We start from the raw sequence: 57,671 nt of genomic DNA, 5'->3' as shown, positions 1-57,671 counted from the left end.
CGCCGTCGGCCGCCGAGGGGCGACGGGCTCCGTCTAAGACTCAGACCTATGGACCCTGACGTCCTGCGGGGAGGAAGCCCGCCATCGGAGGGAAAGGAAAAGACCCCGCGGCGGTCCCGGTACGGCCGATTTTGTCCGGACGACGCCTCCCAGGTTGCCACCGTTCGTTCAGGGGTGTCCCAGGTGGGAGACAGGTTGGAATCAGGGCCTGTCTGCACGGTTCCATCACAAGCCCACAGGGTGTGAGCAGGTGCATTGGCACGCCCCTGGGTCATCGGTTACGGTGACACGCAGTCGTCAAAACGAAGGAAGTTCTATCGTGGGTCGTCACTCCCAGACCAGCTCCCTGAGTACTACACTCGCCGGCCTCGGGTCCTTGGCCTCCAAGAAGCGGGCTGCCTCCGCAAGCCACGGCCGTCGTCGCGCCGAGGGGCCTGCCAAGACCTCCCTGACCCCCATGCTCTTCAAGGCGGGGGGTGCTGCTGCGGCCTTCTCCCTGGCGGTCTCCGGTGCCGCCTACGCGGCCATCTCCGCGGGGGATGACGAGGGGAGTTCCTCCTCGGGCGGTTCCTTCGGGCTGATCGGTGGCGAGTCGGATGGACAGGCCAAGGCCGCTGCCACCCCGAAGGCCGGCGCCGGCAAGATCGCCAGCGCCCAGACCTCCACCACCACCGTCGACGAGCCGCAGGTTCACAGCACGGTGAAGAAGGAGACCGACTCCCTGCCCAAGGGTGAGACCAAGGTTGGGACCGCCGGCGTTGACGGTCTCGTGCGCACCACCTACGAGGTCACCACCCAGGACGGCAAGGAGGTCTCCCGCACCCCCGTCGCCCAGGTCGTCGTCACCAAGAAGGTGGACGAGGTCGTCCTGGTGGGTACTGGAGAGCAGCAGGATCAGCAGGCGCAGCAGGCCCAGCAGGAGGCCGCTCAGCAGGCCCAGCCCGCCGGTGATGGGCAGGCCGCCCAGGCCAACGGGGGCAGTGAGGGCTCGAACAGCAGCACTCCGGCTCCTGCGGCCAACCCCGGCGCAGGGACCGACCCCGACAGTGCCAAGGCCATTGCCCGCTCCATGATGGCCAGCCACGGCTGGGGGGACTCCGAGTTCTCCTGCCTGGAGAGCCTGTGGACCCGTGAGTCCAGCTGGAACTACCAGGCCGAGAACGCCTCCTCGGGCGCCTACGGCATCCCCCAGGCGCTGCCCGGCACCAAGATGAGCGAGGTCGCCGACGATTGGGCCACCAACCCCAGCACCCAGATCACCTGGGGCTTGAACTACATCTCGGGCCGCTACGGCACCCCCTGCTCGGCCTGGGCCCACTCCGAGTCCGTCGGCTGGTACTGAGCCGAAGCAGTCGCCCGGAACGTCGTCGACGGCGCCCGTCTCTCAGCGAGACGGGCGCCGTCGCCATTGTCATGGGACGCAGGTCACGCAGGAGTGAGGTGGCTAATTGTCGCCGCCGTGAGGCTTCCACTACCGTGGCACTCGCCGTCAACTGGAAGGACGTCTCCCCATGACTCCCCTCGCCCGTTCCCACGCCCACGCTCTGCCGGAGGAGCCGCAGGCGCCGGTCCCGCAGGAGACGGCCCATGGGGAACACGGGCAACATGGGCAGCGCAGCATGCGCACTATCGCGCTGCGCGCCGGTGTGGCGGCCCTGGCCCTGTCAGTCGCGGTCTCCGGGGCTGCGTACGCCGCTGTCCGCGCGGGGGAGCCCTCACGCACCTCCGGTGTCGAGGCGGCCGCGAAGGGCACCGATGGCTTGGGGGCTGAAGGTGGTCGCAGCCGGGTCTCGGTCACGCCGAGCACCCAGAAGGTGACCACCGAGACGGTCGACGCCACCGACCCCCACGGCTCGGTCCAGCAGGAGAGCGGCGATCTGTCCGAAGGCGAGACCAAGGTGGCCACGGCCGGTGTCGACGGCGTCGTGCGCACCACCTACGAGGTCACCACCGTGGGCGGCAAGGAGGTTTCCCGCACTCCTGTCGCCCAGGTCGTCGTCACCCAGAAGGTCGATGAGGTCGTCCTGGTGGGCACCGGCGCGGCCAAGAAGCAGGAGAGCAAGCCGGATCAGTCTCAGGGACAGTCCCAGTCTCAGGGCCAGTCTCAGTCCCAGGGGCAGGGTCAGACTCAGGCACCCTCGGAGTCCTCCGGAGGCTCTGGTGGTTCGGCGTCAGGCGGCAGCGCCGGCACGACCGGCGGCGGTGCCGGAGACGACGGTGTCTGGGCCCAGCTCGCCCAGTGCGAGTCCGGCGGCAACCCGGCCACCAACACCGGCAACGGCTTCTACGGCATGTACCAGTTCACCCTGGAGACCTGGCAGTCCCTGGGTGGAACCGGCTACCCCCACGAGGCCGACGCCGCCACCCAGACCGCCATGGCCAAGAAGCTCCAGGCCCAGGCCGGCTGGGGCCAGTGGCCAGGCTGCGCCGACAAGCTCGGCCTGCGCTGAGCGGCCCGAGCCGCGTCCGGGGCGTCGCGCACGCTCCGGGGCTCGATCATCCCAATCATGCAGAGAGCATGCGGCATGTTCCCAGATATCTCACAGTGACAAAAGGCGGGCGCCGGTTACTGTGTCCCCATGACGTTGCCGGCCCCCGATTCACAGGTGCCCCCGGCAGGAGCCGCCCCCACCGACGGGCCCGACCCTGCAGGAGCCTGTGAGGCCACCTCCGAGCCCCCCGCCGATGCCGCCCTCGCGGAGCACCCCCACCCAGGCCCCCGGGATCCTGAGGATCCTGAGGATCATGGCGCCTCCCCGAGTTCCCGTGCCGCCGGCCTCCTGGGCCCCACGGAGGTCCGCGGCCTGTCCCAGGCGCTGGGCATCCGCCCCACCAAGACGCTGGGGCAGAACTTCGTCCACGACGCCGGCACGGTGCGCCGCATCGTCAAGAGCGCGGGCGTGCGTCCCCAGGACACGGTCCTGGAGATCGGGCCGGGCCTGGGCTCCCTGACCCTGGCCCTCCTGGAGACCGGGGCGAGAGTGATCGCCGTCGAGATCGACCCCGTCCTGGCCCGGGCACTGCCCGTCACCGTCGCCGACCGCATGCCGCCGGCCGCAGGCCGCCTGACCCTCATCCAGGCCGATGCGCTGAGTATCACCGGCCCGGATTCGCTGGGCGATGCCGGCCCCCCTCCCACCCGCCTCGTGGCGAACCTGCCCTACAACGTGGCCGTCCCCGTCCTGCTCACCGCGCTGGAGGCCCTGCCCAGCCTGGAGAGCGTCACCGTCATGGTCCAGGCCGAGGTCGCCGACCGCCTCGCCGCCGAACCCGGCTCGCGGACCTACGGGGTCCCCAGCGTCAAGGCCGCCTGGTACGCCGCGGCCCGCCGCACCCTGACCATCTCCCGCCACGTCTTCTGGCCCGTGCCCAACGTCGACTCCGCCCTCGTCGAGCTCGTGCGCCGTCGTCCCCCCACCACGCGCGCCACCCGCGAGCAGGTCTTCGCCGTGGTCGACGCCGCCTTCGCCCAGCGCCGCAAGACCCTGCGCAAGGCCCTGGCCAGGCTCGCCGGAGGGGCCGACGCCGCCGAGTCCGCCCTGCGCGCCGCCGGCATCGACCCGACCCGGCGCGGCGAGACCCTCGACATCACCGCCTTCGCCGCCCTGGCCGAGGTGCTGCAGCCCGTCGTCGCCGATGAGACCGCTGCGCCAACGCCTCCCACCTCACAGGAGCAGTCATGAGCCATCTGCGTGCCGTCCCCGACGGCCCCGCCGGTCCGCGCGAGTCCACCGTGCCGCCCCGCAGCGGCTCGGCCAGCTCGGTGCGCGTCGAGGCCCCCGGCAAGGTCAACCTCTTCCTGTCCGTCGGCGCCCCCGGTCCCGACGGATACCACCCGCTCACCACGGTCTTCCAGGCGGTCCGCCTCATCGAGACCGTCACCGCCCGCAGGCAGTCCGCCCAGGACCACGGCACCGTCACCCTCACCCTCGAGGAGCCCGACGGCGACGTGCCGGTGGACGAGTCCAACCTGGCCGTGCGGGCTGCCACGCTCCTGGCGCAGACCACCGGTGTCAGCGAGGGCGTCGACCTCCTGCTGCGCAAGCGCGTCCCCGTCGCCGGCGGGATGGCCGGAGGATCCGCCGACGCCGCCGCCGCCCTCGTGGCCTGCAACGCCCTGTGGGGCACGGGCCTGTCCCTGCCCGAGCTCTCCGCCCTGGCCGCGCGCCTGGGGGCCGACGTCCCCTTCCCCCTGACCGGGGCCACCGCCGTCGGGAGCGGCCGCGGCGACCTGGTCACCCCGATCATGACCCGGGGCGCCTACCACTGGGTCTTCGCCCTGGCCGAGGAGGGCCTGTCCACCCCGGCGGTCTTCCGGCGCTTCGATGAGCTGACCGGTGGCGGGCAGCCCGCCGTGCGCGACGTGCCCGAGGCCCTCACCGCCGCCCTACGCGCCGGGGACGCCCGCGCCCTGGCCGGCTCCCTCCACAACGACCTCCAGGCCGCCGCCCTCGACCTGCGCCCCGAGCTGGCCGAGGTCATCGCCGTGGCCGAGGAGGCCGGGGCCCTGCGTGCCATCGTCTCCGGCTCCGGCCCCACCATCGCCGCCCTCGTCGAGGACCCCGGCAGCGCCCAACGGGTCTCGCGCGCACTGAAGGCCTCGGGCCTGGTCGCCGAGGTCCTGCGCGCCGACGCCCCCGTGGCCGGCGCCCGGGTGGTGGGCTGATGGCGCACCTGCTCGGCGTGGAGAACCTGCGCCTGACGGTCGGCTCCCGCCTGCTCCTGGACGAGGTCACCCTGGGACTGGAGGACGGCACCCGCGTCGGCGTCCTGGGCCCCAACGGTGCCGGCAAGTCCACCTTCCTGGCGGCCCTGGCCGGTCGGCGCGAGCCCGACGGCGGCCGCGTCACCCGCACCGGCGGCGTGAGCGTGGCGGTCCTGAGCCAGGCCGACGACCTGCCGCCGGGCGCCACCGTGCGCACCGCCATCCACGGCCGGGCCCCCGAGCACGAGTGGGCCTCCGACCCGGCCGTGCGTGACATCCACGCCGGCCTCATCGCCGACCTTGACCTGTCCGCCGACGTCGCCACCCTCTCCGGGGGCCAGCGCCGCCGCGTCGCCCTGGCCGCCGTCCTCACCCGCCGCGCCGACGTCGTCATCCTCGACGAGCCCACCAACCACCTCGACGTCGAGGGCGTGGACTGGCTCGCCCGCCACCTGCGGGCCCGCTTCAACGGCCCGGGCGGCCGGGCCTCCGGCGCCCTGGTCACCGTCACCCACGACCGCTGGTTCCTGGACGCCATCTGCACCAACGTCTGGGAGGTCGTCCCCGGCATCGACCCCGGCGGCGGGCGCCCCCAGGTGGCCGGCCGCATCGAGACCTACGACGGCGGGTACGCCGCCTACGTCCTGGCCCGGGCCGAGCGCGCCCGCCAGGCCGCCGTGGCCGCCGTCAAGCGGGAGAACCTCCTGCGCAAGGAGCTGGCCTGGCTGCGCCGCGGCGCCCCCGCCCGCACCTCCAAGCCCCGCTTCCGCATCGATGCCGCCGAGGCCCTCATCGCCGACGTGCCGCCCCCGCGCGACACCGTGGCCCTGACCGCCATGGCCACGGCCCGCCTGGGCAAGAAGGTCCTCGACCTGGAGGACGTCACCGTGCGCTACCCCGGGCCGCCCACCGACTCCGGCGAGGCGACCCAGCGGGAGGTCCTGCGCCGGGTTACCTGGCGGCTCGCCCCCGGTGAGCGCGTCGGCGTCGTCGGCGTCAACGGCGCCGGCAAGACCACTCTGCTGCGCCTGCTCGAAGGCGTCCAGGAGCCCACTGAAGGCCGTGTCGCCCGCGGCAAGACCGTCCAGGTGGCCACCCTGTCCCAGTCCACCCACGAGCTCGACGCGCTCGCGGACCTGCGCGTCGTCGAGGCCGTGGCCATGGTGGGGGAGAGGGTCGTCGTCGGGGACAAGGAGATGACCGCGGCCCAGCTCGTGGAGCGCCTGGGCTTCACCCGTCAGCGGGCCTGGACCCGGGTGGGGGAGGTCAGCGGCGGGGAGCGCCGCCGGCTCCAGCTTCTGCGCCTGCTCATGACCGAGCCCAATGTGCTCCTGCTCGACGAGCCCACTAACGACCTGGACACCGACACCCTGGCCGCCGTCGAGGACATCCTCGACTCCTTCCCCGGCACCCTCGTGGTCGTCTCCCACGACCGCTACCTCCTGGAACGGGTGACCGACCACCAGGTGGCGCTGCTGGGCGACGGCAGTGTGCGTGATCTGCCCGGCGGGGTCGAGCAGTATCTCCAGATGCGCCGCGAGGCCATGGGCGGCGCCGGGAGCCCTAGAGCCTCAGCGGGCGCTGCGGCATCTGCGGCGACGCGGGCGGCAGCGGAGGCCTCTTCTGAGCGCAGTGCTTCCAGCGGGGCCCGTCGGCACGAGGCCCGCAAGGCCCTGGGGCGCATTGAGCGGAAGATGGAGCGGGCGGCTCAGTCGCTTGCCGCTCTGCACGCGCGCATGGAGGAGGTCTCGGCCGATCCGAACCGGGTGGGGGAGCTGGCCGAGCTCGGCCGTGAGCTCGTGGCCGCTGAGGCGACCCACGCCGATCTGGAGGAGCAGTGGCTCGAGGCGGCGGAGGCGCTGGAGGCCTGAGGGGCGGTGCCTCTGCGCCCTGGCGGGGCCTCGTCGCTGGAAGCGGTGGGGAGGGAACGGGGCTCGGGGAGAGGGATCGGGGAGGTCAGTGGCGACGTCGCTGCTCACGGACACCCGGGCCGTCTGCGCCGATCAGACGACGGGGGCGACCTGGCGGGCCAGCTCGACGAGATGATCCAGGTTGGGGGCGATGTCCTCAGCGGCGGCGCCCCACAGGCGCATGACCAGGTCCACCGGGACCGTGGGCAGTCCCGCCAACCTCAGGACGACGACGCCCTGGGTGGGGCCGTTGGACTCGTAGAAGGCGGAGAACCCCACCATGTCCGGGCCCGGCCGCAGGCGCACCAGCTCGGCCTCGGGCAGGAGCGCGGCGACGATCTGGCGCTGGGTGGCGCGACGTCCCTCCTTGGAGCCGTCATCCTTGGCGATCTCCAGGCTGAGGTCGATGACGAAGGGCGGGTGGGCGACGTCGTCGATATGCATGAGGCGGGCGAAGCGGCCCTGGCGCTCCATGGCCTGCAGCTCGTTGAGCAGGGACTCCAGCTCGGAGCGCCACTGCGGCCCGGTCACTCCCAGGTGGGCGCTGCGGTGCCTGGCCTCCTCCCGCGCCCATCCCGGCGGTGGGAAGGGCGGGATGATCACCCATCGCTGGGGATCAGGAGTGACCGCGATCTGCACTGTGTGTTCCTTCCGAGACCTCGTCCGACTGCGAGGCAGTGGGCTGGGCGCCTACCATGTCTGTCCTATGAGGACCCGAGAGCGACATACGACAATTATGCCTGCATCCGCACGCCGACGTGTGGTCCGCGTGCTGGTGGATGCGGGGCTCATCATCGCACTGTGTGCCGTCACGGAGCGCTGCTGTGGAATCTTATTCGCTGTCGGGGCGGTTGTGCTGCTTATTGCTGTGATGACTGCCATGATGGCAATGACAGGCGCCACACCCGGCGGGCTGGTGACGGGGGTCCGGCTGCGGAGGGTGGCGGACACAAGCAGTCCCCCTGGACGCTCTGCGGTGATTTACGTCGCATTTTTGGGCCTCTCTTTGGTGGCAACCGCAGGTCTGGCCCCCCTGGTGTTGTGGATCCTCTCACTATGGCGTGCTGAACAGCGCACCTGGTTCGACCGACTGGCTGGAACAGTTCTTCTCAGCGCCAGGCCGACCTCGGTGTCGGCCTGTTCCCTGGTGGTTGAGGGCTCAGTAATCCCAGTTCTGGGGCCGATTGTTCTCGGGCGCCGGCCGGCCCCGATCGAGTCCCACCCCGATGCGCAGCTCGTCGCGGTGCTCCGTTCGGAGGACTCCGTGTCCAAGACGCACGCCCTGTTCGCGCCCGCTTCGGATGGGGTACTCGTCACAGATCTGGGTTCGACGAACGGAACCCACATCGAGGACGAGGAGGGCGTTCACCGACTCTCACCCGGCCGACCGGAGTACGTGCACCGGGGACGGCAGGCATACTTGGGTGACGGTGTCTGTATCGTCCGTTGAGGAGAAAAATGATGACAAACAGCCCGAACAGCAGCGCGAACAACGAGGTCTGGTGGACCGAGGGTTCGTGGACAGGCGTGGTCACGCCACGTGCTGTGATGATCCTGCCCCCGTCGGTGCCGCAGGACCTCACCGAGCGCCTGTGGCGGCTGCTGCGCAGTGAGGAGGCCTCGCTGACGCGGGCCCTGGATGAGCTGGTGATGGGGATGGGTGGACGTCTGGGTGCGATCCCGGACTTCGTGCTCGCCGTCTCAGCACCCGAGGACGTCTTCCACGTGGCACTGCGCGGTGCCCCGCAGATGGAGGTCGACGGCAAGGCGCTGGACGCCTCCGCGGTCACCACCTGGTTCGAGACGACGGTGACCGCCCCCAACTCGGTCATCGTCAGCGCACCCGACGGCGCCGGACAGGTGCGCCGCCCGGCGGTCGACGCCGTCGTGAGCACCGGCCACCTGGTGCTGCGTGGATCGGAGAAGTCGAGCGGGACCCCGTCCCCCAGCCGTGCATCGTCGAAGGGGTCCGGTGACTCCGACGACGATGACCCTGACCCGGCTGGTCCTGACTACTCCACCGCTTCTGCCGGCTCCGCCGGAACCCCTGCTGCTGCCGTGAGGACCTCTCGGTCCTCCCGTCGGGCATCGCGTCGCGCCTCGCGCCGTCAGTCCGCCTCGTCGGACCACTCGGAGCAGGACGACTCGTCTGAAGGGGCGCCTGCCGAGACCGCCGAATCCGCCGACGTCGTCGACGACCTCATCGAGATCGCGCAGGACAACGCCGAGCAACAGGCCCTCGATGGTGCTGAGCTCGCCGCGTCCCTCGAGAGCGCTGAGGCCGCTGAAGCCGCCGGTCAGTCGGAGGACTCCGCTGAGGACTCCGATGCTGCTGAGGAGTCGGGCCTGATCTCCGACTCCGAGGGACCCGCTGACCTGCTGGCCGTCGTGGCCGGCATCTCCGAGGCCGCTGAGGCGACTGAGGTGACGCCGTCGCCAGAGCTGCCCGAGTCCTCAGAGACTCCCGACGAGACCCCGGAAGCCCAGACCCCTGAGGCCGCCGAGGCCGCCACTGAGTCCTCACCGGAGACCTCCGATGAGGATCTGCTGATCGCCCCCGTCTTCGATATCCCGGCCCTGCCGATCCCCTCCGCTCAGGAGGCAGAGGCCATGATCCCGCCCCCTCCGCCCCCGTCGAGCGAGGATCTTGAGGCTGCTGGTATCAAGGACGCTGCCGCCGAGGTCACCGAGGTCGCCCAGACCCCGGCCGACTTCGTGCCCGTTGAGGCCGCCGAGGCCGCCGTGGTCGCGGAGGCCACTGCTGTTGCCGAGGCCGCCGCGCAGGCGCACGCCGAGGAAGAGCCCGTACGCTCCGGGGACCACGACGGACAGACCATCAACAGTCTGCCCGAGGACCTCTCCCAGGAGCTGCGCGCCGAGCTGCTCAACCAGGGGCTCGGTCCCCTGGAGCCGAGCCAGTCGGCGGAGGTCGTCGAGTCGCCCGGATCCGCGGCCGTGGATGCCGCAATGGTCGAGCTCGTGCAGCCCTCCGTCGGTGAGCCGGCGACTGCCGAGCTCGGTCGCGGGGACCACGATGGGCAGACCATTAACGGTCTGCCCGAGGACCTGGTCGGCGAGCTCGTCTCCCTCGTGGGAACCGGGCCCTCCAGCCCGGCCTCCCCGGTCTCGGCGAGCTCTCCCAGTGAACCCGACGCCATCCGGATCGTGCTGTCGGCGGTGTGCCCCCAGGGCCACCCCAACCCCACGAACTACACCGTGTGCCGCGTCTGCGGAGCTGAGCTCAACCGTCCGGCCAAGTCGGTGGCCTGCCCCCCTCTGGGGCGCGTGGTCACCTCCGGCGGCGAGAGCATCGAGCTCAACCGTCCCCTCCTGGTGGGTCGCAACCCTGTGGCCGACGACATCAGCAGCGTCGCGGAGGTCCCCCTCCGTCCGCTGACTGTCGCCAGCCCCAACCAGCTCGTCTCCCGCAACCACATCCTCATCGACCTGGATGCGTGGAGCGTTCTGGCCCAGGACCTGGGCAACTGCAATGGCACCGTTCTCAACCGCCAGAACGAGGCGCCCGTGCGCCTGTCCTCGGCGAATCCGGTGCTCCTGCGCAGCGGAGACGTCCTCGACCTCGGCGATGGTCAGACCCTCGCCTTTGAGAACCTCCCCTGATGCTGGATCACAAGGGACCGCCTCCGGTCATCTCCGGGTTCACGTACCTGGAGAGACTCGGAGCGGGAGGCTACTCCACGGTCTACCTCTTCGAGCAGCACATGCCCCGCCGCGAGGTCGCGGTCAAGGTCATGAACGCTGACGTGGAGGACAAGACCGCCTCCCGCTTCGAGTCGGAGGCGAACCTCATGGCGCGGGTCTCCTCCCACCCGGCCATCCTGTCCATCTACGGCGCGGGCGTCTCCGCCGACGGCCACCCCTTCCTGGTCATGGAGTACTGCCCGCCGCCGCAGCTGGGCGCCATCTTGCGCCAGGGTCCCCTCAATGTCGCTGAGACCCTGTCGACGGCGATTCAGATCGCCGGAGCGGTGGAGACCGCTCACCGGGCCGGCATCGTCCACCGGGACATCAAGCCCGCCAACATTCTGTTCACCACCTACCGCCGCCCGGTGCTCTCCGACTTCGGCATCTCCGCCATGAGCGGCCCGGAGGGGGCCGAGGAACTGCGGGGGATGAGCGTGCCCTGGGCTCCCCCCGAGCAGCTGGTGGGGATGCGCTCGGCCAACCCGGCCTCCGACATCTACTCCCTGGGCGCGACCACCTTCGCGATGCTCACGGGGCGCAGCCCCTTCGAGACCGACGGCATCCCGGACGTCTACGAGCTCTCCCGCCGTATCGTCAAGGACCCCCTGCCGCCGCTGGGGCGTCAGGACGCCCCGCCGTCGTTGCACCGCGTGCTGTCGGTGGCGATGGACAAGAACCCGGACTCGCGCTACCCGACGGCGCTGGCCTTCGCCCGGGCGCTCCAGCAGGTCCAGGCCGAGCTCGACCTGCCCATCACGACGGTCGACCTGTTCCAGGAGCCGGACAAGGCCGCGAAGTCCGCCCGGCGTCCCAACCCCGACGAGGCCGACACCGCCACGAAGATGGGGGTCTTCAACCAGGTCGACGTCACCAGCGAGCACATCGCCATGCGGGTGGAGCCCGACAGTGAGGACAAGGGCTCGTCGTCGGACTCGGAGGCCGCTGAGTCGAGCCGCCCCAACCGCATGCGGGCCGTATTGACCGGTCTGCTGGTCGTGGCCATGGTCGCCGCCGTCGTCGCCGCGATCGTCGTCTCCCAGAACCAGGACAAGCAGAAGAAGCCCAACAACCCCATTGCCACGATCGCCCCGCAGCCCGACGCCAACCCCCTGCAGGCCTCAGTGCCCATGGTGGGAGATATCGTCGGCGAGGCACAGGGTGACGGCACGGTGAAGTTCACCTGGGGTGAGCCGGAGACGAACTGGTCCGGCAGCTACCTCTACCGGGTCAAGCTGCCCGATGAGGAGACCGAGGTGGACTCCACCCGCACCAACGAGGTCACCGTCAACGCCCAGCCGGCGCGCACCTGCCTCGAGGTCACCGCGGTGCGCGCGGACGGTAAGGCCTCGCCGGCCAAGACCGCCTGCGTCGACACTCCCTGAGGTCGCCTCCCGAGGGCGATCACGCCCGAGACATCGTTGAAGTGAGCGCCGTCGAGACATAGACGCTGGGGCCCGCACTCCCGGACAGGAGTGCGGGCCCCAGCGCTTGAGGGAACCGGTGCGGAACTCAGACGACCTCCACCTTGAAGGCGATGCGGCCGAAGAAGATCGTGCTGCCCTCCAGGGCGGACAGCGCCTTGTCCGGTACGGCCTCGACGGTGCGCCCGTCGCGGTACTCCACCCGCGTCCCGTTGGTGGAGTGCAGGTCGGTGACCCACACCCCGTCCAGCAGCGGGAAGATCGCCGCGTGCGTCTTGGACACCGAGCGCGTGGGATCGTCGAGAGCCACGCGCTCCGCCCCGGGGTAGGCCGAGATGTTGTCGGGGTCGCGTCCCACCACCGTGGGCTCATGGATGACGATCGGGTTGCCGCCCAGCAGCGGGACGAGACGCACCGACAGGGCCGGGGCGGCCGAGGAGGCCGACGGCAGCGACGGTGTGGCGGTCTGGGCGCTTGCGGCGGGAACCGGGGTGAGCGGGGGCAGAGAGACGCCTGCTGCGGGGGCGGAGGCAGGCGCGGCCGCCTCCGGCATGCTGCCGGCACCGTGCCTGGACGCGCCGGTGTGGGGCTGCGCCGACGCCTGGGCGGAGGCGGAGCGCTCGTGACGAGCGGCGCCGGCCTCCGCGGCGGTGGCATCGCTGCGGGACTCGCCGGGGACGGCGCGCTCATCCGCGGGAGAGGGGATACCCGGTCCCGAGAAGCGGTGCGAGGCGTGGGACCGGCGCGCGGAGCTCCCCTCCGCAGCGGCCGTGCTTGCTGCGCTGCCGGCGGAGGTCCGAGCGTGGCTGCGGTGACTGCGCACGGTCGGGTGCGTGTTCCCCTCAGAGGAGGCCGGCACACCACCGGGCACGGTGGCCGGGTTGGTCAGATCCATCGGGGACGCGTGCTGCGCAGGCGCCGAAACCGTCTTCGGCTGCTGCGGCAGGCCGTCGTCGGAGACGATGGCTCCTTCCGGCAGGGAGTCCACCGTGGCGGCATCGACCGAGGTGGGAACCGAGGACCAGGGCACCGAGTCGATGAGGGCCTGCGTGTTGCGGTCCCCTGAGGGCAGGATGCTGGAGGTGTCGAAGGTGTGCGCTACCTCCGGGACGGGGCCTGCTCCGGCAGCGAAGCGCTGCCGATCAGAGGCGAAGAGGCTCTCGCGACGAGGAACGCCGGGCTGTGACACCGACTCTCGCTGATCCTCGGCGGGTGCAGCAGACGAGCCGGAGGTCTTCTTGCCGGTGTGACCGGGCTGAATCCTCCAGCGCTGGGCGTGGGCGTGTCGTGGTTCCATCGTTTGTGATGTTACGGGTTTTGTGGCTTTCGAGCGCGGGACTTGTGGTGTGGAAGTCGCATCGTGCGACGTGGAGGACTCTGTTGCCTCGGAATCGGCAGCAGTTTTGGAGGATTCCGCTGAGGGCGTCGTCGCTTCGGACTGCTGCTGATCGGCTGGGTGCTGAGGGAGGGCGGTGCGTGGGACGAGGGCTTCTCGGCCTCGTCACCCTGGCTGTCGGCGGCATCCGTGGACTGAGACGGCGCGTCCTCCACGACGTCGAGCGTAGCGGTTTCGGAATCCGTCTGCGAGGGCTGCTGCGTCGGGGCGTCGTCGGAGTCGGATGATGCGGCCACCGGCGGCTCCTCGGTATCCGCCTCAGACGGCTCGTTGGACGGTTCCTCGACGTCCGCAGCCGGTTCATCGACCGGTTCCACGGCGTGCTCGTCAACCGCCTCCTCAGCTTCCTCTGCCGTTTCTTCGATCGTCTTTTCGGTCGTCTTTTCGGCCGGTGCTGGGACGGCCGGCTGCGATGATGCGGCCGGGGCGGCGTCGTCCGCCTCCGGCTCGGTGGCCCCGGCGGGGGCGAGCGGTGCCGGCTCCGTATCCTGGTGAGCCGGGGGAGCGGCGTCCTCCGCGGCCTCGGGGGCGGTTGCGACGGTGTCCTCGTCGGCCGGCCCCGTCGAGGGCTTCGATGCTTCTGCCACGGCCGGACGGGAGTCGGCCCGGGCCGCGGCCATGGCAGCGGATGCCTGCGGATCCATGGGGGTGGCCGAAGCGACGGCGACGGCCTCGGCGTCGGTGTCCACAATGGCCGGACCGGCCTCCGCCGCCGACTTCGCGGAGGCGGACGATGACACGGTCGCCGCCTTGGTGGCCTTGACGGTGACCTGAGGCGCGGCTGCGATCGTTGCGGCATCCGTGCTCGCGGCCTGGCCTGCGGCGGAGCCTCCTGAGACCGCAGGCGCGTAGCCGTCGGAGGAACCGGCCTTCAGGGCGCGACCGGCATGGCGCGCGGGTCGGGCCGGACGGGGCCGACGGATCGAGGAGGAGACCGGATCCGACGTCGTCGGGTATGCGTTCCTGCCGGAGGAGTCGGTGATGCCGGCCTCGGTGGCGCTCTGGGCGCCCGCGGTGGCGGCCTGCTGGGTCTCCTGTGCCGTCTCCTGGCCGGCCCTGGCGCGCGTCGAGCCCGGACGGGGGCCGCGTTTCCTGGGCTTCCTGCCCCGTGCCGTCTTGCCCGCCTTCTTCTCGGTCTTGCGCACGGCTCGCTCGGAGGGCCGAGTGCGGGGGGCGGACTCGCCTGACTTCTCGGGGGCCTGAGTGGACAGTTCCGCGGCGGGTTCCTGGCCCGCGGCGCTGCGCTCGGCGGGGGAGGAGAGAGACGCGCGCCTGGCGGCGTCCCAGGCCTCACCGATGTCCTGAGCGGAGGACGCCTCGGGCTCCTCCGGTGCCACGGCACCGGCGTCGGCCCGGGGGCCGAGGGAAGCGGGCTCGGTGACTGGGCGGTGTGCCGACCCGGCCTCTGAGGGAGCAGGTCGTGCGGGACGCCTCGGTCTGCGGGCGTTGAGCAGCGCCATCCCGGAGAGCTTGTCGTGCCATCCGCGCCCCTCGGGGTCGGCGGCCGCCGTGCGCATGAGCGCGATGGTGCCCAGGCCGAGCGTGGTGATGCTGACGGCCAGGATGAGATCGGCGTGGAGGAACGAGCCCAGTGGTGAGGGGGTCTGGTTGCGGGCCCCCAGCATGCGGATCCTGAGCAGGCGCCCTCCCAGGGACCAGCCGGTGGCGGCGATGGCCAGCCAGCGTGCCCCGACGACCAGACCGAAGGCGATGAGCCCGCTGGTCAGGGCCGGGCGGCCGCCCACCTGCCAGATGACCGTGGTCAGGCCCCCGACCAGAAGCGAACCGATGACGAGGTCGATGACCCCGGCAACAACACGTGCCCGCACCGGGGCCGGGGGGAGGCGGCGATGCACAGCTGAGGGCGTGTGCGCGCCGGCCCGGGCCGCGTCGGGCTCCGAGCCGTGGGAGTCGGCCGTCTGCGCTCCGCCGTGCGGATCACCGGGGGCGCTCGGCGCCGTGCCGTACGGACTGACGACGTCGGTGCGCGGCGCGTCATCGGACGGACGGGAGGACGTCGGTCGGCCCGCAGCGGTCGAGGCGCTGCTACGGGCGTCAGCAGTGATCGTCATGACCGCAACCTCCTGGGTCGACGTGACCGCCTGTCGGCGGGATGGACGAGGGAGCGCGGGGACAAACGGGCCCATACCCGTCCCAGGCGCGAGCGGTCCGCCCCCATGCAGCGGACGATCGCATCTGAGGATTCCCACAACTCCCCTAGAGCGTACGATGGCGGCTCCCCGGAGCTGAAGACCTGGGTGTCAACTGCTCCGGCGAATCGAGGCAGATCGACCTGCGGGAAGTGAGGGGCCAGCTGCGCGGCCGCCTCCCTCCGAGTGGCCCCCCACCCGGGGTAGCGCCCCAGGTCGCGGGCCCGGTCGAGGATCTCCTCCCAGGCTCCCAGGGCCTTGCCGACGCCGGTACGTGCGCGCCGGCGTCGGCGCCGCCAGGCCTTCCACCCCAGGACCGAGCCCACGATCATCGCGATCGCCAGGACGGAGCCTCCGACGGCGATGACCGCCGTCGGCAGACCGCCCTTGTCCTTGTCCTGGGGGTCGTCGCGCTGCGGGTCCTCGTAGTTGGGGGGCAGCTGGGCCGGGTCCTCATTGGGCAGCGGGGGCTGGAGGACGTTGGGCTCGGGGTTGGAGACCTTCTGGGTGGTCTGCTGCTGGGGAACCTGGTCGCGGTCCGGCGTGACGTCGAAGGACACCCAGCCCAGCCCCTCGAAGGGAATCTCCACCCAGGCCTTGACATCCTCGCCGGTGACGGTTTTGGCGTCGCCGTCAGTGGCCGGGTCGAAGCCCATGACGACGCGGGCCGGGATGTTGAGCGAGCGGCACATGAGCATCATGAGCACCGAGTACTGCTCGTCGTCGCCGATGAGGGAGTCGGCCTCCACCATGGAGGCGATACGGGCGGCCCCGTGCCCGGGCTGGGAGGGGCTCTTGGTGCCGTCGGAGTAGTAGCTCGTGCGCAGGCGCTGCTGAAGCGCCCGGACCTGCGCGATGGGGTTGGACTCGGCCCCGACGATCTCCTTGGCCAGGGAGGCCACCGACGACGGTACCTGCTCGACCGGTCCCAGCGAGGTCTGCGCCAGCGAGGCCTTGTTGAGGGCGGCCTCGGAGGGCGCGGTGTAGGGGGCGACCCGCTCGGTGAGGACGTCACCCGATGCCAGGCCGCTGGTGGCGATCCCGGTGGAGGAGAACTTGTCGTAGTACATGCCCTCGCGCAGGGCCGACTGACGCGGCCCGGAGGACTCGATGCGGATCGTCTCGGGCATGGTGGGCACCCAGGGGAAGCTGTAGTCCTCGATGGTCAGGGAGGAGGTCTGCTTGCGTCCGTCGAGCCGGTTGGCCGTCAGCTGGGTCTTGTCGCCGATGCGCTCGAAGCGCGACTGGCCGTTCTCGTTCTGACCGATGTGGGCCGACAGGCCGTCGTAGGAGTCCAGGGCGGCGATGCGGATGCGTCCGCCCGAGGGCAGGTTGATCGGCTTCATGAGCCGGGTGTGGGCCTTGTCCGTCTCCAGGGTGCGCACCAGGGACAAGGGGCTGGCGTACTCGGTCACGTCCAGCGGCGGCTGGAACAGGTCGCGCACCACCGTCCGGGAGGCGGGGGCGGCGGGGGTGAGGACCATGGCGGCCAGGGAGGTGACCAGCAGCAGCACGGCGGCGATGACCGTTCCGCGCAGGGCCGCCCGCCCCAGGTCCCCGGTGGAGCGGGCGCTCGTGGCGCCCGAGGTGGTCGAGAAGGAGCTCAGGTCCAGGGCCTCGACGACGTGGCTGCGCCGCTGCCGCAGGGAGCCGCAGGTCCACAGGGCCAGGATCCCGACGACGAACAGGACGCCCAGCACAGTGGGGCGCACGGTCTCCTGCCCGCCCCAGCCGATGCCGACGGCGGGCAGGCAGGTCAGGGTCAGGCCGGCCAGGACCTCACGGCCCGCCAGGATGAGGCGGGTCGCCAGCGCCGAGACCACCAGACCGGTCATCCAGGGCAGCACCGTCATGCCGCTGAAGGAGCTCAGCGGCATCGGCACGGTCAAGGCGTCGCGCCACACGGTGATCGTGGAGCCCAGCACCGTCTTGATCGCCGCGGTCCCGGAGCCGACGTCGGTCAGCAGCCACGGGGCCACCAGGACGTGGACCAGCGCCAGGGCCGCCATGCTCGGCAGCACCGACAGGCGCAGGCGCGAGCAGAGCATGGAGGTCAGGGCGCCGATAAGCGCGCCGTAGCCGACGGCGAGGCAACCCACCACGGAGGCGAAGATCGGCAGGAAGGGGACCGCGCCGATGGCGAGGATCCCGGCCATGAGGACCAGCTCGAGGGCGGCGGCGGCCGGCGTGGGTGGCTTGGCGCCACGCCGGGGAGGCAGGAAGCGGCGGGCGGAGAGCGCCGGCCGGGAGGGACGCGACAGGAGCGGTCCGGCGCCGGTGATCGAGCGGGCCTGACGAGTCGTCTCGTTGCTGTAGAGACTGCGCGTGCGCGACGATGTCGCCGTCGACCAGGGGGAGGGCGACTCGTCCGAGCCTCCGGAGGGTGCGGCGGTGACCTGCGAGGGAGCCTCAGCCGGAGAGAGCGCCCCGGCCGGCGAGGCGCCAGAGATCGGGGAGCCCGCGGTGCGGGGGGATGCGGTGGTGAGGGTTGTCGTGGGGGTCATAGTGCTCGCCTCAGGGCGGTGGGAAGCTGCTCAAGACGGTCCATGTCCACGACCGGCATCGTTCCGGCGTGGTGGCGCGACAGGCCGCGCTGGCCGGCGCGCAGGGCAACGGTCACCATGGGCAGCGGTGCGAAGCCGCGGGCCCGGGCCAGCACGGCGCGGTCGACCTGCTGGCCGGTGACGAGGACGACGATAGAGGCATCGGGGTGCGCCGTGCAGGCGTGTCGCACCAGCAGGTCGCAGCCGTAGTCGTCCTCACCGGTGCTCAGCAGGCAGGACGTGTCCAGCATCCGCAGGGCGGAGGAGGTGGGCAGAGCCCCGATCTGGGTGATGAAGCGGACCTCGCGCCCGTCCTGGATCGCGTCCATGGCCAGTGAGCAGGCGATGGACACCGCGGTCTCGAAGTCCTCCTCGCCGGCGTAGTCGTCCTGACGGGTGGACAGCAGGACGAGCAGGCTGGAGCGGCGGGTCTCCTCGAACTGACGCACCATGAGCCGGCCGGTGCGGGCCGTGGTGCGCCAGTGGACGTTGCGCCGGTCATCGCCGGGGACGTACTCGCGCAGGGCGTGAAAGGCGACGTCGGAGCTGGACAGGTCCTGGGTGACGGCGCCCTCGATGTCTCGCAGGACGCCGTGCAGGACCGTGCCCAGGCGCACGGTGCGCGGGTGGATGTGGATGTGCTGCGGGGTGCTCAGGGAGCGCTCGCGCTGGAGCAGCCCCACCGGGTCTCGCTGGACCGCCAGGACCGGACCGACGGTGACGATGCCGCGGCGCTGCGTGGGCAGGACGAAGCCGCGTTCGTGGACGGCCCCGGGGGTCAGGGTGGGGACGACGAAGACGGCACGCCCCGGCCCCACCGGCATCTCCATGCGCGAGGGCAGCAGCGGCCGGGTACGGGGGTTGGTGACGGTCAGACGGATGAGGGCGTGGTCGCCCACGGTGACGCGGGACTCGAGCAGGTTGTGGTTGACCGAGTAGCCGCGGCGGGGGATGAGCCACAGCCAGGCGCTCACCGCGACGATGCCGACGGCGGCCGCGGCGCTCCACGCCTCCTGCCAGCCCATGACGGCCCCGGTCAGTCCGCAGGCCGCCAGCAGCACCAGGCTGCCCCATCCGATGGGGGTCACGGTGTGCAGCAGCCAGCGCAGCGGTCGCAGTGCCACCGCGGCCGCTGCGGCCAGTCGGGACTGCGAGGGCCTGGCGGTCAGGGCCTCGTTCGTGGAGGTCGACGACGCAGCCGATGCTGCGGGCTGCGCGGAGGCCGGAGCCCCCGAGGAGGTGGGGGCTGCGGCGGAGGAGGCGGATGCGCCGGTCCCGCCCGCCGAGCCCGGACGGGCCTGGAGGGCAGGTTTCTGCGACGTCGTCTGAGGCGTCATACGGCTCAGTCGCGGGTCGTGGGGGCGGGGACCTGGGCCAGCGCGGCGGTGATGACGCCGGAGGCGGTGGCGCCGGTGAACTCGGCGTCGGGGTCCATGACCAGGCGGTGGGCCCACACGACCTCGGCGAGGTCTTTGACATCGTCGGGCAGGACGTAGCTGCGGCCCTGGGAGGCCGCCCACACCCGGGCGGCCCGAGCCATGCCGATGGCACCACGGGTGGACACGCCCATGCGGGTCTCGTCGGCTGCACGCGTGGCCTCCACCAGCGCCCCGATGTAGTCCAGCACCGAGTTCTCGATGTGGTTCTCGGCGGCGAGGTCGGCCATGGAGGCCACCACGGAGGAGGCCACGACCGCGGACAGGCTCTTGGAGCGGTCCGGGTGAGCCGAGCTCGACAGGATCCGGGTGAGCGCCTCCCGGTTGGGGTAGCCCACGGAGGTCTTCATGAGGAAGCGGTCGAGCTGGGCCTCGGGCAGGCGGTAGGTGCCGGCCTGCTCGATGGGGTTCTGGGTGGCGATGACCATGAAGGGGCGCTCGGTCGTGTGACGCACGCCGTCGACCGTCACTTGGGACTCCTCCATGACCTCCAGGAGGGCCGACTGGGTCTTGGGGCTGGCCCGGTTGATCTCGTCGGCCAGGACGATGGAGGAGAAGATCGGGCCGGCGTGGAAGTCCCAGGTGCCGGTCTTCTGGTCGTAGATCGTCACGCCCGTGATGTCGCTGGGCAGCAGGTCGGGGGTGAACTGGATGCGAGAGTGCGTCCCCTGCACCGAGGCCGCCAGGGCCCGGGCCAGGGCTGTCTTGCCGGTGCCGGGGGCGTCCTCGAGCAGGAGATGGCCCTCGGAGAGCATGGTGGTCAGGGCCAGCTTGATTACGTCCTCCTTGTCGAGCAGCGCCTGACCGACGTTGTTGACAATGGTGGAGAAGGCGTCAGCGAACCATGTCGCGTTCTCGGGAGTCATCGGCATGGAATCAATGATCCTTCGGGTGGAGAGAGGTGGGTGTGTGACTTGTTGCGTACTGGGCATCGATCCGGTTAATGAACCGGTTATTGCTGGGTGCAGGTGATGGTCTGGTCCCAGTTCGGTGTCCGGTGGGGGAACTTGTGCCGGGCGTAGCCGTTCTTATCCAGGGCGATCTCCTCCTCGTTCCAGGCGGGCTGCCAGTTCCAGGTGTCCCAGTACCAGTAGCCGCAGGACACGGTGCTGTTGGGGTTTCCGGTGATGTCGAAGACCATCTGGTAGCAGGTGCCCCAGGGGCCGAAGGGGTGGCACCTCTGCGTGTAGTCCACGTAGAACTTCTGCTCGGTGCCGACCGGGTAGGCCTGCTTCTTGTCATCGTCATCATCGTCGTCATCGTTGTCGTGCTTGGACGGCCGGGTGACGGTGTCGCAGCCCCACTCGGAGGTGCCGGCGTTGGTCCTGGCCCGCACGCACCAGGTGAGCGACTCGCCGCGCTTGAGCTTGCCGTCATAGGTGTCACCGATCTCGATGTCCTCGACGGACTTGCCGCCGTCGTCGGTCTGCTCGTACTCGGCGCTGGCGCCGTTGTTGGCACCGGGGCTCCAGGAGCAGGAGACCTTCTTCTGCTTCTTACCGGTGAGCTCGCAGCTGACCGAGGGGACCGACGGCGGACCGTAGGGCGCCACCGGCGAGGAGGCGACGACGTCGGAGTACTGCCCGCCGCCGTTGGCGCGGGCGTAGACGGTGTAGGCCTGCCCGTCGTTCAGTCCCCGGATGGTCGAGGAACTGGTCCAGGTGACCTGGTCCACGGAGTACTCCACCGTCAGCTCGCCCACGCTCCAGCCGTTGCCGGCCCGGGGCGAGGAGCTCACGGACAGCTCGCCGCTGTTGCCGGTGGCCTTGACGGCCGGGGTCGACGGCGTCAGCGGGGTCGGCTTGTAGGTGTAGCTGGCCTGGCCTGAGGTCTTGGAGCCGTGACCGTTGTCGGCCTCGACCCAGAAGGTCCAGGTTCCGCGCGAAACCGAGACCGTGGTGGAGGTGGCCCCTCCCACGTTCTTGGAGTCGCTGGTGTGCCCGTTGGAGTAGTGCAGCGTGTAGCTCACGGGGCTGCCGTTGCCGTTGGCGGCCTGCCAGCCGATGGTGACCGTGTCCCCGTTGGGGGTGATGACAGGGGTCCCGGGGGTGCCGGGCTCGCCGTAGGGCGTCACCGAGTTGGACGGGGAGGACCACTCCGAGACCGTCCCCTGGCTGGACCTGGCGCGCACCTGAGCGGTGTAGGCGCGTCCCGGGGAGACGTCGAAGGAGGCCGAGTCCCCGGAGATGCCCGACTGCACGGTGCCGTCGGACAGGCGCACGTCGTAGGTCGCCGTGCCCCCGAAGGGGTCGTCCACTTGGGTCCAGGCGGCGGTGACCTTGCCCGAGCCGGCCGTCAGCGTGGGCGCGGCCGGGGTCTTGGCGGTGGCGTTGTGCTGGTAGGACACCGTCGCGGCCTCGGAGTCGCCGTACTTGTTGGTGGACACGACCTGGATGCTGTAGCTCTGACCGGGCGCCAGGCCACTGATGAGGCAGTTCGAGGTCGAGCAGGACTGCTCGGAGCCGTTGACACTGACCTTGTAGCCGGTGATGGGGGAGCCGTTGGCGGAGCCGTCGGTCCAGGACACGCGCGCCGAGTCGGCGTCCACGGGGGTCACGCTCAACCCGGAGGGGGCTGCGGGCGCCACCCCACCGACCTGGACGGTGATGGTGCCGGTGACGGCCCGGGACTCCGAGCCGGTGGAGTCCAGCACCTTGTACTGCGCGGTGATGGTGCCGTGGAACCCGTTGTTGGGCGTGATCGTCACGGTCGTTCCCGAGGCGCTGATCGAGCCCTGGCCGGAGGTGATCGTCGGGGTGCCGGACAGGGTGATCGGCTTGTCCGGGAAGGGGTTGCTCACCGCCTTGGACACGTCGGTGCTGACCGCCTCGCCGTTGCGGGACTCCAGGTTGATCGGGGCCGTGGTCATGAGGGGCTTGTTGGAGGCGCTGACCCGCACGGGCAGGGAGGCGCTCACCGGCGGGTTGACGCCGTCGGAGACCGTGATCGGGATGGAGCCCGTGGTGCCCTCGGCGGTCTTGTCGGAGGCCTTGACCGACAGTGTCGAGCCGCTCAGGGAGATCTCGAATCCCGCGGGGGCGGGACCGGCCTGGAAGGAGAGCTTGTCATTCGGGTCGGGGTCGGTGGCCATGGCCGCCAGGTTGGCCGTCACGGCCCCCTCGCCGGGCGCCACCGTCATCTCGGTGGGAGTGAAGGTCGGCGGCCGGTTCGTCGAGGACTCCACGATGATCGGCAGCGTGAGCGTCGAGCTCAGGGCGTCGGAGCCGGTGCCGTCGGCCACGGTGAAGGTCACCGAGGTCTGCCCGGTGAAGCCCGAGTCGGGGGTGAAGGACAGCGCCGACCCTCCCGAGGCGACCTTGGCGTCCTTGGTGCCCTTGGCCATGTGGATGGAGGAGGTGTCCGTGATGACGGGCTTGGTGCCCTCACGGGTGAGGATGTAGGAGGACAGGTTGATGTCCGTGGTCTTGTCCGCCAGCACCCGGGCGGGCACGGCCGAGGGGTTGATGCGGGGCCGCAGGGCCGAGCGGGCCGGCACTACGACGACGGCGTGGCCGGTCAGCCCGTCGGCGTCGGTGATCGTGTAGAGCACGAGCCGCTGGGTCTCGCCGACCGTCAGGCTCAGCGAGTCCTTGCCCACCTCGACGTCGGGGTCGGAGGAGGACAGCTTGAGGTCCCACGGCGAGCCGTCGGTGTCCTTGTCGTTGTCCAGGACCGGGACGGTGACCTTGCCGTTGGCGTCGACCTGGTCGACGGTGACGTAGTCGTCCACACCTACCGGGTTGGCCAGGGGGGCGTTGCTCGAGACCTGGACGGTGACGGTGCCGGTGTCGGTGCCGCCGCGTCCATCGGAGACGGTGTAGGTGACCGAGTGGTTGCCCTCCTTCTCCGGCAGGTCGAGCACCAGGCGGCCGGCGCGGGTGGACACGCCCAGGGAGGGGTCGCTGGAGACCGGGTCGCCCTCCAGGGACAGGCTGTCGCCGTCGGTGTCCAGGTCGTTGGACAGCACATCCACGGCCACGGTGCGCCCGGGCTTGGCCACGACCAGGTCGTCAGTGGCCACCGGGGCCACGTTGAGCGGTGAGGCCTGGGCCACGCCCACCCGGACTGTGCCGGTGGCCTGGGCCCCGAAGCGGTCCTCGACGACGTACGTGAAGGTGTCGGTGCCGGTGGCCCCTTCGGAGGGCGTGTAGGTCAGCCACGAGGAGTTGATCTCCACCGAGCCCAGGGAGGGGGCCTGGTTGAGGCCCACGAGGCTCACCGAGTCGCCGTCGGGGTCGATGCCGTCCAGCGGCACGGTGATGTTCGTGGCCGAGCCGGCCAGGGTGCGGGCCTCCAGGTTGCGCGGTGAGGGAGCGGAGTTGTGCTCGGCGTCCTGGGCGCGCACCTCCACGGTGAGGACCCCCGAGGCGGTCTGGCCCTGGTCATCCTTGGCCGTGTAGGCGTAGGAGGTGCGGCCGGGCTGGTTGCCGGCGCGGAAGCGCACGGTGTTCTCGCTGACCCAGGCGGTGCCCAGCTCGTCGCCCACCAGGCTGACCTGGGAGTCCACCGACAGGTTGAGACCGGCGGGGGAGGAGTCGTTGTCCAGGACGGAGGCGGTGACGACGTCGCCGGCTCGCACGACGGCGGTGTCGTTGGTGACCACCGGCGGCTGGGGCTGGGACTGGGTCACCGGGACGATGGCGACCTTCCCGGTGGCGCTGGAGGTGCCGTTGGTGACCGTGTACTCCACCGTCAGGTTGGCCGGCACGGTGCTGGCCGCACTGATCTGCAGCAGGGAGTGGTCCACGACCGTGACGGTGACCCCGGAGTCCGGCGGGGTCTTGACCGACTGCAGGACCAGGATCCCCCCGGAGGGGTCGAAGTCGTTGGTGAGCGGGGCGATGGTCGTCGAGCCGCCGTTGCGCAGCAGGGCGGTGTCGTTCTCGACCTCGGGAGGCACGGTGGCGTCGGCCTTGGGCGTGACATCCACGCGCACGATGCCCTGGGCCGTGTTGGCCCCGTCCATGACGTCGTAGGTGAGGTAGTAGGTCTGGGCCTGGGCGTTGGGCTCGGTGGAGAAGGTGAAGACACCGGCCTGCTGGTCGACGCTGATCGAGGTCCCGGCCGGGGCCTCCTGCACCGCGGCCAGGCGCAGGGTCCCCCCGGAGGGGGAGGTGTCGTTGTCCAGGGGCGAGACGACGGCCTTGGAGCCGGCGACGACGCGCACGTGGTCGGCGTTGGCGATCGGCTTGGCCGACTGGGCCGGCTGCACGTCGACCTTGACCACGCCGGAGGTGGTCTCCCGGCCGTCGGAGACGGTGACGGTCAGGTCGCGAGTGCCGGTGCCGGCACCCAGCTCGCGCACCGTGACGGTGCCCTCGTTGGAGACCTTGGTGTCCAGGCCCTCGCCCTGGGCGGAGACCAGGTAGAGGTCGTCCCCGTCGGGGTCCAGCCAGTGGCCCAGCACGTCCAGGGAGCCTGAGGCCTTCTCGGCGACGGTCAGGGTGGGGGTGGTGATCTGCTTCGGGGCGCCGTTGACGTCCCAGCCGTGGACGTCGACGGTGGCGACGGCGGAGTCGCTCATGCCGCGGCCGTCGTCGGCCGTGTAGGGCACGGAGAAGCTGCCGGAGGCGTTGTCCGGAACGTCCATGCGCAGAGCCAGTCCGCCCTGGGCCTTGGTGGCCTTGAGCGAGCCTCCGTTGTCCTGGGGGGTGGCGGTGAGGACGTCGCCGTCGGGATCGGAGTCGTTGGCCAGCACCGGCAGGAGCGCGGAACGGCCCGGGCGCACGCCGAAGCTGTCATCGGCCGCCTTGGGGGGATGGTTCTCCTCGGTACGCTCCGGCGGGGTCTGGGAGTCCGAGGTGTTGGCCGAGTCGTCCTTCTGATCGGCGTTGTCGTCGGTCTGGGCGGTCTTGTCCGTCCAGTCGTCGATGAGGACGAGGTCCTCGTTGGGCAGCCACACCGAGCCCGTGTCCAGGTCGTTGAGCACGATGGCGTCGCGGTTGACCCGGAAGACCGGGGCGGAGGAGGCGGCGAGCTTGTCGTCATGGGCGGTGTCGGTGCCGCCACCGAACAGCCCCGAGCAGCTGCGCACGAACTGGCCCGAGCCGGACCAGGCCGCGTAGACGCACTTGCCCAGGCGCACCGGCTGAGCGGGCACGCCCTCGGGGGCGGAGCCCTCCTTGGCCGACGGCGTCCTGGTGACCTTGCCCCCGTCCATCGGGACGGAGATGAGCTCGTTGCGGGAGGCGACCAGGACCGAGTCGGCATCGGGGCCGGGCTGCTGGAGCACCAGACCGGAGGTCCCCAGGCTGACGGACTTGCCCTCGGGCAGGTGGAGGATGCCGGTGCCGCGCTCCAGGACCACGGGCTGGTCACCGACGGCGGTGATCGCCAGATCGGTGCCGGCGGTCAGCTTCAGGGAGGTGTTCGTGGCCTCCTTCCAGCCCTTGTCGCTGGTCTCCAGGGAGACCAGCGACTTGCTGGTGGCCGAGACGGCGTGGATGGCGCCGTCCTTGCCGATGGCGGCCACGACGTCGGGCATGCCGGTGACCACGGGGGCGGCTGCGGTCAGGGAGCCGGCCTCCTTGGCCTTGGCGGCGCGGATGGTGCCCTGGACCTTGTCGACCGCCATGACCCGGTCCCCGCCCTGGGCGATGGTCACGCCCTTGGTGAGCTGGGTGCGCCCGGAGAAGGCGACCTGGGAGGGGTCGACCGAGGAGACGGAGGCGTCGCCGGAGTCGGGGACCAGGACGTCCTCGGCGTTCTGGGTGACGTCGAAGGAGGACGAGGAGGTGCGGATCGCGCCGTCGACCTCGCGGGAGGGGTAGTTGAGGCGGGCCACCAGGTGCTTGGAGGTGGAGGTGACCCACACGCCGCCGTCATTGAGGTGCAGGTCGGCCTGGGCCACGCCCTCGTGGAGCCAGGCGGCCGTTCCCAGGGCGGTGACGCAGACGACGGCGGCCAGCGTCGACAGGCGCTTGCGCAGCCGCACGCGCTGGGCGCGCGACTGGGGGATGCGGAAGGTCGCGGCCAGCCGGGAGGTGGTGGTGCCGGAGGTCAGACCCGAGTCGACGTCCTGAACGTCGTCGGACCGGGAGGTCCGGCTGCGCCGCCGGGGGCGCAGGGCGCCGGCGGCACGGGTGAGCAGACCGGGACGGTCCGCGGCGGACGGTTCGGTCTGAGCGGTGCCGGAGTCGGATCGGTTGCTTCCGCCGTCACCGGCACCGGAGGTGGCTGCGGCGGAGTCGATGCTGCTCGACGGGGTGTCGGGCGTCTCGAAGTCGTTACGTGAAGTGGTCACTTGGCCCCTTGGGGACTACGGGATGCGACCTCCTGGACGAGGGTGCGGCGCAGCATCGTCGAGGAGGTGGTGGGTGTGTAGGGCAGGTAGATCACCGAGGCCCCGACCTCGGCCATCTCGGCCTCCAGACGGCGACCCTTGTCGGTGCCCTCCCAGTCCGTGCCCTTGAACAGCACGTCGAAGGGGGAGCGCTTCCAGGCCAGGCGCTTGTCCTGGTCATAGTCGGGGACCACGGAGTCCACCATGCGCAGGGCGGCCACCATGGCCATGCGCTCGGCCAGGGGCACGATGGGGCCGCGCCCCTTCATCCGCTCCAGCGACTCGTCGGTGGCGACCCCCGCGATGAGGTGGTCGCAGCGCTTGGCCGCCTCGGTGAGGATGTTGAGGTGCCCCACGTGCAGCATGTCGAAGCCGCCGGGGACGTAGCCGGTAATCATCAGTAGGCTCCCTTTCCGCCGATGACCGCGCGCAGCGTTCCGGCGAAGATCTTCGCGTCCAGGGCTCCGCCCCGGTTCTCCACGTAGTGACGGTCCAGGGCCACGGTCGAGGCCCAGGACAGGTCCGAGCGTCCGGAGATCTGCCACAGGCCGGTCAGCCCGGGCTTGACCAGGAGACGACGCAGCGCCTCGGCGTCGTACTTGGCGACCTCGACGGGAAGTGCGGGGCGGGGCCCCACCAGGCTCATGTCCCCGCGCACGACGTTGATAAGCTGGGGGAGCTCGTCAATCGACAGACGGCGGATCCATCGGCCCACGCGGGTGATGCGCGGGTCCTGACGGTCCTTGAACATGACCTCGTTGCCGGCGTCGCCGCCGGCCTTGACCACCGAGGCGCGGCGCGCGTCGGAGTCGATGTACATGGAGCGGAACTTCCACATGGTGAAGGGCTTGCCGTCCTGGCCCACGCGGGTCTGGGTGTAGAAGACCGGACCGGGGGAGTCGAGGCGGATGGCGAGCGCGGTGGCCGCCAGCAGTGGCGAGATGAGGGCCAGCCCGATGGCGCCGGCGAGCCGGTCGAACAGGGCCTTGCCGGCGGCACGGGTGCGGCGGGTCTTGACAGCGATGAGACCGGTCCAGCCGTGCGTGACGGTCAGGGCCCGCATGCGCCCGGGCACGACGTCCTGCAGCCCGGGGGCGACGACGAGGCGCACCTGGGTGCCCTCCAGTCCGCGCATGAGGGTGACCAGGTCCTCGGGGATGACCGAGCCGACCGTCATGACGGCGTCGATGCGCTCGGCGTGCAGGGTTTGGGCGATGTGCTGGGGGCTGCGCACGGGCTCAGCCGAGTGGAAGGCGCGGTCCTGCCCGGAGGACAGGTAGCCCACGATGAGGAAGCCGTCCATGGGGTGGCGGCGCAGCTGGGTGAGCATGGGCTGGGAGCCCGAGCCCATGACGATGAGGGTGCGACGCAGGGCGTGCCCCTCGAGGCGGCGGCGGCGCAGCCACCCGGCCTCGATGGAGCGTCCGGTGACGGCCAGGAGGAGCTGGGCCGCCAGAGTGGCCAGCAGGGTGGTCCGGGCGACTCCGGACAGGTCGGCCAGCAGCAGGGCCACCGGGACGCTCACGGCGGCCGCGGCGACGAAGCGGCCCGTACCGGGGCCGGCCTGCTCGACGGCGTCGATACCGAGCGCTCCCAGGAACCAGGCGATGAGCACCATCGTGATGCCCACGGTGGTCGCGGACCAGACCAGTGGCAGGTGGCCGCCCAGGAGGGCGAGCCAGAAGGGGACGGCGACGGCGAAGAGGTCGGACAGGACGAGCCAGATGACGAGGTCATGGCGCGTGCGTGCCCAAGGACTGCGCGGAGCGGTGGGGGAGGTGGCGTCGGCTGCTGCTGTCGAGGGACGCCGGTGCTGCTCGCGCTGGGGCAGTGTCAGGGTCGAACTAGACAAGGTGGACTCCGCAGGGATGATCGTGGGTGGGCAATAACTGGTCGGCTAGTGCTGACGGGACGTCGTGAACAGCAGCGTTTTAGAATGCTACTAAGTCTTGCGGACGTTATTTGTGGGAAGTGGCCAAGATCGCAGGGGCAAGATGAGGAGTCGAGAGGTTTCTGAGATGTCTGTATGTTACAGGTGCGCAACGATATGGAGGTGTCAATGCACCTCTGAGGGACCTTTCAGGGTTCTTCCAGCAGACGGCGTTGTTGCAGGTCAGGGCCGGTATGCTGGGGTTGTGCCAAGGGGGGTGGGTGGGGGACCGTCTATGTCACAAGACGATAAACAAAAGATACCAGGTCGCCGGCCTTGATGCGTCTACTCTCGTGCCTGTCTTCAGGTGTCTTTCCGATGCCGGATTGTGACCTTCCTACAACATCAGGAGTGCTACGTGACCCAGTCGAGTTCTTCGGCACCCCGGTCGGCTTCCGGGCCGGCCGAGGCGCAGTCGGCGGACGGTGCTGCCCCGACGGGCGCCGCTGAGTGTGGGCGACCTGCCGATAGCTCAGTCGCCGCAAGCCTCTCGGCGGTCGAGGTGAGTGATGGAGCGGCCGCGTCCCGCGGCTCTCGACGTTCTCCTCTGCGGAGGCTCGGCGGGGTCCTCAGGCGGGGGTCGTCGTCAGGCGCCAGCTGGTCGTCTGTGGGAACCACAGCCGTGGCCAAAGTGGTGGTCATGGGGGTGTCCGGCGTCTTCGGGCTGGTCAACACCAGCCTCATCATCAGGCACTTCGGGGCCGATGCCTTCGCCCAGTACGGCCTGCTGGCCACCTTCCCCACCCTCATGCCCTTCACCGACCTGGGGATCGGAGCGGTCATCCTCAACACGGTGGCGAGCTCGAACGACCCGGCCCACGACTCGACCGTGCGGCGCACGATCACCACCGCCGTCCGGGTGCTGCTCGGCTCCGCCCTGGTCATCAGCACCGTCGGCGTCGTCATCCTGCTGCTGGGCGCCTGGCCCGGGCTGCTGGGGGGCAAGCTCATGGAGGGCGGCGGACTCACCGCCACCGTCTGCCTCATCATCTACGCCGCGGCCCTGCCACTGTCCGTGGGGCAGCGGGTCATCATCGGGCTGGGGCGCTCGACCACCCAGGTCATCAGTCAGGGGGTCGTCTCCCCGGCCATGTCCTGCTTCCTGCTGCTGGCCATCGTCACCGGGCTGGGGCGCGGCAACGCCGTGTCCATCTACTCCTACATCGCCAACGCCCTGGTGTCGGTCATCTGCATCGTCGTCGCCTGGCGCGCCACCCGCCCCCTGTTCAAGGGCGCCCTGAGGGACGTGCCGCGGCTGCGCAGTGTGCGCGGCGTGCGCATCGTCAACACCGCGGGCCCCCAGCTGCTGCAGTCCCTGGCCATCCCGATCGCCTTCCAGACCGACCGCCTCCTCCTGTCCCACCTGGGGCAGTCTCAGGCCCTGGCCGAGTACAACCTGGCCAACAACCTGTTCAACATGCTCACCCAGACCGTCATGGCGGCCGGCGTCGCCATGTGGCCCATGTTCGCCAGGGCCCGGGCCGACAAGCGCATCGAGAGCCCCTTCAAGCCGGCCATCGCCTTCAGCGGGGGCGGTCTCCTCCTGGCCCTGGCCCTGGTGGCCATCACCCCCTGGGCCGCCCGAGTCATGTCCCACGGCAAGATCGTCCTGCCCTCCGTGCTCGTGTGGGCCTTCGCTGCCTACGTCGCCGTCGAGGCCGGCAAGCAGCCGCTGGGCATGTACATGACCGACCCGCGCGGCCTGCAGTTCCAGGTCATTCCGGTGCTCATCCTGGTGCCGATGAATCTCGCCATCTCCTGGGTCCTCATTGGGCCCTTCGACGCTGCCGGGCCTATCCTGGGATCGGTGATCTCGGTGGTCCTGTGCCAGATCCTCCCGTATGCCTGGTGGGTGCGCCGGGACGTGGCCAGGCGTCGTCGAGAACTGGCCCAGCAGTGAGCCCCTCCTCGTCGGCCGTCGGTGCTGAGCCGGCTCGCGCAGCCCGGGAGCCGGCGCCGCGCCCCCACGCCCGACCGCTGCCCCACGTCCCCCGACTCCCTCACCTCGCCGTTCCTCATCTGTCCACCACCCGGCCCGGTTCCCCGGGCCCCGCTCAAGGAGAAGCCTCATGAGCTCCCCTGCTGGTTCCCCCACCATCGCCGAGAACATCAGGGCCCTGTCCCGGGCTCAGAAGTCCAAGGCCGGTGCCCCCCTCTACTCCCGCATCATCAACCGCCCCGCAGGTCGGGTCCTGGCCGCGATCGCCCACCGGCTGGGCGCGACCCCTGACCAGGTGACGGTCCTGTCGGCACTGTGCACCTACAGCGGCATCGCGCTCATCGCCCTGTGGCGTCCCACAGTCGTGTCGGCCGTGGCGACCGCCCTCCTGCTCATGTTCGGCTACGCCCTCGACGCCGCTGACGGACAGTTGGCGAGATTGCGTCACGGTGGTTCCAAAGCCGGTGAATGGCTCGATCACGTTGCCGACGTCATTAAGCTCTCGACAATTCACGGGGCCATTGCGATCTCGCTGTTCCGTTTTGCAGAACTACCTCCCTCGGTTCTGCTTATTCCGCTGGCTTTCGGAGCGGTTCAGAATATTCACTTCTTCAGCTACATCCTGACGTATCAGCTGCGTTATCACGGTGGGACTCCTTTGGCTAAGGACGAGTCCCGACCGGGCATTCTCAAGTCGGTTCTGTCGGCCCCCACGGACTACGGGCTCATGTGCTTCGTGCTCATGACCCGCTTCGCGCCCACGGTCTTCCTGTGGGTGTACGGCATCATGCTCCTGGGCTACGCGGGCTACGTGGCGCTGGCTCTGCCCAAGTGGTACCGCGACCTGCGCAACGACCTCCAGTAGGCCCTCGTCGTCGGCCCTCATCGGGCCTGGGGAGGCCGACCCGTGACAGGCTGCGGCGAACCGATCACCGGCGCTCCCGCTGAGATCTCCATCTATTCCCCCCTCATATCTGTTAAGGAATCTTATGGCTCTGCTAACCGGGCGCAAGGCGCTACTGGTCTATACGGGACGCAAGGACGGGTTGGGCAACCGTGTGCGTGCGCTGCTGTCCGCCCAGGAGCTCGCTCGGGTCGAGGACCGCGATCTCTACTACGTGTGGAGCACCGATGAGTACTTCGGCCCCCGGATGGATGAGCTGTGGCGATTCGAAGGGGGCAGTGCCGTATCGCGCCTGACCTCCCGGGCGCTCCTGCCCGTGGCCCGGTACCGTCAGCCCAAGGGGGTTCGGATCACTTCCGATCTGCGCCGCCGCCACCTGTGGCAGATTCACTCCCACGGCCTGCCCGTCACCTGGGAGGACCCGGCCTGGAAGGGGGGCGCCGCGGAGGGGACGGCGCCCGCCGGGCCGCGCCCCTGGACCGAGCGGCTGCGCGAGCTCACCCCGGTTGACGAGATCGCCGATGAGGTCCGCTCCCTCTACGACGCCCACCTGCGGGGACGCCCCTACGTCGGCATCCAGGTACGCACCCACGCGGTCTCCCACGCCAAGACCATCGAGTCCTCACCGGTGGAGTGGTTTGCCAACCGGATGCGCCAGATCCGCGCCGACCACCCCGACGTCCCCTTCTTCCTGTCCTGCGACACCCCTGAGGCCCAGGAGCAGCTGGCCGGGGAGTTCGACGGCTGCGTCTTCCTGACGGACAAAGGTGGTTACAACACCGTCAAAGGCGTGCGCTCGGGCCTGGTCGACCTCTATCTGCTGGCCAGCTCCCAGCACCTCATCGGGGCCTCCTTCTCCAGCTTCGTGGAGATGGCCGTCTTCCTGTGCAACGGCGTCGTCCCCTTCGAACGGCCCGACCAGCCGCTTGACGGCGAGTTCAGCCTCTCCCTGGGGCTGGCCGAGGACCCGCTGCGCCCCGCCCAGCGCTGACGCCGCCCCGCACCTCGATCAGCCGGCGGGACGCCTGCCGGCGGGGCCGGGCGGGAGGGGTGCTCCCGCCCGACCCGGTGGAGCGGGGGCCTCAGTGCCTGACGAGCTCGTCGATGATCCGGGTCATGGTGGCCCGGTACCCGGCCACGGAGAAGCGCTCGGCGGCCTCGCGCGCACCCTGCGCGGCGAGCCGGGCCGCCAGGTCCGGGTCGGCCGCCAGGGATCCCAGGGCGTCTGCCAGGGCCTGCGCGTCGTCGGCGGGAACGAGCAGGCCGGTGGCCGAATCGGTGACGACCTCGGCCAGGCCCTGGACCCGGGAGGCCACCAGCGGCCGGGCCGCGTGCATCGCCTCGACCGCCGTGTTCCCGAAGGGCTCGGCCCGGGAGGGCACGACGACGGCGTCGGCAGCCTCCAGCACCGGCCAGGTGGGGTGCACGTAACCCAGCAGCTCGACGTGCCCCTCCAGGTCCGGCCGACCGGCGCGCTCACGCAGCTCGGCCTCGTACCACTCGTAGCCCGGGAAGACCGAGCCGCACACGCTTAAGGAGGCATCCACCCCCGAGCGGCGCAGCAGCCCGACGGCGTCGAGAGCCACGTCCACACCCTTGCGCGGGGACAGTCGCCCCACCATGGCGATCCGGAAGGAGTCCCCGGGCCGCCTGGAGCGCAGGGGCTCCAGAGGCCGGTCGGGTCCGGCGACCCCGTTGTGGACCACCTCCGTGCGTGAGGCCAGTCGCGGCTGGGCGTCCAGGAGCGCGTCGCGGGCCGCCCCGGAGTTCGCCACGATCCGGGAGGCCGCCAGCAGCGGGGCGTTGAGCCCGGCGCGGATGATCCGGCGCTGGGTGTCCTCGGCCTCGTGCACGTGGGCCAGCACCGGCACGCCGGCCGCGCTCGCGGCCACTGGCCACCAGGGGATCGTCACCGTGTTGCTGAGAACCACGTCGGCGCGGCTGGCACGGATGACCGACCGCAGGCGGGCGACCTCGGGGGCGGCCTGAGCGGAGAGCCTCGCCAGGCCGGAGGGGCTGAGCAGGGCCTTGCGCAGGACCGTGAAGGGCATGACGGCCACGCGGGCACCGGCGTCGCGCAGCACCGCCACCAGGGGGCCGTCCTGGGGCAGGGCCACGAGGACCTCGTGGCCGGTCTCTATGAGTCCGTGAATGGTCTCCACCAGCTGCCAGTCCGAGCCGTACAGGTCGGGGGAGGGGTGGGCCACGAGGACTCGGGCGGCACCGGTGCGGGCGCCGGCCGCCCCGCCCCGGCTCACCAGCCCGCCTTCCCGGTGCGGCGTCCGGAGGGACGACGGCGGACCGGGCCCTCGAGCGCGAGGCGCCGAGCCAGGGCCTCGTAGCCGGAGGCCACCTCGTCCCAGTCGTAGAGGGCCGCACGCTTGCGGGACTCCTCGCCACGTGCGCTCTGGGCCTCGACGTCGGACTCGGCCGAGATGACCAGGGCGGCCACCTCGTCGGGCGTGGTCCAGTAGCGGCCGGCCTCGCCCAGGACCTCCCGGTTGAAGGAGACGTCGAAGGCGTCCACCGCGGCCCCGGCACCGATGGCGCGCAGCAGGGAGGGGTTCGTACCGCCCACGGAGTGGCCGTGGAAGTAGACCAGGGCGCCGGAGTAGAGGGCGTCGAGCAAATCCTGGTCCCACAGGCCGCCGAGCAGGCGGACCCGGCCGTCGGCCAGGGACTCGATGCGGGCGGTGTAGTCGTCGGCGTAGGGGGCCGAGCCGACGACGACCAGGGGCAGCGTGGCCCCGGAGCGCACGTAGCCCTCCACAATGACGTCGACGTGGTTCTCCACCTCGAAGCGGGCCACCACCAGGTGGAAGCCCTTGGGGCTCAGGTCCAGCTCGGCCAGGCGCGAGGTGTCGGCGCTGATGCGGGGCGCCCCGTAGGCGAGAAGGTCGGTGGGGGCGTTGAACTCCTCGGTGTAGTAGTCGGCGATGCCCTGGGCGTCGGCGATGAGTGCGTCGGAGTAGCGCACGGCCAGGGCCTCGGCGGCGCGGTAGTAGCGCTTGCCGGTGGGACCCCACTTTCCGCGACGCCACTCCAGGCCGTCGACGTGCGTGGCCACCGGAATGCGTGCGGCGCGCAGGGCCGGCAGGAAGGGGGAGTTGGCGGCGTTGAAGACGAAGGCCGCGTCCGGGTGGGTGCGGCGCAGCAGGTGGGCCACTGACAGGGCCGTGTGCGACAGGGTCTCCAGGCTGCGGTTCTTCACCGAGGGCAGCTCAACCAGTCGCATCCCCAGGTAGGTGTTGGGCAGCGGGGTGCTCGGCTCGGGGTTGCGGCAGTAGACGAGGACCTGGTGACCGCGGTCGGCCAGGCGCCGGCCGACCTCTTCGATGGCGGTCTCGAAACCTCCGTAGCGGGCGGGGACGCCTCGCGTCCCGATCATGGCGATACGGAGCCTGTCCGGGTTCACAGCAGTCAACGGAGTCCTTTCGAAGGGCGGCGGGGCCGCTCAGGGATGGGAACCAAAGGTCCTCTTCGATGCGACTGCCAGTCACGGTGACGGCGGAGGATCATCGACGAGGCGGATGGGGAGGCGGTGATGGTGGTGGTGATGATGGTGGTGATGATGGCGATGAGGCAACGGGCGAGGAGGCGGGGCTTGGGCTCTTGCCCTTGAGATCGCAGGTTCCCGCGGAGCGCCTACGAGCTCGTGGTACCGCGCCAGCCCGGTACACCCGGTCAGCAGTCTAGGGGCAGGCGACCGCGGGCATGCGCCGAAGGGGGTGTCACGTGAATACCTCCGGTGCGCTGGAGCGTGGGTTCGGGGTGCCGCACTGGTGATGCGCCAGAACTATGGTGGAGGGATCGCGTTCGACTGGTCCACACCACCTGGGCATGCGCTGAGCATTCCAGCCAAGAATCGGGTGTGGAACTGTGCGGCGGTTAATGAGAGTCTATCTGTGAGAAAAGTGGGTGGGGCGCACCCTGTCGCGTGAGAAGTGATTGATTGCACAACAGGAGCTGGAACAAAGGCCCCTGGAGTCGTTATCAAAGCGTTATCGCTGTAATACTCTCGTGACCGGCGCCGGTCTTGCTGAGGCAGGGCCGTCCCGTCATACCGCGCCACTTACCCACGTTCCCTCACGTCTTAAGAACGGAGCACTCGTGCATCCTTTCCGTGCTGCCTCCAGTGTGGGGGCGGTCCTGACCGCCCTCCCCCTCGCCCTCGGTGCGCTCGTCGCCCCTACTGTTGCGCCCCCGGCCGCCGCCGCCCCGGGGCAGGTCGCTCTCGCGTCCCCGCAGCCTCTGCCCACTGCTCAGATGGACGGCATCGTTCTGGACCAGGCGGTGGTGGGCAATACCGTCTACGTCGTCGGAGAGTTCAAGAACGCCCGCCCGGCAGGGGCGGCCGCCGGCGAGAACGAGTCTCCTCGTTACAACGCCATGGCCTTCGACATCACGACCGGTGCGCTGCTGGACTGGGCCCCCAAGGTCAATGGCAAGATCAACGCGGTCGAGGCGTCGGCAGACGGCTCCACCATCTACCTCGGCGGCAACTTCACCTCCGTCAACGATGAGACCGTCTACCGGGTGGCGGCGGTGGACGCCGCAGGCAAGCGCAAGCCGCTGGGTGCCTCGGCCAACGGCGCGGTGATGGATCTGGAGCTCTCTCCCGACGGCTCCACCCTGTACCTGGGTGGTTCCTTCACCCAGATCAACTCCTCCGCGAGGCAGCGCGCCGGTGCTGTGGATCTCAAGACGAACAAGGTCAACAGCTTCGCCCCTCAGGTCGACGACTCCCTGGTTCGTTCCATCACGGTGGCCGCTGATAACTCCGCTGTGGCGATCGGCGGCTCCTTCACCTCGGTGGACGGATCGTCCGACGCCTATGGAATCGCCGTTCTGGAGAAGAGCGGTTCTCTGCGGCACACCAACATCTCCAGCGTCATCCGCAACGCGGGCACGAACTCCGGCATCATGAGCGTCAAGTCGGACTCCCGAGGCCTTTACGGCACTGCATACTCCCAGGAGGGGGCTTTCGAGGGGATGTTCCGCGCCAGCTGGACCACCGGGGACATCGACCTCATGGCCGACTGCCACGGCGACACCTATGACGTGCTGCCCACTAATGACGTCATCTACATCGCCAGCCATACTCACGACTGCAGCAACATCGGTGGCTTCTCCGACGGGGAGGAGAGCGGCAAGTATCACCATGCCGTCGGCTTCTCCAGCACAGCCACCGGAACTGTGCAGCGCAACAAGGTCTGGGGCTACACCGACTTCGAGGGGCAGCCTGCGCCCACTCAGTACAACGGCTTCCTGCCGGGGTTCCAGATCGGTGAGTACAGCGGTCTGAGCCAGGCCGTGTGGACCGTCGAGGGCAACAGTCAGTACATCGTCTACGGCGGTGAGTTCCTCGCGGTCAACGGCACCAAGCAGCAGGGGCTCGTGCGCTTCGCCGCTAGTGGGGGCGACGCCAACGCCGCTGCGCCCGGTGACGAGGGTGGCAACGACAATGGCGACAACGGCAAGGACAACGGCGACAACGGCAAGGACAACAAGAACAAGGATAAGAAGGACAAGAAGAACAAGAAGAAGAACAAGAAGAAGCAGGACGACTGGGACAACCAGGACGACTGGGACAACCAGGATGGCTGGGACAACCAGGATGGCTGGGGCCAGGGCGGCTGGGGCCAGGATGGCTGGGGCCGGGGCGGCTGGGACAACCAGGACGATGAGTGGTGATGATGGCCATGAGAACCGTTCGGTCTGCGGACCTGCACGGCGTATCTCCTGAATCCTCCGGTTCTATCGTCAGGGGTGGTGTGCTTCCCGACTCAGTGGTCGCTGAGGGCGGTGCGGCGCGCGACGGAGGTCGTACGCTTCGGCACGTGTCACGAACTCGAATGCTGATCCTCCCCGCTGTCCTGGTGCTGGGTCTGGGGCTGGCCGCCTGCGGAGGCGGAAAGTCTCAGAGCACTGCCAGTCCCTCCGCCTCTGCTGCAGCCTCTGCCAGTGGCTCGGCCTCCGCTCAGGCCGTCCCCTCGAACGTCGCCACCCCGACGGTCCAGACTGCGAAGCCGACGGCGGCGCCTGCGTCGCCCTCGGAGGATGTCTCCACTCCGGACGCCTCCTCGCTCGACCCCAAGGCCGTCGAGACCGGTGATCTGTCGAAGGATGAGTACCCCGAGGTGGGCCTGGACAAGTCCGTCCGCGTTGACGGGGACCTGGTGATCTCCCTGGGGCAGATGCAGGCGAAGGACTTCGCCAGCGGGCCCGGCGAGATCGGGGGTGCTGGAATCCTGGTTCCGGTGACGGTGACGAACAAGTCCGGTCAGGACCTGCCGCTGGCCAGCGTGCTGTCCACCACCGTCAACTACGGTGAGGGTGCTGGCACGCCCGCCAGCGAGATCGTCTCGGCCTCGGACGCGGTTCCTGCCACGCTCGCGGCCGGTCAGACGGTGACTGTTAATCGAGCCTTCGTCATTCCGGCGGAGGGGCGAGGAAACATCAAGGTCGTCGTGGACCTGGGGGCGGGCCGTGGGGCTGCCACCTTCCGGGGGTCTGCCGGCTGATCCGGGGTGAGCCTTCCAGGGCTTGACTCCTCTTCGACGGGTCTGTTCAAGGCGCCGTCCGGTACTCATGAAAGTGAGTGTCGGACGGCGCCTTGACGTGCAGGAGGGGCCGCTCGGGCGGCTCGGCTCGGGCGTCTGCGTCGTTGCTTCGCTGTGACATGAGACGAGCCGGCGCCGAAGGCAACCTGAGTCCCGTCTATATAGAAGGTGGTTCCAATGGCGGCTGCTTATGGGTGCCCCGCAGTCCTTGAAACGCTTGGGGTGTGGCGGGATTCGAACGAAGGGTCAGTGCCTGGCGGATTTGTTCTGCTCTGTGGTGTGCGCCAAAACGGGGGTGCGCAAGTTGTCGACGGTGTACGATGAGCGCGCCCGTCGACCCGTGCCGGGCGCGGAATACCAGCCATTCGTAAGGTTGCGTGTCCGTGATCTGAGTATGTTCTGAATGGAATACCTGTGAAGCTCCCCCGCCGACTCCTGAGCGGCCTGCTGGCCGCGGCTCTCGTTCCCCTCGGTGTCGTCACGCTCGCCCCGGCCTCCCCAGCCGCTGCGGACCCGGCCCCTGCCCCAGCCGGCGCCGCCGGTACTCCCAGCACCGTCTCCGCCGATGCCCTGCCCACCGCCCAGATCAATGGCATTGTCTGGGACCAGGTCGTGGTCGGCGACATCGTCTACGCCGTCGGGAAGTTCTCCGCGGTCAGGCCGGCAGGCTCGCCGGCCGGCCAGAACGAGTCCCTGCGCGGCAACGCGATGGCCTACAACATCAACACCGGTGAGATCCTCAACTGGGCGCCCACCACCAATGGCACCATCAACTCCATTGCCGCCTCCGCTGACGGCCAGACCCTCTACCTGGGAGGGGAGTTCACCACGCTGAACAACCAGACCGCCTGGCGCGTCGGCGCGGTCAGGGCCTCCGACGGTCAGCGCGCCCCGCTGGGCGCCGCGGCCAACGGCAGTGTCAAGGCCCTGAGCGTCTCCCCCGACGGACAGACCCTCTACATCGGTGGCGCCTTCACCCAGATCAACTCCTCGGCCCGTCAGCGCGTCGCGGCGCTCAACCTGGGCAGCCAGCAGCTGACGAACTTCGCTCCGAAGATCGACAACTACTACGTGCGCAGCATCGTCGAGGCCGTGGACGGTTCGGCCGTGGCCATCGGCGGCGCCTTCGAGTCCGTCGGTGGCAGCGACAAGCCCGGGCACGGCATCGCCATCTTCGAGAAGGACGGCAGCCTGCGCAAGAACAACGCCTCCAGCGTGGTTCGCGGTGCCGGCGCCGAGGCCTCCGTCATGAGCGTCAAGGCCGATGAGCACGGCCTGTACGCGGCGAGCTACTCCCGACTGGGCACCTTCGAGGGCGTCATGCGCCTGAACTGGGTCACCGGCGACATCGACTACATGGCCGACTGCCACGGCGACTCCTATGACGTCCTGCCCGCCGGCGACGTCGTCTACGCCGCCAGCCACTCCCACGACTGCTCCAACATCGGTGGCTTCCCGGACGTCTCGTACCACTACCACAACGCGGTGGCCTATACGAACGCCGCCACCGGAACGGTGGAGGACAACCACGGCGCGGGCTACAAGAACTACGCCGGCCAGAACGCCACCACGAACCTCAACTTCTACCCCGACTTCACGCCGGGCAAGATCTCCGGCGCCATCCAGGCGACCTGGACCGTTGAGGGCAACGACAAGTACGTCGTCTACGGCGGCGAGTTCCTGGCCGTCAATGGCACCGCCCAGCAGGGACTGGTGCGCTTCGCCCGCCGCGACATCGCCCCGAACAAGCAGGGGCCCATGGACAAGGGCGGTGCCTTCAAGGTCTCCGGCAGCTCGCCGCGCGCCGGGGTCGTCTCCCTGTCCTTCAAGGCCAACTGGGACCGGGACGACAAGACCCTGACCTACAACGTCTACCGTGACGCCATGAACGGTCAGCCGGTCACCAGTCAGACCGCGACCGCCGGCTTCTGGGAGCGCCCCGATCTGAGCGCCACCGACGTCGTCGAGCCCGGAAGCACGCACCGCTACCGGGTCCAGGTGACCGACCAGTGGGGGGCCTCCACGGTCTCGGACTGGGTGACGGTCAAGGCCGCTGAGGGCCAGGGCCTGAGCAAGTACGGCGCCCGTGTCCTGGCCGACGGCGCCGCCCACTACTGGTCCTTCGACGAGACCAGCGGCGACAAGGCCGAGGACTTCGTGGCCCAGCGCAACCTGACGATTCGCGGCAAGGCCTACAAGCGCGGAGCCGGGTCCGTCCTGGGCTCAGGCGCCTCGCTCGGCCTGACCTCGGACAGCGCCAACAAGTCGCACGCCGCGACGCGCGTCGCCTCCCAGGCCCCCACCGCCTTCTCCATGGAGGCCTGGGTCCGCACGACCTCGACCTCGGGCGGCGAGATCATGGGCTACGGCTCCTCCGCGGCCAACCAGTCGTGGAGCCGTGACCGCATGGTGTACATGCGCAATGACGGCACGCTCAGCTTCATGCTCTACCCGGGCAAGCTGACCACCATCACCACTCCCAAGAGCTACAACGACGGGCAGTGGCACCACATCGTGGCCTCCCTGAGCCCGACCGCCGGCGCCATGCTCTACGTGGATGGCAACCTCGCCGCCTTCGACGGCGCCATGACTGCGGGGCAGAGCTACTCCGGTTACTGGCGTATCGGCGGGGACGCCCTCAGTGGTGTCAACGGCCAGCCCTCCAACACCAACATCCAGGCCGACATCGACGAGGCCGCCGTCTACAGCACCCCGCTGTCGGCGCGCCAGATCGGCGAGCACTACACCGCCGCCACCGGCAAGCAGGTCGAGCCGGACAAGGGCGACGACAAGGGTAAGGACAACGGCAAGGACAACGCCGGCAAGGACAACGCCGGCAAGGACAAGGGCAAGCAGCCCGAGGGCAAGGCCCTGCTGGACGACTCCTTCGAGCGCAGTGTGAACGGCGGCTGGGGCAAGGCCCAGGCCGGCGGTGAGTGGAAGACCACCTGGAACGCCGCGGCATTCTCCGTCGACGGCACCAGTGGCCGGATCGCCATGGCCGGTCCGCGCTCCTCGGCCTCCATCATCTCCGACCCGGTCAAGTCGACCTCCACCGACGCCGTCGTGGACTTCTCCCTGGACGCGGTGCCCACTGGAAACGGAGCCTTCATCTCCTACGCCGCCCGCACCACCAAGGCCGGCCAGTACCAGGCCACGGTCCGCATCGGCAGCACCGGTAACCCGGTGGTCACGGTCTCGCGCGTGGTCAAGGGCAAGGAGACCTCCCTGGGCTCCTACGTGATGAAGCAGCCCTACACGGCCGGTCAGCCGCTCCACCTGCGCATGGTGGTTGACGGCGCGGAGTCGACCAACATCCAGACCAAGCTCTGGGCCGGAGACGCCGAGCCCGCCGAGTGGGGGATCGAGGCCGTCGACAACGACAAGACCCTCAACGAGGCCGGAACCGTCGGGCTGACCACCTACATGTCCGGCTCGGCCGGGCCGGAGACCGTCACCCTGTCGGTCGACAAGGTCACCATCAAGCGGCACTGACGCCGTCGAGCGCAGCGCGCATACGGGGCGGGCCGGGAAGAGTTGATCTTCCCGGCCCGCCCCGTTCTGCTCGCGTGCCGTGAGTGGTTGCTAGCCGGACTCGATACCGCTCGCGTCATACCCAAAATTGGTAGGTTTAGGGCATGTCAGTGAACACCTCCGTCAGCCTCGATGACCACTTCGCCGGATTCATCGCGAGCCAAGTCGGGTCCGGACGGTACCGGTCAGCGAGCGAGGTCATCCGCGCCGGCCTGCGCCTCCTGGAGGACCAGGAGACAGAGATGTCGGCGCTGCGCGAGGCACTCGCATCCGGTGAGGCGAGCGGACAGGCGGAGCCCTTCGACTTCGACGCCTTCATCGCCGCCAAGACGGCAAGGACGTCGTGAGCACCTACCGTCTGACCCCGGCTGCGCGCCGCGATCTGTCACGTATCTGGGACTACAGCGAAGAGCGCTGGGGGCTGCAGCAGGCCGAGGTCTATCTGCGTGATCTTCAGACGTGTCTGGAAAGACTCGCAGACGATCCTCGTCGAGGGCATCCCAGAGACGAGGTACGTCCCGGCTACCGAAGCCGCGCCGTCGGAAGCCATGTCGTCTTCTACGTCATCAGTGATGGTGGCGTTGACGTGATCCGTGTGCTCCACCAACGCATGGACCCCGACAGGCACGTGTAGCCCTGTCGGTCAGACGGTCACTCCCCGACATGTCACACGCAGGCAACACGGGGCGTCCCTAGGATCATCCTTGTAGTGAGAACCCACTAGGAGGAACCATGCTCAGGGTAGCGATCAACGGATACGGCAACCTCGGCCGCGGTGTCGAGCAGGCCATCACCAAGAACGCGGACATGGAGGTCGCCGTCGTCTTCACCCGGCGTGACCCGGCCACCGTCACCACCCAGGGGGCGCCCGTCGCCCACGTCGACGACATGGCCGCCTGGGCCGACAAGGTCGATGTCTGCCTGAACTGCGGAGGCTCGGCCACCGACCTGATCGAGCAGACCCCGGCCGCCGCCACCCTGTTCAACACGGTCGACTCCTTCGACACCCACGCCCGCATCCCCGAGCACTTCGCCGCCGTCGACGCCGCCGCCAAGGCCTCGGGCCATGTCGCCCTGATCTCCGCCGGCTGGGACCCGGGACTGTTCTCCATGCTGCGGGTCCTGGGCGAGGCCGTCCTGCCCGACGGCGCCACCACCACCTTCTGGGGGCCCGGTGTCTCCCAGGGGCACTCCGATGCCCTGCGCCGCATCGAGGGCGTCCTTGACGCCAAGCAGTACACCCGCCCGGTGGAGGCCACCGTCGCCGCCGTCAAGGCCGGCGACGACGTCGAGCTGACCACCCGTTCCATGCACACGCGAGACTGCTACGTGGTGGCCGAGGAGGGTGCCGACCGGGCCCGCATCGAGCGGGAGATCGTGGAGATGCCCAACTACTTCGCCGACTACGACACCACTGTCACCTTCATCACCGCCGAGGAGCTGGCCGCCGAGCACGCCGGGATCCCGCACGGCGGCTCCGTCATCCGCCGCGGGCACACCTCCGCGGGCGTGGCCGAGACCGTGAGCTTCGAGCTCCAGCTCGACTCCAACCCGGAGTTCACCGGCTCGGTCCTGGTCGCCACGGCGCGCGCGGTGGCCAGGCTGGCCGCCCGCGGTGAGACCGGTGCGCGCACCGTCTTCGACGTGACGCTCGCCGACCTGTCCCCGACGAGCCCTGAGGAACTGCGCGCCCACTACCTGTGAGGCGGGCGGACAGCCCGAGGCGTTCCGCCGTCGGCACCGCGCCGGCGGCGGGACGCCTCGGCTCCGGCTGAGTCAGTCGCGGATGAGGGGGACGTCGACGTCGGGCAGCTCGCCGCGGCGGGCGGCACGTAGGAGCCTCATCCCGTCACGGGTGGCCTGCGCCGCCGTGATGAGCGGGCGGCGAGTACTCAGGAGCTGGCGCCTGCCGCCGCGCAGGACGATCTCGCGGGCGGCCCGGCCCGCCGTGGCCACCCACCGGCGCTGCGTGGCCCGATCCAGGTGCAGCCCCGCGTACAGCAGCCGGTTGCGCACGTTGTAGTAGTAGTAGATGTCCGACTTGGCGCGGTCGGACTGGTCGTCCTCGGAATGGGTACCGCCCTCATCGTGGACGGCCACGGCGTCGCGCACCAGGGCCAGGCTGCCCCCGGCCGCCAGCACCCGGGCCGAGAAGTCCACGTCCTCCCAGTACAGGAAGTAGCGCGCGTCCAGGCCGCCGGCGGCCTCGAACAGGTCCGCCGACAGCGCCAGGCAGGCCCCCGAGAGCCACGGCTGGGTGCCGCCGGGGGGAATCGGGCGCGGTGAGCGGCGTGAGCGCATCGAGCCGTCGGCCAGGCACACGACGATCCCGTCGGAGACGATGCGGCCACTGGAGTCCTTGAGCACCGGCGCTACCAGGGCGAGCCGGTCCGCGTGCGCCCTGGCCGCCAGGCGGATGAGGTCGGCCCGGGCGATGACGGCGTCGGGATTGAGCAGGACCAGCAGGTCGGCGCCGAGCTCGCGCGCCCGGGCCGCCCCCAGGTTCATGCCGCCGCCGAAGCCGGTGTTCGTCTCCGGCAGGACCGCCTCCCAGCCTCGCGAGGAGGCCAGCGCCACCAGCTCCTCGCGGGCGGCGGGCGTGGAGTAGTTGTCGACGACGATGATGCGGGCCTCGGGGGAGTCCTCGGCCACGCGCGCCAGCGTGCGCTCCAGCAGCGCCGCCGAGTCGTAGCTGACGACGATGACCGCCGTGCGCGAGAGCAGCTCGCCGCCGGAGAGAGCCTCGGAGGCCTCGGTGATCTCAACGGCCTGGGCGGGGGCGCCGGTGGCGGGGCCGGTCGGATCGGCGGCCTCGGGGGTCTCGGCGCCCTGGGCGGGGACAGGGGTGGAGGTCATCGGAGCAGGAGCCTTCCGGGTGCGGGGCGACGTCGTGGCTCGGGTGCTCCCACCGTGGGGCGCACCCGCTTCGTGATAGTACCGTTAGACCCTGATATCAGGCCGCGATCCGCCGGCAGGCGGGAGGAAGGACGGGGCTGGACGTGCACCTGACCATCGCGATGCTCACCTACCGCCGCAACGACTACCTCGCGCAGGTGATCCCCGAGCTGCTGGCGCAGGCCGACGACGTCTGTGACGCGCAGACGACGGCAAGCGTGCTCATTGTGGACAACGACCCGCAGGCCGGGGCGAGGGCCGTTGTCGAGGCCGCCCGGGCGGCGCTGGCCGGCGAGCAGTCGGAGGCGGCCGAGCCGTCCGAGTCGGCTGACTCGGACGCGGTGGCGACGTCGCGGCTGGTCTACGTTCACGAGCCCGAGCCGGGCATCGTGGCCGGCCGCAACCGGGCCCTGAGCCAGGCCCACGGCTCTGACGCCCTCGTCTTCATCGACGACGACGAGATCCCCTCACCAGGCTGGCTCAAGGCCCTCGTGAGCACCTGGCGCGCCCAGGGCTGCGCCGCCGTCACCGGCCCCACCCCACCGACCTTCGAGGTTGCCCCCTCGGCGTGGGTCACCGCCTCAGGCGCCTTCGACTCCTGGGAGGCCGCCGACGGCGCCCAGGTCCGCAGTGCCGACACCGGCAACCTGCTCCTGGACCTGGCCGTCGTCGAAAACCTGGGGCTGCGTTTCGACCCGCGCTACGGGCTCACCGGTGGCGAGGACTCCCTGTTCACCCGCCAGCTCACCCGCGCCGGCGGCGTCATCCGCTTCGCGGCCGGGGCGGTCGTCACCAAGCGCGTGCCCGCGGCCCGCGCCCGGCGCACCTGGGTGCTGGAGCGCTCCCTGCGTTCGGGCTCGTCCTGGGCCCGGGTGCGCATCGACACGGCCGGGCCCGCCGACGGCGGTGCCTCCGGCAGGCTCGCGCGCCTCAGGCTGCGCCTGGGCTACGGCGCCAAGGGACTGGCCAAGGCCGGAATCGACGGGGCGCGCGCCGGCGTGGCCCGTATCCGCGGTGACGTGCCCGCCCAGGCTCGCTACGAGGTCTCCTCGCGCGGGGGACTGGGCATGGTCGTGGGCGCTCTGGGCGTCCACGTGCGCGAGTACGGACGCCCCCGGCGCCGGAGGAGCACAGCACGCCCCGGCAGGAGGAACGCATGAACCGGCTGACGATCGCCATCCCCACCTTTCGCCGTCCCCAGGATCTCAAGCGGGCCGTCCGTGGGGTCCTGGAGCAGGCTGGGGAGCTGGTCGGCGGCTCGAGCGTCGAGGCCCGGGAACCCGAGGGCGATGCCGCGGGGGCGCCGGACATGGACGGGGGAGCCGGGAGGGGCGTGAGCGACGTCGAGGTCCTCGTCATCGACAACGACGCCCAGGGCACCGGGCGCGAGGCCGCCCTCGCCGCAGCGGCCGACGCCGGGGTACCGGTGCGTTCCTCAGCGGAGGCGCCGGAGGAGCCCGGGGGCGTAGGCCTGCGCTACGTCGTCGAGGAGAGGCCCGGTGTGGCGGCGGTGCGCAACCGTGCCCTGGATGAGACCGGTGGGCGCGACCTGCTCGTCTTCATCGACGACGACGAGGAGCCCGAGCCCGGCTGGCTCGCCGCCCTCGTGGGACTGTGGGCCTCGACCGGCTGCCAGGCAGTGGCCGGGCCCGTCATTCCCGTCTACGAGGTCGAGCCCGAGGCGTGGGTGCGTCAGGGCGAGTTCTTCGTACGCAGAACCTGGCCCACCGGCACGGTCCGCCCAGTGGCCGCCTCCAACTGCCTGCTGCTGGACCTGGGGTTCGTGCGCCGGGCCGGGCTGCGCTTCGATGAGGCCTTCGGCGCCACCGGGGGAGAGGACACGCTCCTCACTCGCCGGCTGAGCGCCGCCGGCGGCGTCATCCGCTGGTGCGATGAGGCCCGCGTGCGCGACCACGTGCCGGCCTCGCGCCTCACCCGCCCCTGGATTCTGCGGCGACAGCGCTCCCACGCCGCCACCTCGGTGCGCGTGGAGCTGGCCCTGGCCGGTGGCGGGGCTCAGCCGGCCATCCGGGCCCGGGCCGCGGCCGGTGGCCTGGTGCGCATCGTCGTCGGCGGCCTGCGAACCGCCGGTGGAACCCTTATCAGAAGTCCTCAGCATGCGGCCAAGGGGGCTCGGCTGCTGGCCCGGGGCTGCGGCATCCTGGCGGCCAGCGTCGGAGGCGGCGTCCACCGCGAGTACGACCACTGAAGGCCGGGGCCCGAGCTCAGCGCGGTGCTGGCTGAAGGGCCCACATCGGGCAGCACCAAAGGCTCGACCGTCGTTTCCCGGACGATCCGCTCCAGCCATCCTTCGAGCACCAACTCCTGGGCGACCTCGGCCGGGATGTGCACGGTGGGCGTCAGGCGGAATATGGCTCCAGTCTGTTCAACACGCCGGGCATCGGACTTAATCGTCTTTGATGCTTGCTGTGGTTGAGGAAAAGGTCAAGGCAGATACCAACGCCGCCAAGCCAATACCAACTCCGCCGAGCACAAAAACGAAAGGCGTTGAAGTAAGATCGGCGACCACGCCTCCCAGGGCCAGGCCCACCGTCGTGCCGAGGCTGCCAACCGTACCGATGACCGCATAGACCCTGCCGAGGAAGCGTCGATCGATCGTCAACTGTATCTGAGCTGACAGCGCGCCGCTCAACAGCACCAGCGGGAGACCTTGAACGAAGAAGGCCACCGCGGCGACCCAGAAACTGGGCCAGATTCCCGGAACAGCAAGAGTCAGTGCGTAGACTCCAAGAGCCAGGACGGTCACCCAACGAACGCTCACTGTGTCGGGGGTTACTAGCAATGCAAGTCCACCGACCAGTGCGCCGACGGACGTGATGGCTAACAGAAGGCCGTAGGTGTCGCCGCCACCTTCCAGCGCCTCTATGACGTAAACAACGAGAATAGACTCCGGCATCCAACCGAAGAGGTTCCAGATCCCGAAAACCGCCACAATGTTGCGAGCGAACGGATTTTGCCAAGTCACAACAAGACCGTCCCACAGTTCCTTCATGAAAGTGCGCGTGCGAGTCTCAATAGTTGCGGCCTTCGGTTGGCTGTTAACTTCCGCTACGCACTCGTCCTGTGCGTCCTCCTGCCTGCCCTCGTCGTGTTGTCCCTCGGCTGACGACTGGTCGGGCATCAATAAGTGCGAGCGCTGAAGGGAGTGTAGTGCGAGCGCAATGATGAGCAATACCCCTGCACTCAAAGTGAATGGCGTTGTCGCGGACCATCCTACCAATGTAGCGCCAATAAACGGCCCGATAGCACCATTGCCAAGCTCTTGCACCCATCGGATGGTGGCATTCGACTTCAGGTACTGGTTAGGTTCTGTGAGATCGGGGACGACCAGTACTGACGCTGCGTCATATAATTCTTCTAACATGCCGAAGAATAAGGCGAACGCACAAAGCAGCAGGATCGACCCGGCGCCAAGGTGGAGCGCCACGGCGAGCCCCACTAAAATGAGTGCACGGGCTAGGTTGACCAGGTACAGGGTGCGCAACTTGCTCCATCGATCGAGCATGACGCCGATCGGTATGGAGAGGAACGTCTTAGGTAACGTTGCTACCGTGGCAACTAGTGCGACCTCCAGCGCCGAGTCGGCATATGCGGTGGTCAGCACGGCGAAGGCAGCGACTCGGATCCCGTCGACGATGTTCGACCCCAGAGACACTGCGGCGAGCCGCACAATCGGCCCGCGTACTAAGGTTCGTGCGCTCATGAGACTAATTCCTTGCGTATTCAAACACCTGGTACTGCCCGTCCATCCATACAGCGATAGAATTTGGTAGGTCCGGCATGTTCCGGACCGACGCATCGGCATCCTTGAGGTGTCCTCCTTGGAACAATAAAGCCGTGCGGATGTGGGATCAATCCCGGGCGTCGATAGGCGAACTAGCGAATCTCCCGTGAAGGGGTGGCGACTACCTCGTCGTTCACTGTGCGCGGCATACATGTGCGCCACGGTGGCTGCGTCCACCGCGAGTACGACCACTGAGGGCTCGCGGTCGGGATCACGCCTGCTGGGCGGGCGCCACAGCGGAGTCAGTGGGCTCATCCCGCGGTGGGGCGGCCGGCTCGTCGTCGATGCCCAGCTGGGCGGCCTCGCGCAGGGGAGGTTGCAAGACGGCGGCCCCCAGCACGATCGGCAGGTAGGCGGGCAGCACCGTCCAGGGCCCCACGAACACGTTCTGCACCACGGTCAGAGCCGCGAAGAACAGCCAGGGCGTGGCCTTGAGACGCCCCAGGTCGCGCATCATCGCCGCCAGCGCCATTCCTGCAATGAGCAGCAGCAACAGGCCGCCCGGGATCGAGGCCGCCGCCCACATGTCCATGAGACCCGAGTGCAGCTCGATGCGGCCGCCGAACATGAAGTTCTCGACGTAACCGTTCTCCGGGTCGTAGCCCAGGGCGGCCATGCCTTGCTTGGCCACCCATAGATCCTCGAAACGGGGCTTGACGCCGGCGCCGTACCCCCAGGGCCGGTTCTGGAACAGCGCCCAGGAGGCCCCCAGCTCGGGGCGGGCGGACAGGAGCAGGCCCGCCGAGCTGGAGGACTGGGCAATAGTCCGGTTCTGGGCGTCCTCGCCCAGGGTCCCGGACTCCGAGGCCATGACCACCCCGACCATCGCCACGATCCCCACGACCGCCAGAACGAGGATCTGGGAGATCGCCAGGCGCCGGGGAGTGGGCACGTGCCATCGGGCCCAGGACGCCAGGGCCTGCCAGATGACCGTGCCCAGGATGATGGCCAGGAAGGCCAGGGTGGAGCGCGAGTCGGAGACGAGGAAGACGCCGCTGAGCACCAGCAGGGCCACGATCTGCACCAGCCGGCGCTGGTCGGCCACCAGGCTGAGGACCATGATCGTCACCGCCGCACCGATCCCGAACTTCCACGGGTTGGAGCTGGTCTGCAGCAGGGGCAGCGCGTCCAGGAACATGCCGAAACCGACCGCCAGGGCCGCGCGCCTCACGCCCAGCCGGCGGGCCCCCCACACGAAGACGGCCACCGCACAGGGCACCGCCAGCAGGCTCAAGGTGGTGACCCGGCGGGCCCAGGCCTCGACGACGAAGCTGCTCTCGGCCAGCAGGGACATGATGTAGGCCGTGCCCGACGCCAGGATGGACAGCACGAGCAGCAGCGAGAAGCGGTGCGCCTTGCGCACGGCCGTCCAGGTGATGGGGACCGAGGCGAGTGCGACACAGTCCCCGACGCTCAGGGCTGCCGCCAGCTCGCGGCGCACACCCACGCAGACCAGCAGGACGACGGCGATCGCCATCTCCAGCCGCCGCCATGTCGTCCCCGGTTCGCGGCTCGATTCAGGATCGGCGTCCGACGGCGTCCGCGAGTCCTGGTGGGAGGTGCCCTGCGACCATGTCTGGGCCACGGCCGGTCAGGCGTCTTCCCGAGAGCGACGACGCCCGATGATGAGCAGCGGGTCCTCGACCTTGTCCTGCGGGTTCTTCTGACTCAGGAAGTACAGCAGGATCGCCATGATGGCGCCGGCTGCCAACCCGATGGCGGTCCCGATCAGCGCGGTCGACATGGCCGACAGGCTCGAGGGGGCGGAGGGGGTCGTGGGGGAGTCGACCACCTTGAGGGTCGCGGTAGTGTTTCCCGCCTGCCCCGAGCTGGACAGGTCGCGGGCCACCGAGTCCAAGGCGGTCAACTCGGCCTCGGCGATCCTGTGGGCGCGCTCGGGATCCGTGCTGGTGGCTCGGATCTCCACCAGGGTGGTGCCGGTCTTGCTGGTCACCGAGACGGACTTGCGCAGCTCGTCCTGACTGATCCCCGTGTTCTTGGAGACCTCCGCGAAGGTGCTCTCCGAGGTCCCGATCTCCACCAGCGTCGGCATGATGGAGGTCAGGTAGTTGAAGGTGTTGGGGAGGTTGGCCTCACTGTTCTCCACACCCAGATTCGCATTGGCGGTGGAGGTGTACTGCGCCGGCGTCAACAGGCCGAAGACAGTGCCGATGATGGTGCCCAGCACAACGTGCATGACCACCAGGACTGCGTTCTTGCGCAGCGCGATGATGAGGGTTTCCGGGTCCATGGGTTCCGTTTCGGTGATTGCGGGAGCAACAGAATAGCGCGCCGTTTGGGGCGAGAGCCGGGCGCGGGAAGTGACTCACCTCCTTCCCGGGCACTTCTCAGAACTCGTTGGGTCGTTGGGGTTTGAGGATTGCTGGCACTCGCAGGGTGATCGACCGGTCGGGTAGTGACCAATGCGACGAGCCGCCGCCAGGCGCAGTGGGACCAACGACGATGCGGGGGCGAGTGACTCCTCGGCAGCGCTCAGGGGGCGTCGGGGGACTCGGTGGCGCTGTGGCGGTGGACGGCGCTCTCGGTGCGCGAGTCGGTTCCCTGCCCCAAGGCGTCCTCGGAGCCGTGTGAGTTGTCTGCGGGCCCGGAGTGGAGGGTGGGCTCGGCCTTCATGCCGCGCAGGCCGTTCCACGCGAGGTTGACCATGTGGGCGGCCACCTCCTCCTTGCTCATCGAGCGGTTCTCCAACCACCACTGAGCCGGCATGGCCACGATACCCACCAGCATCTGGGCGTACAACGGGGCCGTGCGCGGGTCGAGGTCGTGGGCGGCGAACTGCGAGGCGAGGATCCCGGAGACCTCGATGGCGACGTCGGCCAGCAGTGTGGAGTAGGTGCCGGCGGCGCGGTCCGAGCCGGCCGAGAGGATGCGGAAACCGTCGGGGGAGTCCTCGATATAGGTCAGCAGGGCCAGGGCGGCCCGCTCGGCGATCCGTGAGGCCGAGCCGGAGGCGTCAGGCCCTTCCGTTGCGCGCCGCCCGGCCTCCGGCGTCGTTGCGGCATCCGCGGCCGGGTCCGCGATCGCCGAGGAGATTGCGGCCGAGATCGTGGTGATCTCCCGGTCGACGACGACGGCGTACAGGCCCTCCTTGCCGCCGAAGTGCTCGTAGACCACCGGTTTGGACACCTGGGCGCGGGCCGCCACCTCCTCCACACTCGTGGCGTCGAAGCCGCGCTCGGCGAACAGCCCGCGGGCCACGGCGATGAGCTGCTCGCGCCGCTCGCTGGCGCTCATGCGGGTGCGCTTGGCCGCCATGGCCCTAGCCCCTCTTGCTGTGGTCCGCCGGCCGGGTGGGGCGACGGCGCTCGGACCACTGGGCGAAGCGCGCCGAGGCCAGGGCCCCGGTGCGGCGGGCCAGCCGGTGGCTGGGGGCCTCGATGTAGCGCTGGAACAACCAGGTCAGCGGCGCCGAGGCCAACGGCGCCAGGATGAGCACCCACCACGGCGAGATCGAGTGCGTCAGCAGCCGCAGCGAGACCACGACCGGCTCGTGCACCAGGTACAGGGAGAAGGACATGAGCCCCAGGTACTGCACGGTGCGCGAGCGCAGCAGGCCGCGCAGCGCCCCGGCCCGCACCACGAGGTGGACCAGGTAGGCGGCCGCCGCCAGGGTGACCGCGTTGGCCAGGCGCTGGGCCGTATGGCTCTCCATCCCCGGCCACCAGGCCAGGGTGATGAGCAGCAGGCACACCAGGGCCTGCGCCGTCGCCCAGGGCTGGGGGCGCTGCGGCACCGGGGCGGGGTTGTGCCCCCAGGCCCAGCCCATGACCGCGCCGACGGTGAAGACCGGCAGGTAGCTGCCCGAGCCGGGGCTGGCGGTGATGACGGGCACCGCCAGGGCCGCCACCACCGGCAGCCAGGAGATCCGCCAGCGGGCGCACAGGGCCACCCCGAGGATCATCAGGGGCAGCACGAAGGAGAAGATCGCCTCGGCGTGCAACGACCACAGGACGGTATTGCGGTAGGCGTGCTTGGGGATGAGCAGGTACTCCATGAGCATCTGGCGCGCCCCGAGCCCCACGGGGTGAGTGACGGTCATCCAGTGCCCCAGCGCCGGATCCTCCGAGCGCGGCACGAGCAGCATCGCGATGACCGCGAAGGTGGTGGAGGCCGCCGCCGGCAGCCACAGGCGCACGAAGCGCCTCGGGGCGTAGTCGACCCAGTCGAAGCGCCGCCCCTGGGCGTGGCGGCGGGCCGCCGGGTAGGTCAGGGCCACACCGGACAGGACGAAGAAGATGAGGACGGCCTCATGGCCCGCCCACAGCAGGTGGAGGGGACTCTGGGTGAGGATCCGGTTGAAGGTTCCGGTGGGGACGGTGCCGGGCCGCGCCCCGACCTCCGCCAGCGCGGGGACGGTCTCCAGGGCGTGGTGGATGAGCACGACGACGGCGGCCAGCCCGCGCAGCCCGTCGAGCTCGATGAGTCGCACCGCTGCCGGCTTGCCGGAGGAGGGAGGGGGAGCGGAGGGGGAACTGGACATGCCCCCATCCTGCCCTGTCCTCCCAGCCGACTGCGAAGTCCGAGGAGTGTGGCATACGCCCCGCGCAGGTGGGAGGCTCGGTGCCAGGTCCGGTCCTGGAGGCGACCGGGACGCAACCGGGCGCGACCGGGGCGCGCTGAGCGGCCGCGAAGGTGCCGAGTGCGACCGGGACATGAGAGACTGTCTCGGCGTCTCGCCCCTCGCCGTCGGGCCCGGGTCGGGATGTGTCCTTCCGCCCTGGTGTAGCGGCAGCACGCAGGCCTTTGGAGCCTTGAGGCCCGGGTTCGAATCCTGGGGGCGGAGCGGCGTAGCATGAGCGGCGTTGGGGTTCCCTCGCTCTCACGCCCGACGGCGGTCACCCGGTCGCCGGTGGGATACGCGCCAACCGTCCATCCGTACCTGATTTCAGAAACCGTTGGAGTCCGTCCCCGGCCTCCGCCCGGTCGCGGCCGGAGACGTCGGGAGCCCGGGCGCGAACCTGTGAGAAGAGGACACGTGACGTCAACCGCACCCGCCGCCGTCATCGTCATGGCCGCAGGCAAGGGAACTCGTATGCGATCGGTCACTCCCAAGGTCCTGCACCGGATCGGCGGTCGCAGCCTGGTGGACCACGCCGTCACCGCAGCCAGGGGGCTCGAGCCCCAGCACCTCGTCGTCGTTGTGTGCCACGAGCGCGACGCCGTCATCGCCCACCTCGCCGAGGTCGCCCCCGACGCCGTTCCGGCCGACCAGGACGAGGTACCCGGTACCGGGCGGGCCGTCGCCTGCGGGCTGGCCGCCCTGCCCGAGGACCTGGATGGGCCCGTCGTCGTCACCAGCGGGGACGTCCCGCTGCTGGACACCGCCACCCTGAAGGAGCTCCTGGCTCAGCACCATGAGCGCGGGGATGCCGTCACCCTGCTGACCACCGAGCTCGAGGACCCCACCGGCTACGGGCGAGTCGTGCGCGAGGCCGACGGCACCGTCTCGGCCGTCGTCGAGCAGCGCGACGCCAGCGAGGCCCAGCGCGCCATCCGCGAGATCAACGCCGGCGTCTACGTCTTCGACGCCGCCCACCTGCGCACCGCCCTGGCGACCCTGGGCACGGACAACGACCAGGGCGAGGTCTACCTCACCGACGTCGTCGCCCATGCCCACCGGGCCGGCCGGTCCACCAGCGCGCTGGTCGCCACCGACCACTGGCTCGTCGAGGGCTGCAACGACCGCGCCCAGCTCGCCGAGCTCGGCGCCGAGCTCAACCGCCGCGTCCTGGCCGGCTGGATGGCCCAGGGCGTCGGCGTCGTCGACCCGGCCTCCACCTGGGTGGACGTCACCGCCGAGCTCGCCCAGGACGTCACCCTCGAGCAGGGCGTCCTCGTGCGCGGAACCACCCGGATCGGCCAGGGCGCCCGCGTGGGCGCCTACGCGATCCTCACCGACGCCGTCATCCCGGCCGGCTGCGTCGTGGCCCCCTTCAGCCAGCTCGACGCCGACGCCGCCCAGGCCTGACGTATGAGCGCAGCGCAGCGTCGGCCCCGACCGGTCCAGCCGTCCGGGGCGTGCCGGCCGGGGCGATCACTGACCTTCACCTCCGTCTCCAACAGTCACATCGAGGGCCGCACCGGCCGTGAGAAGGGAACCACGTCATGACGGGCATCATTACCAAGGGTGAGAAACGGCTGGTCGTCGTCTCCGGACGCGCCCATCCCGAGCTCGCCCGGGACGTGGCCAGCGAGCTCGGCACCGAGGTGCTGTCCTCCACGGCCTACGACTTCGCCAACGGGGAGACCTACGTCCGCTTCAACGAGTCGGTGCGCGGCTGCGACGTGTTCGTCGTCCAGTCCCACGGCGACCGCGTCAACGACTGGCTCATGGAGCAGCTCATCATGGTTGACGCCCTCAAGCGCGCCTCCGCCAAGCGCATCACCGTGGTCGCCCCCTTCTTCCCCTACGCCCGTCAGGACAAGAAGCACCTGGGGCGCGAGCCCATCAGTGCCCGCCTCGTGGCCGACCTCTACAAGACCGCCGGCGCCGACCGCCTCATGAGCGTGGACCTGCACACCTCCCAGGAGCAGGGCTTCTTCGACGGCCCCTGGGACCACCTGTGGGCCCAGCCGGTGCTCGTGGACTATGTGCGCACCCGCGTCGACCCGGCCAACGCCGCCGTCGTCTCCCCCGACGCCGGCCGCATCCGAGTGGCCGAGCGCTGGGCCAACCAGCTCGGCGGCACCCCGCTGGCCTTCGTCCACAAGACCCGCGACGTCACCCGCCCCAACGAGTCGGTGGCCAACCGCGTCGTCGGCGACGTCGAGGGACGCTCCTGCGTCCTGGTCGATGACATGATCGACACCGGCGGCACCATCGCCAAGGCCGTCCAGGTGCTCCTGGACTCCGGGGCCAAGGACGTCATCGTCGCCGCGACCCACGGGGTGCTCTCCGGGCCGGCCGTGGACCGGCTCTCCACCTGCGGGGCCCGCGAGGTCATCGTCACCGACACCCTGCCGATCCCCGCCGGCAAGCGCTTCGAGCAGCTGACGGTCCTGCCGATCGCGCCGCTGCTGGCGCGCGCCATCAAGGCCGTGTTCGACGACGGCTCAGTGGCGGAGCTCTTCGACACCGTCGGCGTCGCCGGCGACTGAGACAGTCGGGTCCGCTCCTCGCAGGACCCCCATGAGCCACCGCGCGCCGGCTCCGGCCGCCGCGCTCCCGCCCTCGCCGAGCCCCTCACCGGGCCCGGCGAGGGCGTTTTTCATGGGGCGGGCTCCCCATGACGGCGAGTCGCGCTCGAAGCGTGCAGTAACCTTCAGGTAACGATTTCGTTGCAAACCGACCTTGCGGTCACGTAGCGTGGCGCCGTCATCGAATTGTGTTCCTTTCGTTGCCTCTTCGTGTTCCGTATGGTCGGATGCGCTCCCCGAACTAACAAGCGCTACCAGTTACATTAATCGTTATCGCAGACATTCATCCGGTGACTCATGTGGGCCTCATCCGTCCCGGTACCAGCGATGATCTGTGATCCGCTTGCGCGTTGCTCGCCATATGTACCGGAGGTTCCTGTGCGTCGTCTCTCCACCATCCCCCGTCTTGCCATCATCGTCTCCCTCCTGCCGCTCCTGCTCGCCTCGATGGTTGTCCTGACCCCCGCCGCCCCGGTGGCCTCGGCTCAGGAGACCGAGGCCGATGCCGACGGAGACGACCCGGGCGACGGCTCCGGCGACGTCGGTGACAACGAGGCCGCCGCTGCCGCTGGTACTGACCCCTCCGGCCAGTCCTCCCGGGAGCCCACCTACACGGCCGCGCCCCTGCCCACGGTGCAGATCGACGGCGTCGCCTGGGGGCAGCTCGTCGTCGGCGACGTGGTCTACGTCGTCGGCAACTTCAACAATGCCCGCCCGGCCGGAGCCCGTGCCGGACAGCAAGAGGTCCCGCGCTCCAACATCCTGGCCTACGACCTCAACACCGGGAAGCTCATCGAGGACTTCGCCCCCACCCTCAACGGCGCGGGACGAAGCCTGGCGGTCTCGCAGGACGGCAAGACCCTTTATGTCGCCGGGGAGTTCGACAAGGTCAACAACGAGTGGCACAGCCGTCTGGCCGCCTTCGACATCTCCCACGGGCACGGCACCCTCATCTCCTCCTTCAAGCCCGTGTTCAGCACCACCGTCAAGGACATCGCGGTGGCCGGCGACACCCTCTACGTCGGGGGCTACTTCACCAAGGTGAACAACCAGCAGCGGACCCGCCTGGCCGCCCTCAAGGCCTCCACCGGTGAGCTCCTGGACTGGACCGCCTCCGCCGAGGGCCCCAACGCCCAGGTCTACGCGATCGAGGTCTCCCCGGACCATTCCAAGGTCGTCATCGGTGGCTCCTTCTCCACGGTCAACGGCTCGAGCAAGCCCGGATACGGGATGGCGCTTCTGAGCGCCTCCACCGGTGAGGTGCTGCCCATGCCGGTCAACGACACCGTGCGCACAGCCGGTGAGAAGGCCGCCATCTTCGACATCGCCGTCGACGAGGACGGTTTCTACGGCACTGCCTACTCCGCCGTCGGGCGCCTCGACGAGGCCAACCTCGAAGGGAGCTTCAAGGCCGACTGGAACGGCAACCTCGTCTGGCTCGAGCCCTGCCACGGTGACACCTACGGGATCGCCCCCACCAAGGACACCGTCTACACGGTGGGGCACGCCCACTCCTGTGAGACCATCTACGGGTTCCCCAACATGCCCGAGGTGCGCAAGGACGGTCAGCACCCCCTGTACGTGCGGGCCATGGCCTTCACTAACAGCCCCGATATCACCATCCGCCACCAGGGGGTGGTCGACGGGTACCAGGACTGGTCGACCTCGGGTCTCAAGAGCCCCACGATCATCGGCTGGTACCCGGACCTGGAGGCGGGGAAGTTCACGAAGACGTCCCAGGCCGCCTTCAAGGTCGACGTCACCGACTCCTACATCCTCATGGTGGGCGAGTTCATCGAGGCCGACGGCAAGGTCCAGCAGGGGATCGTGCGCTACCCCAAGCGCGCGGGCCAGCCCACGCTGCCCCCCGAGGGCAAGGCCGAGACCCTGGCGGCCAAGGCGGAGGTGACGACCTCGAGCTCAGTGAGGGTGGGGTTCAACGCCACCTGGGACCGCGACGACCCGACCCTGACCTACAGCCTCTACCGGGATGACGAGACCACGCCGGTGGCCACCGAGAAGATCAGCGACACCCGCTGGGCCCTCAAGAGCCACAGCCTGGAGGACACCACCTGCTCGCCCGGCGATCACACCTACCGCCTGGTGGTCTCCGACCCCAGCGGCAACACCATCACCGCCCAGATCCCGAGCCTCACGGTCCCCAAGACGGCGCAGAACAACAAGGAGAAGGGCAAGAAGGCCAAGCCCGCCGCTGAGGCGAAGGACGCTGCCAACAACGCGGACCAGGACGGCAACCAGCAGGCTGCCGACGAGGACCAGGCCACCGATGAGGAGGAAGACAACTGAGCGCTCCGGCCAGGCGGGTCCTGGCCGGGAACCAGCCTGGTCCGGTGCAGACATGAAGGGCGGGTCCGATGCTTTGAGCATCGGACCC

39 protein-coding genes and 1 tRNA gene are annotated in these 57,671 nt (G+C 69.9%); 23 read left to right on the top strand and 17 right to left on the bottom strand.

The window, feature by feature from the left end; genetic code table 11:
- The first annotated feature begins 319 nt into the window (after positions 1-319).
- The 5 genes from HMPREF3165_RS00890 (at position 320) to HMPREF3165_RS00870 (ending at position 6,576) form a co-directional block, all read left to right on the top strand.
- Positions 320-1,342, top strand: coding sequence for a G5 domain-containing protein (locus HMPREF3165_RS00890; protein WP_070510118.1), 1,023 nt, complete (start codon positions 320-322; stop codon positions 1,340-1,342).
- Positions 1,343-1,511: 169 nt separating this feature from the next.
- Positions 1,512-2,450, top strand: a complete 939-nt coding sequence (locus HMPREF3165_RS13980) for a resuscitation-promoting factor (protein ID WP_070510115.1) — start codon at positions 1,512-1,514, stop codon at positions 2,448-2,450.
- Between the two features lie 129 nt (positions 2,451-2,579).
- On the top strand, positions 2,580-3,683 hold the full coding sequence (gene rsmA, locus HMPREF3165_RS00880) for a 16S rRNA (adenine(1518)-N(6)/adenine(1519)-N(6))-dimethyltransferase RsmA (RefSeq protein ID WP_070510112.1): 1,104 nt from the start codon (positions 2,580-2,582) through the stop codon (positions 3,681-3,683).
- Positions 3,680-4,666 (top strand): 4-(cytidine 5'-diphospho)-2-C-methyl-D-erythritol kinase, encoded by a 987-nt coding sequence (locus tag HMPREF3165_RS00875; RefSeq protein ID WP_070510109.1) that lies wholly within the window; start codon positions 3,680-3,682, stop codon positions 4,664-4,666. The genes rsmA and HMPREF3165_RS00875 overlap by 4 nt, the downstream gene beginning before the upstream one ends.
- Complete coding sequence (locus HMPREF3165_RS00870) at positions 4,666-6,576, top strand: ABC-F family ATP-binding cassette domain-containing protein (RefSeq protein WP_070510106.1); 1,911 nt, start codon at positions 4,666-4,668, stop codon at positions 6,574-6,576. Before HMPREF3165_RS00875 ends, HMPREF3165_RS00870 begins: the two co-directional genes overlap by 1 nt.
- Before the next feature lie 132 nt (positions 6,577-6,708).
- On the opposite strand, the gene HMPREF3165_RS00865 is transcribed toward HMPREF3165_RS00870, so the two are convergent.
- Complete coding sequence (locus HMPREF3165_RS00865; protein WP_003780678.1) at positions 6,709-7,254, bottom strand: hypothetical protein; 546 nt, start codon at positions 7,252-7,254, stop codon at positions 6,709-6,711.
- Between HMPREF3165_RS00865 and HMPREF3165_RS00860 the strand changes: the two genes are divergently transcribed.
- From HMPREF3165_RS00860 to HMPREF3165_RS00850, 3 genes are read left to right on the top strand one after another with little or no spacing between them, the layout of a single operon-like run.
- Positions 7,211-8,065, top strand: a complete 855-nt coding sequence (locus tag HMPREF3165_RS00860) for an FHA domain-containing protein (RefSeq protein ID WP_370991885.1) — start codon at positions 7,211-7,213, stop codon at positions 8,063-8,065. The genes HMPREF3165_RS00865 and HMPREF3165_RS00860 overlap by 44 nt on opposite strands.
- Positions 8,066-8,073: 8 nt before the next feature.
- Positions 8,074-10,236 (top strand): FHA domain-containing protein, encoded by a 2,163-nt coding sequence (locus HMPREF3165_RS00855; protein WP_070510100.1) that lies wholly within the window; start codon positions 8,074-8,076, stop codon positions 10,234-10,236.
- On the top strand, positions 10,236-11,702 hold the full coding sequence (locus HMPREF3165_RS00850) for a serine/threonine-protein kinase (RefSeq protein WP_070510097.1): 1,467 nt from the start codon (positions 10,236-10,238) through the stop codon (positions 11,700-11,702). The genes HMPREF3165_RS00855 and HMPREF3165_RS00850 overlap by 1 nt, the downstream gene beginning before the upstream one ends.
- A 127-nt stretch (positions 11,703-11,829) precedes the next feature.
- On the opposite strand, the gene HMPREF3165_RS00845 is transcribed toward HMPREF3165_RS00850, so the two are convergent.
- From HMPREF3165_RS00845 to HMPREF3165_RS00810, 8 genes are all read right to left on the bottom strand, one after another.
- Entirely contained in the window at positions 11,830-13,038 is a 1,209-nt protein-coding gene (locus tag HMPREF3165_RS00845) for an FHA domain-containing protein (protein ID WP_141744978.1), read from the bottom strand.
- An 11-nt stretch (positions 13,039-13,049) separates the two neighbouring features.
- Positions 13,050-15,209 carry an RDD family protein gene (locus tag HMPREF3165_RS00840; RefSeq protein WP_070510091.1) on the bottom strand — a complete coding sequence of 720 codons (2,160 nt, stop codon included), beginning with the start codon at positions 15,207-15,209 and terminating at the stop codon, positions 13,050-13,052.
- Entirely contained in the window at positions 15,206-17,791 is a 2,586-nt protein-coding gene (locus HMPREF3165_RS00835) for a transglutaminase-like domain-containing protein (protein WP_070510089.1), read from the bottom strand. The genes HMPREF3165_RS00840 and HMPREF3165_RS00835 overlap by 4 nt, the downstream gene beginning before the upstream one ends.
- Positions 17,788-19,167 (bottom strand): DUF58 domain-containing protein, encoded by a 1,380-nt coding sequence (locus HMPREF3165_RS00830; protein WP_070510086.1) that lies wholly within the window; start codon positions 19,165-19,167, stop codon positions 17,788-17,790. Before HMPREF3165_RS00830 ends, HMPREF3165_RS00835 begins: the two co-directional genes overlap by 4 nt.
- A gap of 5 nt (positions 19,168-19,172) precedes the next feature.
- Entirely contained in the window at positions 19,173-20,138 is a 966-nt protein-coding gene (locus HMPREF3165_RS00825) for an AAA family ATPase (protein WP_003787581.1), read from the bottom strand.
- 80 nt (positions 20,139-20,218) lie between these two features.
- Positions 20,219-26,509, bottom strand: a complete 6,291-nt coding sequence (locus HMPREF3165_RS00820; RefSeq protein WP_083303133.1) for an Ig-like domain-containing protein — start codon at positions 26,507-26,509, stop codon at positions 20,219-20,221.
- The gene (locus tag HMPREF3165_RS00815; protein WP_009407724.1) at positions 26,506-26,946 is read right to left on the bottom strand and encodes an FAD synthase family protein; all 441 of its coding nucleotides are present in this window, start codon (positions 26,944-26,946) and stop codon (positions 26,506-26,508) included. The genes HMPREF3165_RS00820 and HMPREF3165_RS00815 overlap by 4 nt, the downstream gene beginning before the upstream one ends.
- Positions 26,946-28,400, bottom strand: a complete 1,455-nt coding sequence (locus HMPREF3165_RS00810) for a sugar transferase (protein WP_003787575.1) — start codon at positions 28,398-28,400, stop codon at positions 26,946-26,948. Before HMPREF3165_RS00810 ends, HMPREF3165_RS00815 begins: the two co-directional genes overlap by 1 nt.
- Before the next feature lie 718 nt (positions 28,401-29,118).
- Here HMPREF3165_RS00810 and HMPREF3165_RS00805 point away from each other — a divergent pair.
- The 3 genes from HMPREF3165_RS00805 (at position 29,119) to HMPREF3165_RS00795 (ending at position 32,312) form a co-directional block, all read left to right on the top strand.
- Positions 29,119-30,378, top strand: a complete 1,260-nt coding sequence (locus HMPREF3165_RS00805) for an oligosaccharide flippase family protein (RefSeq protein ID WP_070510151.1) — start codon at positions 29,119-29,121, stop codon at positions 30,376-30,378.
- A gap of 169 nt (positions 30,379-30,547) precedes the next feature.
- Positions 30,548-31,282: a CDP-alcohol phosphatidyltransferase family protein gene (locus HMPREF3165_RS00800; protein ID WP_070510083.1), complete on the top strand. Its 735-nt coding sequence runs from the start codon at positions 30,548-30,550 to the stop codon at positions 31,280-31,282.
- A 124-nt stretch (positions 31,283-31,406) separates the two neighbouring features.
- Positions 31,407-32,312, top strand: coding sequence for a NodZ family protein (locus tag HMPREF3165_RS00795; protein ID WP_070510080.1), 906 nt, complete (start codon positions 31,407-31,409; stop codon positions 32,310-32,312).
- A 91-nt stretch (positions 32,313-32,403) separates the two neighbouring features.
- On the opposite strand, the gene HMPREF3165_RS00790 is transcribed toward HMPREF3165_RS00795, so the two are convergent.
- Together HMPREF3165_RS00790 and HMPREF3165_RS00785 are read right to left on the bottom strand one after the other, a co-directional pair.
- On the bottom strand, positions 32,404-33,579 hold the full coding sequence (locus HMPREF3165_RS00790; protein ID WP_070510077.1) for a glycosyltransferase family 4 protein: 1,176 nt from the start codon (positions 33,577-33,579) through the stop codon (positions 32,404-32,406).
- Positions 33,576-34,709 carry a DUF1972 domain-containing protein gene (locus tag HMPREF3165_RS00785; RefSeq protein WP_070510148.1) on the bottom strand — a complete coding sequence of 378 codons (1,134 nt, stop codon included), beginning with the start codon at positions 34,707-34,709 and terminating at the stop codon, positions 33,576-33,578. Before HMPREF3165_RS00785 ends, HMPREF3165_RS00790 begins: the two co-directional genes overlap by 4 nt.
- Positions 34,710-35,431: 722 nt before the next feature.
- On the opposite strand from HMPREF3165_RS00785, the gene HMPREF3165_RS00780 reads away from it, so the two are divergent.
- From HMPREF3165_RS00780 to HMPREF3165_RS00755, 6 genes are all read left to right on the top strand, one after another.
- Complete coding sequence (locus tag HMPREF3165_RS00780; protein ID WP_070510075.1) at positions 35,432-37,015, top strand: WD40 repeat domain-containing protein; 1,584 nt, start codon at positions 35,432-35,434, stop codon at positions 37,013-37,015.
- Positions 37,016-37,161: 146 nt separating this feature from the next.
- Positions 37,162-37,845 (top strand): hypothetical protein, encoded by a 684-nt coding sequence (locus HMPREF3165_RS00775; RefSeq protein WP_256274651.1) that lies wholly within the window; start codon positions 37,162-37,164, stop codon positions 37,843-37,845.
- A 453-nt stretch (positions 37,846-38,298) separates the two neighbouring features.
- Positions 38,299-41,379: a LamG domain-containing protein gene (locus tag HMPREF3165_RS00770; RefSeq protein WP_070510070.1), complete on the top strand. Its 3,081-nt coding sequence runs from the start codon at positions 38,299-38,301 to the stop codon at positions 41,377-41,379.
- 143 nt (positions 41,380-41,522) lie between these two features.
- Positions 41,523-41,765, top strand: a complete 243-nt coding sequence (locus tag HMPREF3165_RS00765) for a type II toxin-antitoxin system ParD family antitoxin (RefSeq protein ID WP_003787557.1) — start codon at positions 41,523-41,525, stop codon at positions 41,763-41,765.
- Positions 41,762-42,052, top strand: coding sequence for a type II toxin-antitoxin system RelE/ParE family toxin (locus HMPREF3165_RS12555; protein ID WP_003787556.1), 291 nt, complete (start codon positions 41,762-41,764; stop codon positions 42,050-42,052). Before HMPREF3165_RS00765 ends, HMPREF3165_RS12555 begins: the two co-directional genes overlap by 4 nt.
- A 98-nt stretch (positions 42,053-42,150) precedes the next feature.
- Entirely contained in the window at positions 42,151-43,122 is a 972-nt protein-coding gene (locus HMPREF3165_RS00755; protein WP_003787554.1) for a diaminopimelate dehydrogenase, read from the top strand.
- Between the two features lie 72 nt (positions 43,123-43,194).
- Here the strand turns inward: HMPREF3165_RS00755 and HMPREF3165_RS00750 are convergent, their stop codons facing one another.
- Positions 43,195-44,274 carry a glycosyltransferase family 2 protein gene (locus tag HMPREF3165_RS00750; RefSeq protein ID WP_070510068.1) on the bottom strand — a complete coding sequence of 360 codons (1,080 nt, stop codon included), beginning with the start codon at positions 44,272-44,274 and terminating at the stop codon, positions 43,195-43,197.
- Positions 44,275-44,417: 143 nt separating this feature from the next.
- Here HMPREF3165_RS00750 and HMPREF3165_RS00745 point away from each other — a divergent pair, with 143 nt between their 5' ends.
- Complete coding sequence (locus tag HMPREF3165_RS00745) at positions 44,418-45,473, top strand: glycosyltransferase family 2 protein (RefSeq protein ID WP_020991819.1); 1,056 nt, start codon at positions 44,418-44,420, stop codon at positions 45,471-45,473.
- Positions 45,470-46,522, top strand: a complete 1,053-nt coding sequence (locus HMPREF3165_RS00740; protein ID WP_070510065.1) for a glycosyltransferase family 2 protein — start codon at positions 45,470-45,472, stop codon at positions 46,520-46,522. Before HMPREF3165_RS00745 ends, HMPREF3165_RS00740 begins: the two co-directional genes overlap by 4 nt.
- Positions 46,523-46,720: 198 nt before the next feature.
- On the opposite strand, the gene HMPREF3165_RS00735 is transcribed toward HMPREF3165_RS00740, so the two are convergent.
- The 5 genes from HMPREF3165_RS00735 to HMPREF3165_RS00715 all read right to left on the bottom strand — a co-directional run bounded on the left by HMPREF3165_RS00735 (position 46,721) and on the right by HMPREF3165_RS00715 (position 52,619).
- Positions 46,721-48,037 (bottom strand): MFS transporter, encoded by a 1,317-nt coding sequence (locus HMPREF3165_RS00735; protein ID WP_232211316.1) that lies wholly within the window; start codon positions 48,035-48,037, stop codon positions 46,721-46,723.
- Between the two features lie 292 nt (positions 48,038-48,329).
- Positions 48,330-49,595 carry a hypothetical protein gene (locus tag HMPREF3165_RS00730; protein ID WP_070510062.1) on the bottom strand — a complete coding sequence of 422 codons (1,266 nt, stop codon included), beginning with the start codon at positions 49,593-49,595 and terminating at the stop codon, positions 48,330-48,332.
- A 114-nt stretch (positions 49,596-49,709) separates the two neighbouring features.
- On the bottom strand, positions 49,710-50,369 hold the full coding sequence (locus tag HMPREF3165_RS00725) for a YveK family protein (RefSeq protein WP_070510060.1): 660 nt from the start codon (positions 50,367-50,369) through the stop codon (positions 49,710-49,712).
- Between the two features lie 242 nt (positions 50,370-50,611).
- Positions 50,612-51,394, bottom strand: a complete 783-nt coding sequence (locus HMPREF3165_RS00720) for a TetR/AcrR family transcriptional regulator (RefSeq protein WP_070510058.1) — start codon at positions 51,392-51,394, stop codon at positions 50,612-50,614.
- Positions 51,395-51,398: 4 nt separating this feature from the next.
- Entirely contained in the window at positions 51,399-52,619 is a 1,221-nt protein-coding gene (locus HMPREF3165_RS00715) for an acyltransferase family protein (RefSeq protein WP_070510055.1), read from the bottom strand.
- A gap of 231 nt (positions 52,620-52,850) precedes the next feature.
- Between HMPREF3165_RS00715 and HMPREF3165_RS00710 the strand changes: the two genes are divergently transcribed.
- The 4 genes from HMPREF3165_RS00710 to HMPREF3165_RS00695 all read left to right on the top strand — a co-directional run bounded on the left by HMPREF3165_RS00710 (position 52,851) and on the right by HMPREF3165_RS00695 (position 57,583).
- Positions 52,851-52,922, top strand: a tRNA-Gln gene (locus HMPREF3165_RS00710).
- 192 nt (positions 52,923-53,114) lie between these two features.
- Entirely contained in the window at positions 53,115-54,107 is a 993-nt protein-coding gene (locus tag HMPREF3165_RS00705) for a bifunctional UDP-N-acetylglucosamine diphosphorylase/glucosamine-1-phosphate N-acetyltransferase GlmU (RefSeq protein WP_070510052.1), read from the top strand.
- A gap of 137 nt (positions 54,108-54,244) precedes the next feature.
- Positions 54,245-55,237: a ribose-phosphate diphosphokinase gene (locus HMPREF3165_RS00700; protein WP_003787536.1), complete on the top strand. Its 993-nt coding sequence runs from the start codon at positions 54,245-54,247 to the stop codon at positions 55,235-55,237.
- Between the two features lie 417 nt (positions 55,238-55,654).
- Positions 55,655-57,583: a lactonase family protein gene (locus HMPREF3165_RS00695; RefSeq protein WP_070510050.1), complete on the top strand. Its 1,929-nt coding sequence runs from the start codon at positions 55,655-55,657 to the stop codon at positions 57,581-57,583.
- The last annotated feature ends 88 nt before the right edge of the window (positions 57,584-57,671 follow it).

Origin of the sequence: Actinomyces sp. HMSC08A09 (genome assembly GCF_001807465.1) — a bacterium.
GTDB lineage: Bacteria > Actinomycetota > Actinomycetes > Actinomycetales > Actinomycetaceae > Actinomyces > Actinomyces oris.
The sequence above is the reverse complement of the archived record's forward strand: the minus strand, read 5'-3'. Positions and strand labels throughout refer to the sequence as shown.

Bases quoted from the DNA above. Each gene is read 5' to 3' on its own strand.
- HMPREF3165_RS13980 (WP_070510115.1), top strand. From the start codon at position 1,512: ATGACTCCCCTCGCCCGTTCCCACGCCCACGCTCTGCCGGAGGAGCCG.
- rsmA (WP_070510112.1), top strand. From the start codon at position 2,580: ATGACGTTGCCGGCCCCCGATTCACAGGTGCCCCCGGCAGGAGCCGCC.
- HMPREF3165_RS00875 (WP_070510109.1), top strand. From the start codon at position 3,680: ATGAGCCATCTGCGTGCCGTCCCCGACGGCCCCGCCGGTCCGCGCGAG.
- HMPREF3165_RS00870 (WP_070510106.1), top strand. From the start codon at position 4,666: ATGGCGCACCTGCTCGGCGTGGAGAACCTGCGCCTGACGGTCGGCTCC.
- HMPREF3165_RS00860 (WP_370991885.1), top strand. From the start codon at position 7,211: ATGATCACCCATCGCTGGGGATCAGGAGTGACCGCGATCTGCACTGTG.
- HMPREF3165_RS00855 (WP_070510100.1), top strand. From the start codon at position 8,074: ATGATGACAAACAGCCCGAACAGCAGCGCGAACAACGAGGTCTGGTGG.
- HMPREF3165_RS00850 (WP_070510097.1), top strand. From the start codon at position 10,236: ATGCTGGATCACAAGGGACCGCCTCCGGTCATCTCCGGGTTCACGTAC.
- HMPREF3165_RS00845 (WP_141744978.1), bottom strand. From the start codon at position 13,038: ATGGAACCACGACACGCCCACGCCCAGCGCTGGAGGATTCAGCCCGGT.
- HMPREF3165_RS00840 (WP_070510091.1), bottom strand. From the start codon at position 15,209: ATGACGATCACTGCTGACGCCCGTAGCAGCGCCTCGACCGCTGCGGGC.
- HMPREF3165_RS00835 (WP_070510089.1), bottom strand. From the start codon at position 17,791: ATGACCCCCACGACAACCCTCACCACCGCATCCCCCCGCACCGCGGGC.
- HMPREF3165_RS00830 (WP_070510086.1), bottom strand. From the start codon at position 19,167: ATGACGCCTCAGACGACGTCGCAGAAACCTGCCCTCCAGGCCCGTCCG.
- HMPREF3165_RS00825 (WP_003787581.1), bottom strand. From the start codon at position 20,138: ATGCCGATGACTCCCGAGAACGCGACATGGTTCGCTGACGCCTTCTCC.
- HMPREF3165_RS00815 (WP_009407724.1), bottom strand. From the start codon at position 26,946: ATGATTACCGGCTACGTCCCCGGCGGCTTCGACATGCTGCACGTGGGG.
- HMPREF3165_RS00805 (WP_070510151.1), top strand. From the start codon at position 29,119: ATGGGGGTGTCCGGCGTCTTCGGGCTGGTCAACACCAGCCTCATCATC.
- HMPREF3165_RS00800 (WP_070510083.1), top strand. From the start codon at position 30,548: ATGAGCTCCCCTGCTGGTTCCCCCACCATCGCCGAGAACATCAGGGCC.
- HMPREF3165_RS00795 (WP_070510080.1), top strand. From the start codon at position 31,407: ATGGCTCTGCTAACCGGGCGCAAGGCGCTACTGGTCTATACGGGACGC.
- HMPREF3165_RS00785 (WP_070510148.1), bottom strand. From the start codon at position 34,709: ATGATCGGGACGCGAGGCGTCCCCGCCCGCTACGGAGGTTTCGAGACC.
- HMPREF3165_RS00765 (WP_003787557.1), top strand. From the start codon at position 41,523: ATGTCAGTGAACACCTCCGTCAGCCTCGATGACCACTTCGCCGGATTC.
- HMPREF3165_RS00755 (WP_003787554.1), top strand. From the start codon at position 42,151: ATGCTCAGGGTAGCGATCAACGGATACGGCAACCTCGGCCGCGGTGTC.
- HMPREF3165_RS00750 (WP_070510068.1), bottom strand. From the start codon at position 44,274: ATGACCTCCACCCCTGTCCCCGCCCAGGGCGCCGAGACCCCCGAGGCC.
- HMPREF3165_RS00740 (WP_070510065.1), top strand. From the start codon at position 45,470: ATGAACCGGCTGACGATCGCCATCCCCACCTTTCGCCGTCCCCAGGAT.
- HMPREF3165_RS00735 (WP_232211316.1), bottom strand. From the start codon at position 48,037: ATGAGCGCACGAACCTTAGTACGCGGGCCGATTGTGCGGCTCGCCGCA.
- HMPREF3165_RS00730 (WP_070510062.1), bottom strand. From the start codon at position 49,595: ATGGCGATCGCCGTCGTCCTGCTGGTCTGCGTGGGTGTGCGCCGCGAG.
- HMPREF3165_RS00725 (WP_070510060.1), bottom strand. From the start codon at position 50,369: ATGGACCCGGAAACCCTCATCATCGCGCTGCGCAAGAACGCAGTCCTG.
- HMPREF3165_RS00720 (WP_070510058.1), bottom strand. From the start codon at position 51,394: ATGGCGGCCAAGCGCACCCGCATGAGCGCCAGCGAGCGGCGCGAGCAG.
- HMPREF3165_RS00715 (WP_070510055.1), bottom strand. From the start codon at position 52,619: ATGTCCAGTTCCCCCTCCGCTCCCCCTCCCTCCTCCGGCAAGCCGGCA.
- HMPREF3165_RS00700 (WP_003787536.1), top strand. From the start codon at position 54,245: ATGACGGGCATCATTACCAAGGGTGAGAAACGGCTGGTCGTCGTCTCC.